We start from the raw sequence: 57,671 nt of genomic DNA, 5'->3' as shown, positions 1-57,671 counted from the left end.
AAAAATATAAGCAGTAAATAAATTAATATACAAGCGATGAAAAGGATTCTATTTTTAATGATGATAGTTGGTGTATCTTTGAGTGGATATGCACAAAATGAATTTAGCACAAAATTTAAAGCGGTTACGCCTAAAAACAAGGGCCTAAAAATTAAAGAAGTAACTCCGCCAAAGGTAAATTTGCCTGAAATTAAACCTTATATACCGATTGAGATACCCAAAAATGATTTTATTGTACCCAAAAATGATGTTATTATTCCAGGAGAGGTTTATAAAAAAAATCAGGATTTAGGGAATTTCAACACTACTTCAGTTACAGCCAAGGTAAGATATCGTGACGCCGCCTATGTGGATGGCGATAAGATTCGAGTATATTTAAACGATAAGATGATTCAGCCTGAGGTTATTTTGAATGGAGAATTTAAAGGTTTTGAAATCACGTTGGAAAAAGGTATTAACAAGATAGATTTTGAAGCATTAAACGAGGGCTTTGCTGCACCTAATACGGCAGAATTTCAGGTTTATGATGATAAAGATACTGTTGTTGCATCAAATCAATGGAATATTGGGCTGGGTTATAAGGCAACCATTATATTAATGAAAGAATAATTTAGAGGTTCTAAATTGATTTGCTGCAACTCTAAATGTAATATTGGATTTTTATGGTGGTGCAGTAGTAGTTTTAAACTTAAAAAAATTATTAAATAACTTTTGATAGCATATGAAACAGGTTTTGTTGTTTATAATGATTTGTATTACACTAAAAGGCTATGCTCAAAGTGAGTTTAGTTCCAACAAGTTTAAGGCGATTGCGCCGATAAATAGAACTCCAAAAACTAAAAAAATTATTCCACCGGAATCGGCTTCTCCTCCTATAACAACTCCAAATGTTTTTAAAAGTCCGGATCTTATAAAGCCGAAGGCTAGTGCTTTTTCGATGTTGACTAAAAATGATTTTATTAATCCAGGAGACGTTTATAGAGACAAACTCAATAAAAAGGTCGAAAACGAAGAAGGGACGGTTTATAGGAGAAATCAAAATTTAGGTGATTTTAAAACTGCTTCGGTTACGGCCAAGGTACTTTATCGAGATGCCGCTTATGTTGATGGCGATCAGATCCGAGTATATTTGAATGACAAAGTGATTCAATACCAAGTGGATTTAGAGAGCGATTATAAAGGTTTCGAAATAGTATTGGAAAAAGGATTTAACAAGATAGATTTTGAAGCATTGAATCAAGGGAGTTCTGGGCCTAATACGGCACAATTCCAAGTGTATGATGATAAAGGGGCGCTGATTTCGTCGAGTCAGTGGAATCTTGGAACGGGTTTTAAAGCGACTATTATCCTTGTAAAAGAATAAAAGTATACTTGTAGAGAATTAAAAAAACCCGTTGGATGTAAATCCAACGGGTTTTTGATTTAAAATATTTTTTTTACTAAAACGGATCAGCTGTAACTCTAAATTTCATATCCGCTTTTATTGTTATGTCTTTGGTTAGTGTTTCTTGGATTACTGCTTTTGTTCTTATTTTATAACTTGGTGCCTTAATGTATTTGTCTAGTTTGGCATCTGTTACTTTTAAATCTAATACGTTACTGGTAGATTTAATGTCATCTAAATAAGCGAGTTCTATTTCATCATTCGCATCTGTAGAAATATATAAATGGATTGATTTTAAGAAACTGAATGTTTTATCAGTTGGATTCGTTATGGTTAATTTTAATTCTTTCAATTTTGCATCTTTAACCAAATCTGCTTTAGTATTGTTATTTTGAAATTCAGCACTTGAATTTGTGGTAACATCGGGCGTAACTATTTCAGAAGCGATATTAACCGGAAATCCACTTGCAATAGTAAAAGAAGTCTGATTGGAAACGGTAAAGGTTAAAAGTTGATCTACTACACTGCAGGAAGCTATAAATAAGGCTACTAGGGTAATTAGGGCGTACGTTTTTGTTTTCATTTAAATTATTTTATAAGTGTAAAAAATTGTCTCTGTTATAATTAAGGGGCAAAAGTATAACTATATTCGGTATAATAACTCTTTAGGTTTTTAAATATTGCCATGTTAATACGATTAAAAGGAATTATAAACGGCCGAAGCGTAAAATAAATTAAAGATTTTCAAAAATCAATTTTTCAATTCAAAATATAAAAAGTATTTTTGCGCATGCAACACAACGTACTTATTTTAGATTTCGGATCGCAATATACACAGCTTATTGCGCGTAGAGTTCGCGAATTAAATATATTCTGCGAAATTTTCCCATACAATCATTTTCCGAGTGATTTATCATCTTATAAAGCAGTAATTCTTGGAGGAAGCCCTTTTTCTGTTAGAGGAGAAGATGCACCACATCCTGATTTATCTCAAATTAGAGGGAAACTACCTTTGTTAGCCGTTTGTTACGGCGCACAATATTTATCCCACTTTAGTGGTGGTGAAGTCGCTGCTTCAAACACTAGAGAATATGGTAGAGCAAATTTATCGTATATAAAGGAAGATGAAATTTTCTTTGAAGGAGTTTCAGAGAATAGCCAAGTTTGGATGAGTCATAGCGATAGTATTAAAGCTTTGCCAACAAAGGGAATAAAACTGGCAAGTACTCATGATGTAGAATTTGCTGCCTATAAAATTGAAGGTGAAACTACTTATGCGATTCAATACCACCCGGAGGTTTTTCACTCTACGGATGGATCAAAAATGCTGGAAAACTTTTTGGTGAAAATAGCGGAAGTTCCTCAGAATTTTACACCAAATGCTTTCGTTGAAGAAATGGTAGCAGAGTTAAAAGAGAAATTACAAGACGATAAAGTGGTTCTTGGACTTTCTGGGGGAGTAGACTCTACCGTAGCGGCAGTTTTATTGCATCAGGCAATCGGGAAAAACTTATATTGTATTTTTGTAAATAATGGATTACTTCGTAAAAACGAATTCCAAAATGTATTAGATCAATACAAAGGAATGGGTTTGAACGTAAAAGGAGTAGATTCCGGAGATCGTTTCTTATCTGAATTAGCAGGTGTAAGTGACCCGGAAACCAAACGTAAAATTATCGGACGTGTATTTATCGAAGTTTTTGATGATGAATCACACCTTATAGAAGATGTAAAATGGTTGGCTCAAGGAACCATTTATCCAGATGTTATTGAATCAGTTTCTGTAAAAGGACCTTCAGCAACAATCAAATCGCACCATAATGTAGGAGGGTTACCTGATTACATGAAATTAAAAATTGTGGAGCCGCTTCGTATGCTTTTCAAAGATGAAGTACGCAGGGTAGGAGCATCATTAGGAATCGATCCAGAATTATTAGGAAGACACCCTTTTCCGGGTCCTGGATTGTCAATTAGAATTTTAGGGGATATTACTCCTGAAAAAGTAAGAATTCTACAAGAAGTAGATTTTGTTTTTATCGAAGGTTTGAAATCTTGGGGATTGTATGACAAAGTTTGGCAAGCGGGAGCTATTTTGCTTCCGGTGAACAGTGTCGGTGTTATGGGTGATGAGCGTACCTACGAAAAAGTAATTGCACTTCGCGCTGTTGAATCAACTGATGGTATGACTGCTGACTGGGTTCATTTACCGTATGATTTCTTGATGAAAGTGTCTAATGATATTATTAATAAGGTAAAAGGCGTAAACAGAGTCGTTTACGATATTAGTTCAAAGCCGCCTGCAACAATTGAATGGGAATAGACGTTTAAATAGAGTTCCTTCTCTTTGGCAGCGATTATTTTTTAATGTCCTTTATATAAACGGTATCAGATTTTGGAATAAAATTTGATACCGTTCTGTTATTAATAAGTGAATAATTTTTTATAAATAAAAATGATGAAGTATTTTATTACAGTTTGCATGGCTTGTTTGTTTTTTACATTCAGCGTTTCCTCACAGGAAAAAAACCTGACACATAAGGTAGTAAAAGGGGAAACAATCACTCAGATTGCACAAAAATATAAAGTTACTCCACAGGATATTTATCAATTAAATCCCGATGCGCAAAGTGGTTTAAAACCAAATAGTGTTTTGTTGATTCCAAAAAGTTCAGCAAAGAAAACTACAGTTGCTCCGGCTAAAACGAATTCACAAGCAAAAACCCATTTAGTAATTGCTAAAGAAACGCTTTTTGGCATTAAGAAAAAATATGGAGTTTCCGATGAGGCATTAAAAAAAGCGAATCCTTTTCTGGAGAAAGAAGGGTTGCAAATAGGACAAACGCTGGTTATTCCTTCAAATGCCGCTACGAAGACTGCAATTGCAACTGCAAAACCTTTAATTGTAAAAAAAGAAGCCGTCGTTTATCATGAAGTTTTAGCTAAGGAAACAAAGTATTCCATTGCTAAAAAATATGGAATTACCATTGCAGAACTAGAGAAAAAAAACCCAGAAGTTGTTTCTAATTTGCCTGTTGGATATAAATTGATAATTAAAGGAAATGCTCCAAAACTGGATAAAGTTTTTGTAATTGATTCGAAAAAAGAAGTAGCAAAACCTAATCCGGTAAAAGTAGTCGCAACAATCAGTTATGTGAATTATGAAGTAAAATCGAAAGAGACGCTTTATAGTTTATCAAAAATGTTTGGGATGCGTCAGGAAGAATTACTTGCTTTAAATCCTACTTTAGCTTATGGAGCCACTGAAGGAATGGTCCTAAAAGTACCATCAACTATTGCGATGCCACAGGAAAGCAAAAAAACATATAGCAGTTTGTCTAAAAAAAGCGGGAACAATGACCGAAAAAAAGTAGTATTACTGATGCCTTTTAATATGAACACTATTGAAGGGGATACGATCAATACCACTGCTATGCGCTTGAAAAAGGATAAATTTTTAAATATGACTTTGGATTTTTATGCGGGTGCAATGTTCGCTATAGATTCTGCGAAACAACTTGGGCTTTCCATTGATGTAAGTGTTTTTGATTCTCAGGAAACAAAAAATGCTTCAAACGTCGCTGCTATTATCAAGGAAAATAATCTGGAAAATGCGGATGCAATAATTGGTCCTTTTTATCAAAGTAATGTGGAGAAAACGGCAGAATTATTGAACGCAAATCAAGTTCCTGTTATTTCGCCTTTGTCAAAAGATATAGGAAAAGCATTTAGTAATTTATACCAAACCATTCCAACCATCACAGCTGTTAAAAATGCAATGTTTGATTACATGAGATCAAAAGAGGGCAATATTATAGCGGTAGTAGATAAGAAGAAGGAATCAGTTATACAGTATATTAAAGAAAATCAGAAAGACGTACGATTCTCAGCTCTAAATGCAAACGGAACTTTGTCAGCTGACAATTTGAAGAGTTTGTTTGTTAAAGACAAAATAAATTACGTGGTTATGGAAACTGGAAATACCAGTATGATAAAAGCAACTATTGCGACGATGATGAATGCTATGGCAACTTATAAAGTGCAATTGGTTATTTTAGAGCCAAATGAAACATTAGACACGGATGAGATTAATTTTGTAAATCTGACAAAATTAAAACTGATGTATCCATCCATGACTCGCGATAATGAATCAGCAGAAGCTTTGCAGTTTGAAAACAGCTTCAAAAAAATAAATAAAATTTTCCCTAGTACCTTTGCAACGCGAGGTTTTGATATTACTTTTGATACCATGATGCGATTATCACAAGGTAAAACATATCAGGAAATGGCCGATGCTACAGCAACGGAACAAGTAGATAATAAATTCGAATATTATAAAAAACCAGACGGAGGATACACTAATAAAGGCGTTTATATCTTGTATTACGACACTGATTTAACCATAAAAGAAGCTAAATAATGACATCAAAAGTAACATACTTAGGTGATTTAAGAACATCATCAATACATGTACAATCTGGAAATGAAATCATATCGGATGCACCTTTAGATAATAATGGAAAAGGCGAGGCTTTCTCTCCAACGGATACGGTTGCCAATGCTTTGGCAAGTTGTATGATGACCGTTATGGGAATAAAAGCGCGTGATATGAATATTGATTTGAAAGGATCTACCGCTGCAGTAACAAAAATCATGAATGCCGAACCAAGACGAATAGGGGTTATAGAAGTTACTTTTGAAATGGAAGGAACAGATGATCAAAAGAACATCACTATTCTGGAGAGAACCGCGATGACCTGTCCCGTTTTCATGAGTCTGAATACAGAAATAGAGAAAAAAATTACTTTCAACTGGAAATAAAAAAAGTCTGGAAGCAAGAGACAAGAACAAGAAAGAGTATTTTCTCCTGTTCTTGTCTCTTGCTTCCTTATTAAAAAAATGGATCAAAACCAAAAAAAACTCGTCAAACTAGCGCATACTAAAATGCCTTTCGGTAAATATGAAGGCAAGTTTCTTATCGATTTGCCAGAATATTACGTGGTTTGGTATAGTAATAAAGGATTTCCAAAAGGGGAGTTAGGGGAACAGCTACAATTGATTTACGAATTAAAACTCAATGGACTGGAAGAGTTAATTCGAAATATAAAAAAACGGTACCCAAAACCGATTTAATTTTTAAATTGACAATTTATAATTGTACTTTTGCCAAGTTTTTTACATAACTACAATACAAACAACAACAATAACAACAGAATGAATCAAACGAAATATATTTTTGTTACAGGTGGTGTGACTTCTTCTTTAGGAAAAGGGATTATTGCGGCATCTTTGGCAAAATTGTTACAAGCAAGAGGGTATCGTACAACTATCCAAAAGTTTGACCCGTATATTAATGTCGATCCAGGTACTTTAAATCCATATGAACATGGAGAATGTTATGTAACTGATGATGGTGCAGAAACGGATTTAGATTTAGGACACTACGAGCGTTTCTTGAATGTGCCTACTTCACAAGCCAATAATGTTACCACCGGACGAATTTATCTTTCGGTTATTGAAAAAGAAAGAAGAGGAGAATTTCTTGGTAAAACGGTACAAGTTGTACCTCATATCACCAATGAAATAAAAGAAAGAATGCAGTTGCTGGGGAATTCCGGCGATTATGATATTGTCATCACTGAAATTGGAGGAACTGTAGGGGATATAGAATCGTTACCTTATATAGAATCTGTTCGTCAGTTAGTTTGGGAATTAGGGGAACATAACGGTATTGTTATTCACCTTACTTTAGTGCCTTATTTGGCTGCAGCTGGTGAGTTGAAAACAAAACCAACACAACATTCCGTGAAAACGTTGATGGAAAGCGGTATCAAAGCTGATATTCTGGTTTGTAGAACAGAACATGAAATTTCAGAGGAGTTACGCAATAAATTGGCTTTGTTTTGTAATGTAAAAAGAGAGGCCGTTATACAATCTATAGATGCTTCAACGATTTATGAAGTGCCTAATTTAATGCTGGAGGAAGGACTTGATGTCGTTGCGTTGAAAAAACTAGATTTGCCTAAAAAAGCTGCCCCGGATTTAAAAAACTGGAATACTTTTTTACGCCGATTAAAAAATCCAAAGCATACCGTGAATATCGGTTTGGTTGGGAAATATGTAGAAATGCAGGATTGCTACAAATCTATTTTGGAAGCATTTATTCATGCAGGGGCAACAAATGAAACCAAAGTGAATGTGATTTCAATCCATTCTGAACATATTGATGCAACTAACATACACGAGAAGTTTTCTGATTTAGACGGAATTCTGGTTGCTCCAGGTTTTGGAGAAAGAGGAATTGAAGGGAAAATTGCAGCAGTGCAATATGCTCGTGAAAATAAAGTACCGTTTTTCGGAATTTGTTTGGGTATGCAAATGGCAATCATAGAATATTCAAGAAATATGCTGGGTTATGCTGATGCTAATTCAACCGAAATGAATGAACACACGGCTCATCCGGTGGTAAACCTTATGGAAGAGCAAAAAACAGTTACTGATAAAGGGGGTACAATGCGTCTTGGTGCATGGAAATGTGATATCAAAAAAGATTCGTTGGCCTATAAAATATACGGAAAAGAAACTATTTCAGAACGTCACCGTCATCGTTATGAATACAATAGTAACTATGTTGCCCAATTGCAAAATGCAGGATTGATTGCTTCTGGAGTAAATCCTGATACCGGATTGGTAGAGATTATAGAGATAGAGGATCATCCATTTTTTATTGGGGTACAATACCACCCGGAATACAAAAGTACGGTAGCAAACCCGCATCCTATTTTTGTGGATTTTGTTGCAGCTGCCGTTCAGGCAAAGAAAAAATAGTTCTTGTTTTTTGAAACAATTCAGCAAACTTGATACTAATAGATTAAACTTTTTTAAATATAATAATGAAAGAAAAAAAATTAGACCTCAATTCGATTATTGGTTTTGTATTGATTTTTGGAATTTTGCTTTGGATAATGTACCAAAACAAACCGGATGAAAAAGCTATTGCAGCAGAAAAAGCGCAAAAAGAATTAGTAATCAAAGAGGCTAAAGCCAAAGAATTATCGGATAAAATTGTAGCAACAGCGACCGTTGCCGCTACCGCTACCGGGGATTCAACACAGCTGGCACAATTGCAAAAATCACTTGGTAATTTTGCTTATTCAGCTACGCTTCCTTCTGCTAAAGCGGGTTTTACTACTATCGAAAATGAATTGGTAAAATTAAAAATAGCCAATAAAGGAGGGTATATTGTTGAAGCAACTTTGAAAAATTTCGAAAAATTCAAAAAGGGTTCAGGTCAATTAGTAGAATTGATTAAAGATAACAACGCCGGTTTAAATGTACAATTGTTGACAAGCGACAATCGTACTTTAAATACCAAAGATTTATATTTTGAACCAACACTTACAAAAGTAGGAGCGGATCAAATACTTTCGATGAAATTGAAAGCCGGAGCAAATGAATTTCTGGAATACAAATACATTTTGAAACCAAACGAATATATGGTTGGTTTTGACCTTCGTTCACAAGGTTTGAATAAAGTTTTGAATACTGCTAAACCTTTGGATTTAGAATGGAATTTGAAAACTTTCAGAAACGAGAGAAGTATTTCCTATGAAAATCGATATGCAGAAATAGTTTATGATTATGAGGATGGTAAACATAATTATGTCGCTCAAGGAGAAAACAAAGAAGAAGCACCTGAAAAATTGAGTTATGTTGCTTTTAAACAACATTTTTTCACTACAATCTTATTGACAAATACGCCTTTTGAAACCTCAAAATTAGAATCTAATGATTTAGTTAAGGATGAAAAAGTAGACACGGTTTTTACTAAGCAGTTTAAAGCAAATGTTCCTTTGGCTTTCACAAATGGTGAAATAGATTATAAAATGAGCTGGTATTTTGGACCATCAGATTATAAAACGTTAAAAGCATACGATAAAAATTTAGAGAAAATCATTCCTTTAGGTTGGGGTATTTTCGGATGGATTAACAAATTTGTGTTTATTCCATTATTCGGTTTCTTAAGTTCTTACATTGCTTATGGTATTGCGATAATTATTTTTACAATTATCATTAAAATCGCGATGTCGCCTATTACCTACAAATCATTTTTGTCTCAGGCCAAAATGAAAGTATTGCGACCTGAAATTACGGAGTTGGGAGATAAATTCAAAAAAGACCCAATGAAGAAACAACAGGAAACGATGAAATTGTACAATAAAGCAGGAGTGAATCCTATGGCAGGATGTATTCCAGCCTTGATTCAGCTTCCTTTTATGTATGCTTCGTTTCAGTTTTTCCCTTCCGCTTTCGAATTAAGACAAAAAAGCTTCCTTTGGGCAGACGATTTATCTTCCTTTGATGAAGTTATGAAATTGCCGTTTACTATTCCTATGTATGGAGACCATATTAGTTTGTTTCCGATATTGGCTGCAATAGCGATTTTCTTTTATATGAAAATGACTTCTGGAGATCAACAAATGGCTGCTCCACAACAAGAAGGAATGCCGGATATGGCCAAAATGATGAAATATATGATTTATATTTCGCCAATCATGATGTTGATTTTCTTCAATAGCTATGGTGCTGGATTGAGTTTGTATAACTTTATTTCCAATTTGATTACGATAGGAATCATGTTTGTGATTAAAAACTATATTGTTGACAGCGATCGAATCCATGCACAAATTCAACAAAACAAATTGAAAGAGCCAAAAAAACAAGGTAAGTTCCAACAAAAACTTCAAGAAGTTATGGAACAAGCTGAAGCTCAAAAAGCAAAAGATAAAAAGAAGTAAAAAAATAAAAAAATCTCGAAATATTTCGAGATTTTTTTATTTAGATGTAATTTAAGCCACCCAAATTCGTTAAGATAAAAAGGTAATTATGAAATGAGCATCATCGAAATTAAGTCGTAAACACTAATGATGATATGTGAATTACATATGACCGATAAAAAACAATAAATGTCAACATATGAAAGCATTTTGTAAAAAAGGAATATTTGTCTTGTTTTTTTTGAATGTGTTTTGTCTTCATGCACAAACAAATTTCAACAAATTAGATGAAAAAGGAAAAAAACATGGACTGTGGAAAGGGTTTTACGAAGAATCAAAAAGACCAAAATATGAGGGGACTTTTGTACATGGGAAAGAATTTGGAGTTTTCAATTTTTATGATGATACCAAAGCAAAATCCATAATTGCAACCAGAGAATTCAATGCCAAAGACAATTCGGCTTATACTATATTTTATGACCAGAATAAAAATAAAGTAAGTGAAGGCAAAGTGGTAAATAAATTATTTGAAGGAACTTGGAAATATTACCACCTGGCTTCAAAAAACATTATGGCAACTGAAAATTATAAACTTGGAAAGCTGGAAGGCTTGCGAAGTGTTTATTATGTTAATGGTAAAGTTGCAGAGCAAATCAATTATAAAAATAATTTGAAAGAAGGGGTTTATAAAAAATATACCGAAAATGGAATTGTGCTTGAAGAATCTATTTTCAAGAAAAACGATTACAATGGCTTGGCCATTTTCAAAGATACAGATGGGAATGTTGTTTCAAAAGGTCAATTTGTAAATGGAAAAAAATCAGGTGTTTGGCAGTTTTTCGAAAAAGGAAAGCCAGTCAAAACAGTCAATATGAGTAACCCTGAAAATGCAACAAAATCCAAAAATAATTAACTTTAGACTTAATAAATCTTTTGTAACTTTGCACCCTTATAAAATTATAATTTTTTGAAGATGAAGCGTGTTGTTGTAGGACTTTCTGGAGGTGTAGATTCAAGTGTTGCTGCCTATTTATTGCAACAGCAAGGATATGAGGTTATAGGTCTCTTTATGAAAAATTGGCATGATGATTCGGTGACTATTTCTAACGAATGCCCATGGCTGGAAGATAGTAATGATGCACTTTTAGTAGCCGAAAAATTAGGAATTCCTTTTCAAACGGTGGATTTAAGCGAACAATACCAAGAGAAAATCGTTGATTATATGTTTAGCGAATATGAAAAAGGGCGTACTCCAAATCCAGATGTGCTTTGTAATCGCGAAATAAAATTTGATGTTTTTATGAAAATTGCAATGAGTCTTGGTGCCGATTACGTGGCAACAGGTCATTATTGCAAAAAAAGTGAAATCCAAATAGAAGGAGAACCCGTTTATCAATTATTAGCCGGAGCAGATAATAACAAAGATCAGTCTTATTTTCTTTGTCAGTTATCCCAAGAGCAATTGGCAAAATCTTTGTTTCCAATTGGCGAATTAACAAAACCTGAAGTTCGTGAAATTGCGGCTCAAATGGAATTAGTTACTGCCGAAAAGAAAGATTCTCAAGGACTATGTTTCATTGGAAAAGTACGTTTGCCTGAATTTTTACAACAAAAATTGCAACCTAAAGATGGATTAATTATTCAAATCGATAAAAATAGTCCTGTTTACAATTTAGATATTCCACAAGGAATGTCTATTGAAGAAGAATTAGTGCTTGAGGCGAAAAAGATTGACTACAATCCAGAAATGGGAAAAGTAGTAGGAAAGCATCAAGGGGCTCATTATTTTACAACAGGTCAGCGAAAAGGTTTAAATGTAGGAGGTACAACGGATCCTTTGTTTATAATTTCCACAAATGTTACCACCAATACGATTTATACTGGATTAAGCAGTCAACATCCGGGATTGTTTAAAAAAGCATTGTTTGTTGAAAAATCCGAAGTACATTGGATCCGAACGGATTTGGCCTTAGCCAATGGCGAAACAATGGATGTGATGGCAAGAATTCGGTACAGACAACCTTTGCAAAAAGCCACTTTGCATCAGTTTGAAAACGGAATGTATGTTTCCTTTGAAGAACCACAATCTGCTATAACCGAAGGACAGTTTGTTGCATGGTATTTAGCCGATGAATTAGTTGGTTCCGGAGTTATTTCTTAGTTTAGTGCTTTATTTTTGAATACCAATAAATTATATAGCTTTCTCAAATTAAAATCATATCACGGATTCTAAATAGTAGAGTTCATTTGAAAAAACTAAAGTTTCTTTTTTGGAAGCAATAAACAAATTAACTATGAAAAAACTCTGTATATTTTTTTTACTATTTACCAGTGCTACTGTTTTTTCTCAAGTACAAGATGCTTGGGTTTACTTTAATGCAAAACCCAATGCTCAATTGTATTTGGACACCCCTCTTAAAATGCTTTCACAAAAAGCTTTGGATAGAAGAACCAATCAAAATATACCAATAGATTCTAAAGATATTCCTATTGAGCAGTCGTACATAAACCAGGTTAAAACTATTGTGGGTATTTCTGTTATGGCCCAATCAAAATGGTTGAATAGCATTCATGTTCGGGGAAGTCAATCCGTAATAAATTCATTAAAAACATTATCGTTTGTCGAAAAAATAGATTTTGCGGATAAATTGCTCAATGCAGCTGGAAAAATTGCGAAGTCTCAAAAAATTAGAAAGTCAGATAAGAGTAAGAAAACTAAAATTGATTATGCTTATGGAACTTCGGCTAATCAAATCCAAATGCTCAACGGTCAGGTATTACACCAGCAGAATTATACAGGTTTAGGTAAAATAATAGCCGTTTTAGACGCCGGTTTTCCGGGAGTGAATACCATACAGCCTTTTCAAAGGTTAAGAGATAACAAACAAATTCTGGGAGGCTATAATTTTGTGTTACGGAAGGATGACTTTTATGGCGGAGTTTCGCACGGAACATCAGTGCTGTCAGCAATGGGTGGTTATAAAGAAGGTTCATTGGTAGGAACTGCACCGGATGCTTCTTACTATTTATTCATTACAGAAGATGATACTTCTGAAAACCCGGTGGAGGAATCACTTTGGTTGGAAGCCGCAGAAAAAGCTGATAGTTTAGGAGTGGATATCATAAATACCTCATTAGGTTATTTTGAATACGATAATACTGCTTATAGTCATACCTATAGTGAAATGAATGGTACCACTACTTATTTGTCGCGAGGAGCTGAAATTGCGTTTAGCAGGGGGATGATTATAGTTTCGGCAGCGGGTAATTCAGGGAGTTCCTCAGATCCACATATTGCAGTACCGGCCGATGCAGTTTCTGTAATTGCTGTGGGAGCCGTAAACTCTTCAAAATCATTGGCTTCATTTAGTTCAATAGGACCTTCAAGTGACAATAGAACAAAACCGGATGTTATGGCACAGGGGCAATCAGATATTGTCTCTGATGCATTTGGAAATATTGTGACAGCAAACGGAACTTCATTTTCAAGTCCAATTATGGCAGGAATGATTGCTTGTTTGTGGCAGGCTTTTCCACTTAAAACCAATAAGGAAATCAGAGACTTAGTTATTAAATCAGGAGATAGATACGCAACGCCTAACAATCAATATGGTTATGGTATTCCAAATTTTAGTCAGGCCTTGACACTTTCAGTTAATGCTTTTTCGAAAAATGATTTTGTACTTTATCCAAATCCAGTAAATGATTCTGTATCGATTTCTTTACCAGCGGGCCATGATAAAGGATTATTTTTAATTTATAATATTTTGGGTCAAAAAATATCAGATAATGATATTACAAGCCAGACATCAAATATTTCTTTGAAATCACTTGAAAAAGGAATCTATGTTTATAAATTAGAATCGGGTGTTTTTTCTAAAACCGGAAAAATAATAAAACAATAACCTACAATTAGACAAATGAATAGAATTACAGAGCTCTTCAAAATTAAATATCCTGTTATCCAAGCCGGAATGATTTGGAATAGCGGTTATAAATTAGCAAGTGCAGTTAGTAATGCGGGTGGTTTAGGTATAATAGGTGCAGGTTCGATGTATCCCGAAGTTTTAAGGGAGCATATTCAAAAATGCAAAAAAGCAACTACAAAACCTTTTGGTGTTAATGTCCCAATGCTATATCCCAATGTCGAAGAAATAATGAAAATTATAGTCGATGAAGGAGTTAAAATAGTTTTTACATCGGCTGGAAATCCAAAAACGTGGACTTCTTTTTTGAAAGAAAATGGCATAACAGTTGTGCATGTGGTTAGTAGTTCTGTTTTTGCATTAAAAGCAGAAGCCGCGGGTGTTGATGCAATTGTTGCTGAAGGATTTGAAGCTGGAGGACACAACGGACGAGATGAAACAACCACTTTTACATTGATTCCAATGGTAAAAGAACATATCAAGATTCCTTTGATCGCTGCCGGAGGTATTGCCACTGGTCGCGGAATGTTAGCAGCAATGGTTTTAGGTGCTGATGGCGTTCAGGTAGGGAGTAGATTTGCAGCTTCGGTAGAATCTTCAGCACATGAAAATTTTAAGAAGACGATCATAACGGTTAAAGAAGGCGATACGCAATTGACTTTAAAAGAATTGGCGCCCGTTCGATTGATTAAAAATAAATTTTATCAGGATCTTCAGGAATTGTACGAAAGATGTCCAACAACAGAAGAATTAGCTCAATTTTTAGGCAGAGCAAGAGCAAAAAAAGGGATGTTTGAAGGCGATTTAATCGAAGGAGAATTAGAAATTGGCCAGGTTGCGGGATTAATTCATGAAATAAAACCAGCTGCAGCAATACTTTTAGAAATGATGAATGATTTTGAAGACGCTAGAAAAGAAGTAACTAAATTCGATTTTTAATTGATACACAATGACTAAAACAAAAATATATATTATACTGCTTTTTTTGGGTTTAGGATTGCAGCAGTCTTATAGTCAGAATTATAAATTTAAAACATCAGGTTTTAGTGTTTTAGAAAAAAATGAAAAAGGCAAGTGGGGGAAGTGGTCTGATTTGGGTTTGGTCAATATTTTGGTCACATTAGATACTACTAAAAATCGAATTGTAATATACTCCCAAGCCATTCAATTGTTTGAAATTATCGATTATCAGGCAACTGAAGAAAATGATTCCGACATCGTTTATTCATTTACCTGCAAAGATAATAACGGAGAGGATTGCACAATTTCAATTATTACCAGAAAGAAACAGGATAATAGGAAGCAACTGTATGTCAATTATGAGAATAGGATTATAGTTTATAATATTTTCAACATGTAATAATAGAAAAAGTCACTACCAGTGACTTTTTTTATTTAATGACAATTCTAAAAGAATTAATCAATACCCTTAATAAACTCATCATACTCTTTGTAAAACAGCTCTAAAGAATTCATCTTTTCGTTATAAAATTCAAATATCTCATCCCAATATTTTCGATTGCTAACGCTGACTTCTAATTTTTCAACCCAAATTCGGCTAATCGTTTTACCATTTTCAAGAATGAATTCTTTTTCAAATACTAAATCTTTGATAAACTCTTCTTCGATAATATTTTTGAGTTCTTCTATTTTTTCAAAATAAGCAATTCGTTTTTCATCATTTCGATGTTCAATATCAATTAGCACCAGTGCTTTTTTATTGTCAACATAAAATTTAAAAGAAAAATCTTTAATTTTTGTATCATAAAGCACCCATTTTCTAGGATATTTATCTGCGAATGTCACCCAGAATTCTCGCTTTAATTTTTGAGTTTCTTCTTTACTATACATTTTAGTGGCTTTTAATTTAGAAAATTTGCTTTACCTTATTTTCTAAACTATATTTATATTATCTTTTATAGTGCAAAAATAGACTTTGATTATGGATTTTCAAGAATTTTTAGAATATGTTCCAAAATTAATGATAGCAGAGCTTCCTGCCGAAGTCTCCCATATCAAAATGGCACCATTGGAGCGAATTGAAAGTTTGAAAAATTTTGATATTAGAATAAAAAAACCAAAAATTGCTGCCGTTATGATGTTGTTTTATCCAAAAAACGGAATAACACATTTGGTACTTATTGTCCGAAATTCGTATAAGGGAGTACATTCTGCTCAAATTGCATTTCCCGGAGGCAAATATGAAACTCAAGATGAAATTTTTGAAAATACTGCCCTACGGGAAACCCATGAAGAAGTAGGTATTCATCCCAATAGTATGGAAATTATCAAGACTTTTACTCCTATGTATATTCCCCCAAGTGATTTTATGGTGCATCCTTTTTTAGCAATCAGCAAGGAAGAAATTGTTTTCATCCCAGATCCTAAAGAGGTTGCAAACATCATCGAATTGCCTTTGACGGTTTTTTTGAGTGATGCTATTGTTACTGATACAAAGCTGAGTACATCCTACGCAAATGATATTAATGTTCCTGCTTTTAAAATTGAAGAGCATATTGTTTGGGGAGCTACGGCCATGATGTTGAGCGAATTGAAAGATGTTTTGAAAAATGTTTTGAATGCCTGATTTTGTTATTATTTTAGATTCGAATTTGGTAAGGAAGTACAAAAATAAATTTCGTAATATTGCAAACATATTCACGGAGAAATACACAAATTTATGGGATTGTTTAAGAGAAATCCTTTTGGTCATATACTATTTATAAAGAAATGGTTAATTCGCATTTTTGGAGTCATTACCCATAGACGCTATCGAGGTTTTAATGAATTGCAGATTGAAGGATCTGAGATTATAAGAAATTTACCTGATACGAATGTTCTTTTTATATCCAATCACCAAACCTATTTTGCCGATGTCGTTGCCATGTACCATGTTTTTAATGCCAGTTTGAACGGACGTGACGATACCATTAAAAATGTTTGTTATATGTGTCAGCCTAAATTGAATATTTATTACGTTGCTGCCAAAGAAACAATGCAGGCAGGTTTATTGCCACGAATTATGGCTTATGCCGGGGCGATTTCAGTAGAACGTACTTGGCGAGCAAAAGGAGTTGATGTACAAGAAAAAAAGGGCATTAACCCGGATGATACCGAAAACATTAAAATAGCACTTAAAGATGGTTGGGTAATTACATTTCCGCAGGGAACCACTAAGTCTTTCAAGCCAGTCCGAAAAGGAACAGCACATATCATCAAACAGCACAGGCCCATTGTTGTTCCTATTGTTATTGACGGTTTTCGACGCTCTTTTGACAAAAAAGGATTTCGCATGAAAAAGAAAGGAATTTTGCAGTCGTTTATCATCAAAGAACCTTTAGAAATTGATTACGATAATGATACCATCGATGAAATTGTTGAAAAAGTAGAATATGCTATCGAGCAACATCCGTCTTTCCTAAAAGTAATCCCTTGCGAGGAAATAGAAGAACAAGAGAAGCTAAACAAACTTCGTCGCTGGGAATATTAAAAAAAAAAGAGTTCATTAGTGAACTCTTTTTTTTTGTAAAACTATAAATCTATTTTTTTTAATTCTTTATAATTTGCATACAACCTGCGGAGTAGAATTCCATACAATAATCGATAGAATAACCAAAATGCACCAAAGAATACAGCGACAGTCAAGAATAAAACTCCAAATATTATTGCCATCACTTTCGTGTCGTTAAAGATTTTATCCCTTAAAGAACCTATTTCCGGGCTGTAACTAAAGGCAATTATGAAGCCTATAATAAAACTTAAAACAATCATTCCAAGATTGTACCAAACATAAAATTGCACCGTTTTACGTGTTTTCAATATATCCTGCATTAACTGCTTAGTGGAGTCAGTTGTGGAAATGCTGAGATAGTTTTTATAAAACAGATAAATAAAAGTCAATATTACACCATAATTAAAATACGTTAATAATTTCAGGTAGGATATCAATTCTTCATGATGCAACTTCTTCAAATAATCATCCGAATTAAAAAACAAACTTAGTGCAGTCCATAGTAAAACCTCCAAAATGCTAATAATCAAAATCCACTTCACTATCGAAGATGATTTTTTATGTATCATTTTGTAAATCTCAATTTCCGATACTTGTTCAAAAGAATCCGTGTTCTTTTGCCAGTCTTTTTTCAATAAATCCAGCTCTTTCATATTCCTAATGGATTTAATATTTTTTTTAATTTCCCTTTTATTCTGTTCATTTTTACCCTGGCATTCACTTCACTGATCCCTAATGTTTCGGCTATTTCCTGATAATCTTTATCTTCAAGATACATGAAAATCAAGGCTTTTTCGATATCATTCAATTGGTAAACCGCTTTGTACATTAACTTAATCTGTTCCTCTTCTTCATAATTATACTCCACGTCATTCAAAAAATGCTGACGTCCTTCAAACTCAACTGTTGCAATTGAGCGCTTACTTTTTCTATATAAAGTGATTGCCGTGTTCAATGCCACACGGTAGGCCCAAGTAGAAAACTTGCTGTCTCCTCTAAATTTAGGGAACGCTTTCCACAACTGAATCGTGATTTCCTGGAACAAGTCCTTGTGTGCATCATCACCATTAGTATACAACCTACAAATCTTGTGGATTATATTCTGATTTTCCTGCAACTGCTTAACAAAAGACTGTTCTAGATGGTCACTCATATGTATATTAGTAATCCAAAAGTGGATTTTGTTACAAATTAAACAATAAAATAGTAATTCTCAAATTTATCATTGCGAGGTACACGGCAAATCAATCAGGAGCAGAAACTCTTCAATCCATAATTAATACTCGTCCCGCTGTACCTTTCAATCCATCCCAACTCGTTTGAGAACGAGTCGGAATGGGATTTCCATTTCCATCGGGGCTAGTTTACACCTTTAGTATTTTCTAATAACTTTTTTCAAAAAAGGAATGTAACATATTCACTTTTTATTAAAAAAAAAGTCCTTTATGAAAATTTCATAAAGGACTTTTTTACAAAGTATTATTGATTATTTTTTGCAATCAGAATAATCTACATTAAAAGTATACTTTTTATCAGTAACTTTGTGAACTGCAGGATTGTTTTTGTGGTCTGGTTTGTATGCTGCTCCAGTTCCTAAATCTACTCCAATCCCTAATATACCAAATGAGACAACACTAAGGATAAAATTACCTGTTCTAAAAGCGTTATTAAATGTTTGTTGTTTAGCATCACAACCGTCTTCTTTCAATTCTACATTTAATGATTTGTTTCTTGGAAATAATGAAGTTACTTGTCCGTTACCCATCTTTTGACCGTCCACATAAATTTGAGCGTTTGGATGCCCATTAGCAATGATTGTTCCCTCATATCTGCTTCCGCCAAACATGACACCACAGCTGTTTAACAACATTAACATTGATAAAGATACCGCGGCAATTGAAATTCTGTTTTTCATATATTAAACATTTATGTTTTTTAAATTAATTATTGTACGCAAAATACTAACAAAAAAAATATAATAACAAATAAAATCTTATTTTTTTTCAGTGCATTAATGTAGCGGTACTTTTTTTTATTTAAATATTTAAAGTGAGTGAAGTCTTTTTACTAATATCTTTATTAACTTCGTTTTACATTAGATTATATAAAAATGAACATCCCAAATTCAGCTTTACCCCGAATAGTAATCATAGGAGGAGGTTTTGCGGGCATTGCATTGGCCCGACAATTAAAAAATAAAAACGTGCAAGTCGTACTTTTAGACAAACACAACTACCATACTTTTCAACCCTTGTTATATCAAGTCGCCACTGGCGGGTTAGAAGCCGGTTCCATTGCTTATCCAATTCGGAAAGTTATTCAGGAATATGGTGATTTCTATTTCCGACTCACTTCTGTAGAAGAAATAGATACTAAAAACCAAAAAGTCATCGCCGAAATTGGCGAATTGCATTACGATTATCTGATCATTGCCACGGGATCTAAGACCAATTATTTTGGCAATAAAGAAATAGAGCGCAACAGTATGGGGATGAAAACCATACCGCAATCACTCAACATACGCAGTCTTATTCTCGAAAACTTCGAACAAGCGGTTCTTACCACTGATGTGGCAGAGCGTAATAGCCTTATTAATTTCGTACTCGTAGGTGGCGGTCCAACAGGAGTAGAGCTTGCCGGTGCTTTGGCAGAAATGAAAAAAGCCATTCTGCAAAAAGATTATCCCGATTTAGATATTGATAAAATGGAAATCAATCTCATTCAAAGCGGAGACAGAATATTAAACACGATGAGTGAGAAATCTTCCATTGCTGCCGAAAAATTTCTGCACAGTTTAGGAGTCAAAATCTGGAAAAATGTTAGGGTAACTAATTATGACGGAAGAACCATTCTCACTAATTCTGATTTAACATTTGAAACCGCAACCGTTATATGGACTGCTGGTGTACATGGAGCTATAGTTGCCGGTTTAGATGCCAAATCATTGGTAGAAAGAGTAGATCGTATTCGAGTAAACGAATACAATCAAGTGATAGGTTACAACAATATTTTTGCCGTAGGCGACATAGCTTCCATGGAAACTGAAAAGTATCCAGAAGGACATCCCATGATGGCTCAACCCGCTATGCAACAAGGTGAATTACTGGGTGAAAATATTGTAAAATTAATTAGAAAACAGCCTATGGAAGCCTTTGAATACAACGACAAAGGTTCGATGGCCACAATAGGAAGAAACAAAGCCGTAGTCGATTTGCCAAAATACCATTTCAGCGGCGTATTTGCCTGGTTCGTGTGGATGTTTGTGCATCTGTTCTCCCTAATTGGATTCAAAAACAAAGCGGTAGTTTTCCTGAATTGGGTTTATAATTACATTCGTTTTGACCGTGAAGGACGATTGATTATCCGACCGTTTAAAAAGAAAAGTTTTACTACGTTTACCAGTGATGAACTATAGAAAATCGGCTTTATTGTTGATGTAATTACATTCTTACATTGCTGATAATCAGCCTATAAACGAGTGTGATACCATTCTTACAATATACTGATTAACAATATTTTAACAAAACTATAGGTTTTTTAAATACTTGATAATCAAGAATTTATATTTTTTTTAATTTAATTTTTATTTTCCTTGTTTTTATAAATAATGTTATGCCTTAAGTTTGTGGAATTCACACAAAGTTGCAAAATTAATGAAAAACATAATTATTTCTAATTTCAAGCCCATTTTGGTAGGGAAATTAATCGATCAGCAAAAACTTAACCAATACACTAAGTTTTTATACCATCATTTTCAAACTAAATCAATTTTAGTTGGTGCAGGAGATGATGAAATTTTAGAAGAATCAAATAGTTTTGAGGTTATCTCAGACCAGGTTGATAAATATTCTGTCCCTTCTGAAAATATTAATAAAAGACAAATTTTAATTTTTGAAGAAGTAGAACATTTTATTGAAAATGAAATGGACGAAACTTTACCTTCGGATTATCAATTCCCTGCTAGTTTAGCATCTGGAAGAGGAGATTTATTTGGCCCAAAAATTGGAATCCGTATGCAGTGGTTTAAAGAAAAAATGGGATATGTTTTTGACGAATTCTATTCAAAAGCAACCGCTGCTCCTGAAAACTTGGTACATGTTACTTGCTCCGGTTATTCCTCTCCTAGTGTTGCCCAAGAAGCCGTAATAAATAGAAATTGGGAAACAACTCAGGTTACACATTCCTACCAAATGGGGTGTTATGGGGCCTTTCCTGCTATACGAACTGCCAGTCACTTGATAAGAGGAAGTCAACTTCATGGAAGAGTAGATGTGGTTCATACAGAGTTATTGTCTGCACATTTAAATTTAACCGAATTTTCTGTTGCAAACACGATGATTTGCTCTCTTTTTGCAGATGGTTTTATTGGATATTCTTTATATGAAGAAGATACGTTTATTAATGATGATTCCATTCAGGATAAAAAAGGACTCCGAATTTTAGCTTCCCATGAGGTGATTATTCCGGATTCATTAGACGATATGTCTTGGGAAATAGGAGAATACAATTTTTTGATGACGCTTTCTAAAAGGGTTCCCGTTTTTATCCGTAAAAACATCAAATCTTTTTTGACAACCCTTTGTGCCAAAGTTGATGTAGATCTTGAAGAAGAGAAATCCAAAATGCATTTTGCAATCCATCCCGGAGGACCAAAAATTATTGATTATGTGGTCGATGCTGTTGGAATTTCAAAAGATCAGGCACGTTGGTCTTATGAAATATTGCGTCAACAGGGAAACATGTCTTCCGCTACTGTTCCTCATATTTTTAATGAAATTGTTAATGATGACAGTATAGTATCGGGAACTAAAATTGTAGCTATGGCTTTTGGGCCGGGTCTTACAGCCACAGGATTGTTACTTGAAAAAATATAGAAATTAAGCCGCTAGAATAGGTGAACAAGTTTATATAAGATGAGTTATGAGTTTGAAAATGGTAACATTTAGAACTCATAACTCATTTTTTTTGTAATAATTCACCATCAAATTTACAAACTTACTGTAGCCTTCTATGCCATCTTTTTGTTGATTTAATTTCAGGAAATTGTCATAAAAAACATGAAAACCAGTTTCAATTGGTGTTTCATATTGTTTCCAAAAATGGTCACTTTCTTTGTAATTTTTCAAAATTCCGGGATGAACGGTTTTTAGTAATTCTTTAAATATTTTTTCATCTCGAACTTGCCAATTGGATAAACAATAGCGCAAAGCCATGCTGTAACCTGAGTATTGAAAGTATAAATTATCATTTTTTACAGATGCTAAAAAACCAATAAAATTGCATTCACTTTCGCTTGCATAACCCATTTGGTGTGCCATTTCATGATTGGTTGTCATGGGGAAGCTATACATTGGTCCAAGCTCATTTACTTGTGCTTCATTAGTAAACGGATTCAAATAACCTCCAAATCCCATATAAGTTAAGGGCAGACTAAAGAGTGATTTTTTTGTGCTTAAATTGGTATACGTGAAATAAGGATATTTTGTGGACAGGTTTTGGTAACCATTCAAATTCATAGTGAAAACCTGCTCTTGCGAATAGGGAAAAACGACTTTTAAACTGTCATTTTGTGTAATCTGTCCTTGAACGGAGTTAGTTTTGGTGATTAATTTTTTGGTGAAAGCCAATAAATCAATATCTGAATACTCTCTTTTGATGTCCATTTTCTGAAAAAGAGGTTCACGGTAATAATTCATTGCCCAAAGCAAATGGAAGAAGAAATAGAATACAGAAATAAAACTCAACATCACAAGGATGTTGTTTTTCCATTGTAATTTCCAGGATTTTCGTTTGTTCCAAAGCCAAACTAATATTGATAAAATGGTTATAAAATAAATGAAATCGCCCAATGAAAAAGGAATCCTTCCGAATGCAACTCTGGAAAATCGTGAAATAAGCGGATACAGCCCATTGCTGTAAAATTGTTCCACATGTTCAGGGAAATAGGGAATGATTTGCAGAAAAAATAGTTGTGCAAGAAGAAAGGAGGGAAGAAAATATTTTGGTTTCACCAGATTGCTTTTAAAAATGTAAATATAATTACAATATCAATTAGTAGCGAAAAGAATTTAAACTTTGTAACTTTGAACTTGATAAAATTTAAACTTCAAATAAAATAAATGAGCCAAGAAATAAGAAATTTAGAACCCAAAGCGCTTTGGAATAAGTTTGCTGATTTGAATGCTGTTCCGCGCCCTTCTAAAAAAGAAGAACGTGTGATTGAGTTTATGAAAAACTTCGGAAACAGTCTGGGATTGGAAACTTTTGAAGATGAAATCCGTAATGTAATTATACGCAAACCGGCTACTCCAGGAATGGAAAATCGTAAAGCGATTGTTCTTCAAGGACATTTGGATATGGTACATCAAAAAAATGCCGATACCGATTTTGATTTTGACACACAAGGAATAGACATGTATGTTGATGGAGATTGGGTTCGTGCCAGAGGAACAACTCTTGGTGCGGATAATGGTCTTGGGGTTGCTACAATTATGGCAATCCTGGAAAGCAAAGATATCCCACATCCAGCTATTGAAGCTTTGTTTACCATAGACGAAGAAACTGGGATGACAGGAGCTTTAAATCTGAAAGGAGGCATTCTTCAGGGTCAAATTCTTTTGAATTTAGATACAGAGGAGGATGATGAAATAGACATTGGTTGTGCTGGAGGAATAGATGTAACGGCTACAAGAAGTTACCACGAGGAGGAAGTTCCAGAAGGTTCTGTTGGACATCTTATTACCGTAAAAGGACTGAAGGGCGGACATTCAGGAATGGATATTCATAAGGGATTGGGGAATGCCAATAAAATTATGAACCGTTTGCTATTTGACGCTTTTGAAAACTTCGGTTTGCAAGTGGCGGAAATCAATGGAGGAAGTTTGCGTAACGCGGTTCCAAGAGAAAGTGTCGCTACAGTAATTATTTCCGAAATGTTTGATGAAGCCTATATTTTTGATATGCAGGAAATCATCAACGACATCAAAAACGAATATAAAACGACGGAACCAAACTTGACTATCGAAATCGTGAAATGTGATTTACCGAAAAAAGTAATGGATTTGGGTGTTCAGGAAGGGATTATCAGAGCGATTTATGCTGCACACAATGGCGTGTATCGCATGAGTGCCGATATGGAAGATTTAGTTGAAACTTCTAACAATATTGCGAGAGTAATCATCAAAGATGGTGAAATTTCAATAGGATGTTTGACTCGCTCTTCTGTAGAAACGTCTAAATATGACTTGGCTAATTCTTTGCGTTCTGCTTTTGAATTGGTAGGTTGCGAGGTGGAGCTTTCTGGTTCTTATCCAGGATGGACTCCAAATGTAAAATCGGAGATTCTAGATGTGCTTGTTGCTATTTATGAGAAACAAAATAAGGAAAAACCAAAAGTTGTGGCTTGTCACGCAGGATTAGAATGTGGGATTCTGGGAACTAATTATCCGGATATAGATATGATTTCTTTTGGACCAACAATTCATGGCGCACATTCTCCGGATGAAAGAGCAAGTATTTCTTCTTCTCAGAAATTTTGGAAATTTGTACTGGAAATTTTAGCTAATATTCCTGTGAAATAGTATTCAGTGTTCAGTATTAAAAAAAAATAGTGTTCAGTATCAAACGAAACGGAACACTATAATCTGAATACTGAACACTGATTTTAGTCTCTTTTAGGCGTGTTTTTCTTGTCTCTTTTTTCTTCTTTCTTTTCTTTAGCCGTTTTTAAAGGCTCTTTTTTTGCAGTTTTCTTTGCGTCTTGACTTTTTGCCATGATATTGGATTTAAATTTTGTTTTTACTTTTGATGTAAGTAAATGTATATAATATTTTTATTTATTTTAAGATTATTTCAAAAAATCCCCGTCGATAATTAATAATTCAACTCCATTAGTGGCAATAGAGCGATGAGAGCTTAAATCATCAGAAACGACAGAGTCATCCCTTTAGACAGATTTGTTTGCTGTCCGTTCTCCATTTCGGTAATAAAATTTCCTTCGAGGCAATGTACAATATGCACTTTTTGGCACCAATGATCTGCCAAATAACCTTCGGAATAAGTAACTTTTCGAATTCTAAGTCCGCCTAATTGTATCGTTTGCCAATAAGCGGTTCCAGTTTCTCCTTTATGTTCTGTTCTTTCTATTTTGTCCCAATTGATGGCTTGGAAAGGTATTTTAGACATGGATCTTAGTTTTGGATTTGAAATTTAGGTAAAAATCAAATTTAAGTATTTTAAAATAAAAATCCCCAACTACTTTAGCAATTGAGGATTGAAATTATCTTAGATCTAAACCGTAGACTATTCTTATTTCTTCTTCAGAATTTTATATTCCTCATAGCAGCCACTTATAGCGTCCATGATTTGTAAATCGTTAGCCGTTTGTATAAAGGCTTCGGAATAATTACAACGTTGCAAAATTTCGGCTAATTCATTTTTGTCAACACCGAGAAGTACGGATATTGTTTCCCTGTCAAATTTAGATTCTAACAGATTTCGTACTGTATCATCCTTCTTCATTTCTTTTAGCTTTTTGAGCTCTTTTGGATTTTTTCCAAAGAAATTATAAAGCATATCCGTAGGATTAAAGATAGAACCCAATACTTTGCCAAAGGCATCTGGAGAATATTCACCTGCCTCATAACCTTGTGTTAAGCCAGAAATACTGTAACGGTAGTTTTCTTTCGTTGGAATTAATTTTGAATCAACTTCCAGATATCCAGTTAAATTAAAAGGTCTGATGATTACTTCTTCCAGCGCAATGGCTTTTTCGGTAAGTTGTATTTTAGTGCTTTTATTTTTTATCCAGTCGTTTGTAACACGAACTCTTAAGGATTGGTATCCCAGAATAGTAAAATGTAAAGTATCATTTAGTTGCACATCGATTTCGAAATATCCTCTCGAATCTGTAGATGCCCCTCTTACTTTATTAATGTTGATGATATTTACATTAGACAAAGGCTGTCTCGTATTGTTGTTGATAATAAAACCATTAACCTTTTGGGAGGGCTGTATATCTTGTGCGATAGCAGCTGAGGTAAGTACTAAAAAAAAGAAAACTACAAAATATTTCATAAACTCATTTAAAACTTTAAAAGTAATAAAAGGGGATTGAATATTTTGTAGTTTCTTATTATAATTATAAGAAAATTAACAATGAATGTTAGTCTTTTCTTGGTCTTCTTGGTCTGGGTGCATCACCAAAGCCTTCAGAACGTCTTGGTGCTCTATCAGAACTGCCTTCTCGTGGCGCTCTATCAGAAAATCCACCCTCTCTTGGAGCTGAACTTCTTCCACCGAAACCACCTTCTCTTGGAGCTGAACTTCTTCCGCCAAATCCACCTTCTCTTGGAGCTGAATTTCTATCGCTTCTGAAACCACCACCTCCAGAACCTTCTCTTCTTGGTGCAAAACTACCTTCTCTTCTTGGAGCTGAGCTTCTTTCGCCACCAGAGCGACCTCCGCCAAAACCACCACCAGAGCTTCTTCCGTTATGATCACGTCTTCCGCCACCATCATTTTTAGAAATTTCAACATTGATTCTACGTCCTTCTAATTGTACGTTATTCAATACTTCCATTACTTTATCAGTGTGTTCCGGATCAGTGTTAAAGAAAGAGAAACCTTCTTTTACATCTACTTTGAAAACGTCATCACGACCTAAGTCTAATGTTTCTTTCAAGTAATCTTTCAATGACATCCAATCAAAGTTATCTCTAGAACCTATGTTAACGAAATATCTTGTTGCACCACCATTGTTATTTTCTCTTGGAGCACCATCTCTATCATCGCGCTCACGTCTTTCAGAACCTGAAGCTTGATTAGAAAGATCTCTAGTTTTCTTGTAGTAATTGATAAAACGATTGAACTCAACCGATACCATTTTCTTGATTAATTCTTCTTTCGTTAAATCTTCAAGAACGCTGTTAATTGCAGGAAGATAGTTGTCAATTTCGTGATCAACTTCTACATCTTTAATTTTATTAGCTAAGTGTAACAATTGGATTTCGCAGATTTCAATTCCAGAAGGGATTGTTTTTTCTTCAAATTTTTGTTTGATGATTCTTTCAATTGAAGAAATCTTACGCAATTCACTTTTAGTTACAATTACAATAGAAGTTCCTAATTTACCAGCACGACCAGTACGACCTGAACGGTGATTGTAAGTTTCGATTTCATCAGGTAATTGGTAGTTTACTACGTGAGTAATATTATCAACGTCAATTCCACGTGCAGCAACATCAGTAGCTACAAGCATTTGAATTTGTCTTCCTCTAAAAGATTTCATTACACCATCACGTTGCGCTTGAGATAAATCTCCGTGCAATGCAGCAGCGCTGTATCCATCTTCAACCAATTTTTCAGCAACAGCTTGCGTATCTCTTTTGGTACGACAAAAAACTACTGAGAAAATGTCTGGATTAGCATCAGCTAAACGTTTCAAAGCTTCGTAACGGTCACGTGCATTTACAAGGTAAAATTCGTGAGAAACCGTAGCAGAACCTGAATTTTTTGCTCCAACTGTAATTTCAATTGGATCCGTCATGAATTGTTTTCCAATACGTGCTACTTCAGCAGGCATTGTTGCAGAGAATAACCATGTGTTTTTTTCGTCTGGCGTAGTAGAAAGGATGTTCACGATATCTTCGTAGAAACCCATGTTCAACATTTCGTCAGCTTCGTCAAGAATACAATAGTTGATTTGAGAGATGTTTACTAAACCTCTATTAATCATGTCTTGCATTCTTCCTGGAGTTGCCACAATAATTTGTGCGCCTCTCTTTATGTCTCTCGCTTGATCGGTTATGCTAGCTCCACCGTAAACTGCTACCACATTAATACCTTTTTCGTATTTAGAGTAGTTTTTAATTTCGTTGGTAATCTGCAAACAAAGTTCACGTGTTGGAGATAAAATTAATGCTTGTGTGTTTCTGTTGTTGGCATCAATTTTCTGAATAACTGGAAAACCAAAAGCTGCCGTTTTCCCTGTCCCTGTCTGAGCCAACGCAACCATATCTGTGTCTTTTTCCAATAATAGGGGAATCGCTTTCTCCTGTACTTCGGTCGGATTTTCAAATCCTAGATCTAAAATCGCCTTCAGTAACGATTCACTCAATCCTAATTGTTCAAATTTATTCATATGTATTTTTAAAATAGGGTGCAAAATTACTGTTAATAATCGATATAAACTAATGCTGTTTTAAGATTTAATGATTTATTATCATTTGATTGTCAGAAAGTTATAAGATTGGTTTGAAATTTGATTTTTAAAATTTAAAAATTTAGGCTTAAAGTAGGGTTTTCAGTTTAACTTTTTAGTGTTAAATTTGAATAATATAAAAATTAACTCCTCTTTCTTAAAAAGTTGATGAGCTGTTGTGTTGCTATTCCTCTGTGACTGATTTCATTTTTAATTTCCAATGATAATTCAGCGAAAGTTTCGTTGTATCCAATAGGTTGAAAGATGGGATCATAACCAAAACCTTTATTTCCTATTTTTTCTAAAGTGATTTCACCCTTTGCAATACCTGTAAATAATTCTTGTTTGCCCTTTATATTCAATGCAATCACCGTTTTAAACTGTGCATTTCTATTATTTTTATCGGACAAGGCATTCAATAACTTATCCATATTGTCTTCTGCATTGCGCTGTTCGCCGGCATATCTTGCGGAGTAAACGCCGGGTTCTCCATTTAAAACCGCTACTTCAAGTCCAGTATCATCTGCAAAGCAATCGTAGCCATATTTATGGGTCACATAATTGGCTTTCAAAATGGCATTCCCTTCAATAGTGTCCGCCGTTTCCGGAATCTCTTCTAAACATCCAATATCTTCTAAACTTAGGATTTTGATGCTTTCAGGAAGTATACTTTGGATTTCCAAGATTTTATTTTTGTTATTGGAAGCGAAAACGAGTTGCATTTTGTCGGTTTTAATTTTATTGTCCAAAGATACATTTTTTTCGGTATTCTATAAGGAAGTTGGCAATACCAGTAGGAGCTAGGTTTTGATTTTTAAAAGTGATACAGCATTTGTAATTCTAAGAATATATGCTGCTTAATTAATTAAAAAATAGTACGTTAATTAATAGTTAAAGCATTGTTTTTAAATAATTTAACTAACATAAGTTGTATCTTTGAGTGCGGTTTTGATTAATCACTTGAGTAAAACCATCTGCAAAGAGAAGCTTATTCAAATAGTCATTTCATACTGAACGGTATGACTTGATAAATGGTAAATCAGAATCAACAATGGGAGGCCCTTTAAAAAGGCCTCCTTTTTTGTGGTTTCTACTTATGTGTTTAAATACTGAATAACATGGTTTGTTGCATAAGTGGTTTATAGGACTGTCCGTTAATTTGCCAAGTTACATCTTATGAATAAAATTTAGCTGTCTTGTCATTTCGACGAAGGAGAAATCATATAACGAGAGCATCTAATAAGATTTGTTTCACCTATGCACTTCGTTCGAGTCACCTTCGACGAAATGACAAAAGTAATTACATTGGTATTGGTAACGGACAGTCATGATGGTCAATATATAAGTAGAGGAAATTCGTTTTTAATGAATTCAAAAACAGTACGTTAATTAATAGTTAAAGCATTATTTTTTAATAATTTAACTAACATAAGTTGTATCTTTGAGTGTGGTTTTGATTAATCACTTGAGTAAAACCATCTGCAAAGAGAAGCTTATTCAAATAGTCATTTCATGCTGAACGGTATGAGTTGATAAATGGTAAATCAGAATTACAGTTGGAGGCCCTTTAAAAGGCCTCCTTTTTTTATGACTATGCATCAAAAATCTTTTTTTAGTTTGTTTATTTTTCTAATGCTATTTTTTTAGAAACTTCTTTTTATTAAAATTCCCTAAATTTTAATGGTATAAACGTATAAATAGCTTTGATTTCAATACAATAAATAGATTGCGTTAATTATTGGTTAAATGCTGATTAACAGTTGATTATTTTAGAAACATATAATATCTTTGATATGTGATTCTGATTGAATACTTGGGAATATCAATATTATAATGAGGTTGATAACTCACAATAGACTATACCAGTAACGGTAAGAGTTAATATCGGTAATTCAGAATCACATAGGAGGTCCTTTAAAAAGACCTCCTTTTTTATTGTGTTCACTGAAAACTAGTATTTGTCTTTTTAATTTATTTAGTAATGACTTCAACGACTTACTTAAAAAAATGGGAGTTCAACAATTGAAGATGTTAGGTGCGTAATATGTTTATTTTCAATTAGTTAATCATTAGTTAAAGCCTTTATTGATTTCTTTTTTAGAAAAAGTAAATTGTATCTTTGAGTGTGGTTTTGATTAATTACTTGAGTTTTTATCTTCAACAGAAGATAATGACAATTCAATAATCCGCTATACGATATAATGTATGAGCTGATAATGGTAAATCAGAATCAACAATTGGAGGACTCAAAAGGTCCTCCTTTTTATTGGTTTAATTTTAGTGGATGTTTACGCTTATCGCTGCATAATTTTTATTAAAGTTGCCACTGTAGAGGGATTGTTTTTTACCTCAGGTGTTTTATTTTTTATCGTCGGTTGTGGCGTATTTATTTTATATAAATTCGGGTTGTTTCCTCTTCATTTTTTTACTCAAAATACTTCAAAATTAGGAACAGGTTTAGAAGTTATTTTTCGTTCTTTGTCGATGTCAAATTTGATTTGGAATCTTGAGAATAAGAAAAATGAATAGAATTGCTTTGTTTCGTTCGGAAGAAATTAATGACCAAAAATTGAAAAAGGCAGATTTAAACGCGAAGAATCTCAATTTCAGCACTGTTAAAGTTTTTGGAACATTTGAAAAATAATGCAATCAACAGAGCCAACAATAAAGGTTTGGAATTTTAATTTTCAAAATCGGATGACATTGCTGATTGAATGATTGGAGAAGTGACCAGATTAGCTCAAGTGGTTAACAAGAAGCCATCAAATTTACATCGGAAGGGGTTGTGAAATTTCATGTCGATGCTGAAATGAAACCTAATAACAGAGCTAGTTTGATATTGACAGTATCTGATTCCGGTGTGGGAATTCCTAAAGAAAAAATGGACAGTATTTTTGATTCTTTTTCACAAAATAATATTGATAACAAGCGGAAATTTGGTGGACTCAGATTAGACCTTATATTATAAAAACAGTGGTAGATATGCAAAACGGAAACGTTGAAATGGATGGTAAAATGAATAAAGGTGCAACGGGTAAAATAACACTGGATTTTGATGTGGTCCTCCAGGAAAAAAAGGGAGTAATTGTAATTGAGCCTGCGGTTTATGATTTAGAAGGGAAAACGATTCTTGTGGTTGAGGATAATCCCATCAATCAAATGGTTATTAAAATGATTGTCAAAAAATGGTTATATACCAAAGTAATTTACGTAAACAATGGTCAAGAATGTTTAGATGCATTCAAAACAAACCAATTTGATATTGTATTAATGGATCTTCAAATGCCGATCATGGATGGTTACAAAGCCACAATCGCCATTAGAAATGGGGAAGCCGGCATATCTAATGCGAACATCCCCATTATTGCCGTAACTGCTGATGTTATGGAAACTACAAAACAGCGGGTTAAGGAAATTGGAATGAATCAGTATTTATCAAAACCAATTAAGAAAGAAACCTTATTTCAAATGATAAAAGAGTTAGTTTAACTGTAACGCAATCGAACATAAACGTGTTTAATTCCTTTTTTATCGGATTCTCTCTCGTCGATTTCCAGGATATCAGTTAGCGATTTTAACATTGGGGTGAGTTTTGAAAAACCATAATTTCTTGGGTCAAATTCAGGTTTTCTCTTTACGATCATATTTCCCACGTCTCCAAGAAATGCCCAGCCGTCATCATCACAAATGTCCTCTATGGAGGTTTCGATAAGTTCAATCGTATGTAAATCTATCTTGTTTAATGATTTTTCAACGGGTTTCTCAACGGGTTTCTCAACGGGTTTTTTAGGATCTGCCGAACGTTTCTTTGCTTTTTTCTTTATTGCGCCATCCAAAACTTCGATGTAAATAAACCGATCGCAGGCAACAATAAAGGAATTCGGTGTTTTTTGTTCTCCAATTCCAATGACTTTCATTCCTGATTCTCTCAAACGAATGGCCAGTCTTGTAAAATCGGAATCACTGGAAACGATACAAAAACCATCCACTTTATCCGAATACAATAAATCCATGGCATCAATAATCATCGCTGAATCCGAAGAGTTTTTACCAACCGTGTAGCTGTATTGTTGAATAGGCGTGATGGCGTGTTCCAATAAAACACTTTTCCAACCTCCGGCATTTGGTTTAGTCCAGTCGGCATAAATACGTTTGGTGGTTGGCGTTCCAAATTTGGCGATTTCTTCCATCATTCCTTTTACATTGCTGTATGGAACGTTATCAGCATCAATGAGAACGGCGAGTTTTAATTCAATTGTATCTTGTGACATTTTTAATATTATTGAGTTTTTCTACTTTAAAGGTAGGAATAATTCTTTTAAATTGATTTTTCTTTATTTTTTGTTTGCCAAATCTTTAATGGAAACTTCGTTGATTCGAACATCTTTGATGATGGCTTCTCCAGTTTTTATGGCAACTAAAGCGTAGGTTTCATTTTTCTTTTTAATGGAAGATTCGCGATAGATTTTTTCGGCTTTTGACGCTATATTTTCATTCATATAAAACCGGTTAAAGGGAAAATCTATGGCTATTTTATCATTATTAAGAGAAAATCCAATCTTTAATTTTAGATAGGAATCAGTATTTTCTGGTTTGCTTCTAGAAATAGAACTGATTTTTGCAAAGCCATTTTTGGCTGTAATAATTGTTGCAAAAACAGTTTCCCCGCTAACATATTTTTTAGCATTTTTTACCGTAATTTCTCTTTCTTTGAAGAATAAGGTTACGTATTTTCCTCTAAAAGCATCGTAAGGATCTATTGGAGCGGTTTGAAACTTGAACTCAGTTCCGGTTTTTATGATATCTTCCTGATTAAATATCATTTGTAAAGGGACAAATAATTGCGCTATTACTACTAATGCAAATAATAGAAGTATGTTTTTCTTATTTTTCATTTCTATTTCTTTTTTTGAACATTAGATAATTAGTTAAGAAAAACCCTAAACCGATTGTGATAAATAAAATCCCTCTGATTACAAAACTCAAATCAGTATCAAAAAAGCGACACGTTATAAGGATAGTAGTGAGTATTAAACCAAAATTTACTATCCCTAAATGATTTAATTTATTCCCGCGTTTAATTTCTGAAATTCCTATTGCTAATACGATTCCGTTCGCAACAATAGAAAATTCGTATCCGGGAATGAAAAAGAGAATATTGGTCAGGAAAGCAAGTTCCAGAATGGAAATTTCGCTGAAATTTGTTTGGCTATTTTTCTTGTAAAATAGTACAACAGCAAACGTCGTTAAAAGGAATGCAATTATAAATTCTATAGAAAAAAATGTTTCCGATAAAGAGGCCCTATTGTAAATAGATCTATCCCAAAACCATTTGAAACTATAAAGCAGCAACATATAAAGTATTCCTAGTTTTCCAAAAATGAGGAAACTATTGTTTTTTAATTTTTGTTTTTCGAAGAATGGCGTTTGACCAATGAAATAGAAAATGGTAAACAAACTCATGTAGCTTAATGCTGTTAAATTCCCGTTTTTATTGGCAATTGTACCCAAGCAAATGACAAGAGACAAGGCTATAAACCAGTGGTGAAACAGAGTAAAATTGCTGCTAGCTTTGGTTCTCAAAAGTTCGTAATAGTGTGGCGCAATTCCTAAAAGTAACAACCAATAGTAATAAGAATATGCACTTGGATAGGTAAAGTAATTTGCATTGCAACCATAATAGGTGATGCCAGTAAGGTATAATAGTGAAACTATTGAGGATTTTAGCAGATAAACCAATGGCAGGCACAACAGCATCCAGATCATTAAAAACGAATTTAAATTTCCGGGAATGTTATAGACTTGAGCAATTAATGCTATGCTTGATCCGACAGCAAAAAATAAAATAACGGCAGAACTTTCTCGCCAAGCAGAACTTTCTGATTTTTTAAAAATAGAATACCCACAAAATAATTGACCAATGATCAGTGGAAGAAACGATAGTAACGTTTTGGTCAATCGGGAAAGAGTATCCCAATTGTGTGCAAAAACTAGAATAACTCCAAGTCCGACAAGGATTGCTCCCAAAATTCCAAAAACAGAGGAGAGATTGTTTTGGTTTCCTTGCTGTTTTTGGTCGAAGTACTGCCGGATTTTTTCGGCGGTTTCTTCTGTAACTACATTGGCTTTTAGTAGTTCCTGTAGTTCATTTGTTATTTTATCAGACATAAGCTATGTTTTCTATGCTTCAAATATACAAAGTTTATTATCGCAATCGCTTTTTAGCCCTGATCGAAACGGCATCCTTTTGTGCTGTCATTGCAAGGAACGAAGTAATCTTTTTTGGACCGCACAAAAGATATAGTGCAGAGCAGGAAATAGCTCCTGATACTCATGAGAATAAACCCTGAAAAATAAATTCGCTTTAAATACCTTTATAAAATTTAAATAATTATTTTTGCAACTTCTTAAAATTAAAAATATTACTTGACATATTATGGTAAAAGATTTATTCGAAAGGATTCAAAACAATAAAGGACCATTAGGGAAATGGGCTTCACAGGCTGAAGGGTATTTTGTTTTTCCTAAGTTAGAAGGTGAGTTAGGTCCAAGAATGCAGTTTGGTGGAAAAGATATTTTGAATTGGAGTTTGAATGACTATTTAGGTCTTGCTAATCACCCGGAAGTGCGTCAGGCAGATACGGAAGCTGCAGCACAATACGGTGCGGCTTACCCAATGGGAGCGCGTATGATGAGCGGTCATACTAAATATCATGAGCAATTAGAAAATGAATTGGCAGCTTTTGTAATGAAAGAATCGGCATATTTATTGAATTTTGGCTACCAAGGAATTATGTCAACAATTGATGCTTTGGTTTCAAAAAATGACGTAATTGTGTATGATGTAGATGCGCATGCTTGTATTATTGATGGCGTTCGTTTGCACATGGGAAAACGTTTTACATACCGTCATAATGATCTTGCCAGTATGGAAAAAAACTTGGAGCGTGCTACAAAATTAGCTGAAGTAACTGGAGGAGGAATTCTCTTTATTACGGAAGGTGTTTTTGGAATGCGTGGACAACAAGGAAAATTGAAAGAAATTGTTGACATGAAGGAAAGATATAATTTCCGTTTGTTGGTTGATGATGCACATGGTTTTGGAACACTTGGAAAAACGGGTGCCGGAGCAGGTGAGGAGCAAGGTTGTCAAGATGGAATTGATATATATTTCTCTACTTTTGCAAAATCGATGGCTAACATTGGTGCTTTTATAGCTGCTGACAAAGACATTATTGATTATTTGAAATATAATTTGCGTTCTCAAATGTTTGCTAAAGCATTGCCAATGATTCAGACAATTGGTTCTTTGAAACGATTGGAATTGTTGCGCAATCACCCGGAATTAAAAGATAAATTGTGGGAAAATGTAAATGCGTTGCAAAATGGATTGAGAGAGCGTAATTTTAATATCGGAGACACAAATACTTGTGTAACTCCAGTATATCTTGAAGGAAGTGTACCGGAAGCGATGATTATGGTAAACGATTTAAGAGAAAACTACGGTATTTTCTTATCTATCGTTATTTATCCTGTGATTCCAAAAGGAATTATCTTGTTGAGAATGATACCAACTACTTCACATACTTTATCAGATGTTGAGGAAACATTAACTGCTTTTGAAGCGATTCGTGAGAAACTTGAAAATGGTACCTATAAAGAAATCGCAAGCAGAACTACGGTTGATTTAGACGCATAGTTTTCTGTTTAATTTTATATAGAAAATCCATCAGCTTTTGTTGATGGATTTTTTTTGGATTGAATCCAAAATGAATACAGTATATTTATTAAATCAATAGTTAAACAAAAAAATTATGAAAAAAGTAATTGTATCATATTTCGTGTTTTTGAGTGTTCTGGTTTCATGTAAAAAAGAAAAGGAAAAAGAAGTGGAAATAAGACCTGATGAATCAAAAAATATAGTTATTGAAGAACCCGTTTCCGGTGAATGTTACAGCGGTAGTATTAAAAAAGATACTATTTTGATAAATTTGACTATCAAAGGAAATCAAGTAACAAAAGGGAAATTGAGTTATAAATTCTATGAAAAAGATACAAACGAAGGAACAATGGTTGGGGAACTAAGGGGCGATACGCTTATTGCCGATTACACTTTTATGTCCGAGGGCGTTTCATCAATTCGTCAAGTTGCTTTCTTGAAAATGGGAAATACGTATGTTGAAGGTTATGGGGATGTTGTTGATGATAATAAAGGGAAAGTAACGTTTAAAGACACAAAGCAGTTAAAATTTGATGGGAAAACGGTCTTGTCAAAAGTGGATTGTAGATTATAAAAAAACGGCTCAATTTTGAGCCGTTTTTTTATAATTCTTTACGAAAGGTACATCTGCGTTTATGAACAACCGTATTAAAATGTTTCCACAAGTTAATACTGGCGGTATTATCGGCTAATTCTGGTGTTCTATAGCAATTGATAATTCCTTTTTCTTTGAAAGTTTCGTAGTATTCTTTAAAAATAATTGCCGTTACTGCTTTGTTTTGGTATTCTGGATGAACGCCAATAAGATAGAAAATAACATCCTTACTTTGTTTTTTTGCTTTTAGCAAATAAAGAAATCCAAAAGGGAATAATTTTCCTTTTGCCTTTTGTAATGCTTCAGAAAATGACGGCATCACAATGCTGAAAGCAACAATATTATGATCTTTATCTTCCACAAATTTAATATATTCAGGATTGATAAAACTGATGTATTTTTTCTTGAAATATTCTTTTTCCGTATCTGAAATGGCTACAAAAGAAGAAAGGGAAGCATACGATTCATTGAATAAATCAAACATTTTATCCACATGAGGCATTACTTCTTTGGTTGTTTTGAAATTTAAAGGAGATAATTGGTACCTTCTTTTTACCAATTCATTCGCTTTTTCAAAAAATTCAGGTTTTACATTTGAAAAAGGAAATTTACTTTCAATGTATTCTTTTTCTTTAACGTAACCCAATTGTTCAAAATGAGTGGCATAATACGGATGATTGTACCATGTGATCATAGTGCCTATTTCATCAAAACCTTCGGTAAGAACTCCAACTTTATCCAAGTTAGAAAATCCCATTGGACCTTCAACGTATTCTAAATTGTTTTTTCGACCTAATTCGTACACTTTTTCAAGCAATGCTTTGGTAACTTCGATATCATCGATTGCATCAAACCAACCGAAACGTACTTTGTTTTTTTGCTGGTCAGTTACTTCTCTCCAGTTGATGATTGCAGCAATCCGTCCAACAATTTTGTTGTCTTTGACGGCGATATAAAAATAGGCTTCTGCATTTTCGAAAGCTGGGTTTTTTGTTTTGTCAAAGCTTTTGAGTTCATCTGCGATTAATGGAGGAACCCAGTTTTTATTATTTTTATATAAAGAAAAAGGGAATTTGATGAAATCCGTTAATTCACTTTTTGTTTTAGCTTCTTTTATTGTAATCATGCTGTTTTTGAAATTCTATGTTTATCCTTTTTTTGTCTTTTTGGCTCTTCTTGCGGCTTTTTTTCCAGAGTCTCCTCCTGAGTCAATGTTTACGCGTACTTCTTCATAATTTGCGTCATAACGCCAAGAAAATCCAATGCCGCCATAAAGTACAGAAGGCGTGTTTTTTAGGCTTGTGCTTATCGACGCGTCAATTTGCATGTCTTTATTTAGTAAATAAGCGGCTCCACCTCTTAGGATAGCATCGCTGTAAAAATCACTTTTGAAGCCTTGATTTTCTATAAAACCAGACCATTTATCACTGAATCCTTTAGTCAAAGTTAATACATAGCCATAACTTGGATAGTCAGTTGTTACGTAATCGGCGATGATATTTGTTACAAAAACCCAACTTCCATCACCCAAATGGTTTTGGGTAATCAGCATGATTTTGGGAGAAATATTGGCCTCCGGAGAGAAAGAATAGGGATTATCCGCCATTGTAAAATTGGCACCTGCAAAAACGGAAACGGCAGGGATTAATTGGTGCCAGTTGAAGGAACGATTCGCTTTCCAGCTGTATACATTTACCTTTTTTTCGTAATTTTTGAATGGGTCATAAATCAAATATTTTGCTCCCAAAACAGTTTGCTTTAATGCAGCTCTATTTGTATTGTTAAATGGAGTGGTGAATTTTTCGTTTTGATATTGCAAATCGGCGATTAATTCTAATTTTTCCATAAACAATCCCCATCTTAATGTCGCATCAATCCCAAAACCATTGGCGTCATAATTCAACAAACTGTGGTTTTGCTTAATGCCATAAATTCCTGTTTCTATTTGAAAAACAGACTTTCCAACTGAAAAAGCCGACATTGTTTCACCGGGTCTGTTGGAGTTGATTTGATCAGTGTGTTGTCCGTAATGAATGCATGGAATCATTAAGACGGATGCTAAAAGTAAGATTTTAAATTTGGACATATTCTTTTTTGGGTTGAAAATAATAACGCTAGTCAAATGTACTATATTTTATCATTTATTTAAGACTGATATTTTAATTTTGTCCCGAACTTTCGGGATGAATTTATTAATTTTGCAAAAAACATACAATTATGCAGACAGCTTCTTTTGACGGAATTATAAAAACGCTATTTTACCTGATAGCTTTCTATTATATTTTTAAATTTTTGGCAAAATTATTTTTACCGCTATTGGTGAAAAAAGTGGTGCAGAAAGCAGGAGAGAACTTTCAGAGACAGCAGCAATATTCCCAAGATAACTCTTGGAACAAAACGCAAAGCAAGGATGAAGTCATATATAACACGGCTAACGCTAAAAATCCTCGCGAAACCAAAAAAGTAGGGGATTATGTAGATTATGAAGAAATTGATTAAGTTTGCACCATCTGGTTTACTTGGTTAAACGGAATCTGATTTTTATTCGGGTTTTGCAAATCAAATGGTAAACTTTAAACTCTAAACTTTTTTAATGAAAATTCTTAATAAGTTCTATCCGCACGCTTTAGCCATAATTGGTTTTGTACTCATTTCTCTTATTTATTTTTATCCTGTTTTGCAAGGGAAACAAATTTTCCAATCGGATATTGTTCAATACACCGGAATGGCCAAAGAGCAAAACGATTTTAGAGCCTCGGATCATAGAGAACCTTATTGGACAAACGCTGCTTTTGGAGGAATGCCTACCTATCAGTTAGGAGCGAAATACCCACACGATTATATTGGAATGATTGATGACGTATTGCGTTTTTTACCGCGTCCTGCCGATTATTTATTTTTATACTTTTTAGGATTTTACGGATTGTTATTGGTGTTGAAGATTGATCCTTTGAAAGCCTTTTTTGGTGCTTTGGCTTTTGGATTGTCTACTTATTTGATTGTAATTCTGGGTGTTGGTCATAATGCCAAAGCGCATGCGATTGGGTATATGCCACTTGTTATTGCTGGTTTTATATTAGTTTTTCGAAAAAAATATGTTTTAGGAGGTTTAATTACCATGTTTGCTGTGGCGTTAGAAATTAATGCCAACCACTTCCAAATGACTTATTACCTGTTGATTTTCTTATTAATACTTTCTGGTTATTTTATTTATCAGGATGTGAAAGAAAAGCAATATAAATCAATGTTGTATTCCTTTGGAATTTTAGTGGTTGCAGGAATTTTTGCCATTGGAGCCAATGCTACCAATTTATTGGCAACTACGGAATATGCCAATTTTAGCATACGTGGGAAAAGCGAATTGACCTTCAATCCTGATGGATCAAAAATCATCGGCAACAGTGCCATGAGCAGAGAGTATATCACGGAATACAGTTACGGAATTGCCGAAAGTTTTAATCTTATTGCTCCAAGACTTTTTGGGGGTGGGAATAGTGAAAAACTTAATCAAGATTCTAGTGTTTACAAATATATATCACAATACATTACATCGCCAGCAGAAGCGTTACAATTTACAGAAAATTATGGATCTACTTATTGGGGGCAACAACCTATAGTTGCAGCACCTGCTTATATTGGAGCTGTTGTTTTTTTCTTGGGAATTTTAGCTTTATTTATTGATAAACGAAAAATTAAATATGTATTTCTTTCGGGTGCAATAATCGCTTTAATACTTTCTTGGGGTAAAAATTTCCCTGCGTTGACAGACTTTTTTATAGATTATGTTCCTATTTATGATAAGTTTAGAGCAGTTTCCTCTATTCAGGTAATTTTAGAATTATGTTTTCCAGTTTTAGCGGTAATGGGATTGCAGTCTTTTATGAATTCTGAAAAAGAAAAACAATGGCCAAGTTTATGGAAAGCTTCAGCAACGGTCTTTGGATTATTTATAGGTTTGTTTTTAATTAGAAATATGTTTGATTTTGTTGGACAAATGGATGCACAGTTATTACAAATGTTCAGTCAGGGTCAAGATAAAGCTTTTGGAATTGGATTTATTGATGCATTAAAAGAAGATAGAAAAAGTTTATATACAGCAGATTTATTGCGCTCTGGTTTCTTTATCTTGCTTTCGGCAGGTGTATTATGGATGTTTATAAAGAATAAATTGGCCCAAAACACAACGGTAATTCTGGTTGGTTTATTGATGATTTTCGACTTGTTTTTTGTCGATAAAAAATATGTCTCCGCTAAAGATTTTGTTTCCGGACGCGAGGTTGAAGTACCTTTTCAGGAAAGTCCTTCAGATACTCAAATTCTAAAAGACACTACAAATTATAGAGTTTTTGAAGTAAATGGTTTATTAAACGCCAGATCTTCCTATTTTCATAAATCTATTGGAGGATATAGTGCAGTTCGACCTCGAAGAATGCAACAATTATTCGATTACCAAATTGCCAAAAACAACATGGAAATCCTGAATATGCTGGATGTAAAGTATGTAATTCAAACGGATAAAGAAGGAAAAGAATTTCCAACTTCGAATCCTAATGCCAATGGAAACGCATGGTTTGTGAGCCAGGTTAAAATAGTGAATTCTGCTGATGAAGAAATGAAAGCTTTGGATAGTTTGGATTCTAAAAATGTTGCAATACTAAATAGTAAAGACTTTGAAATTAAAAATAAGGCGTTCGCAAAAGATAGTTCGGCTACAATAACTTTGGATTCATACAAACCGAATCATTTGAAATACACTTCAAATAATGCCAATGACGGTTTGGCTGTCTTCTCCGAAATGTATTATGGAAAAGGTTGGAATGCTTTTATCGATGGAAAAAAGGCAGATCACATTCGTGTGGATTATGTTTTAAGAGGATTACAAGTTCCAGCAGGAAAACATTTGATAGAATTCAAATTCGAACCACAAGTTATAAAGACAGGAAGTACTATTACTTTAATTAGTGCTGCAGGAATGTTATTGCTTTTGGTTGGTGGAATTTATTTTGATAGGAAAAAAGGTTTAAATCTTAAATCTTAAACTTGGAACCAAAGAAAATCCTAATCATAACCTATTATTGGCCACCGGCAGGAGGTCCTGGCGTACAGCGTTGGTTAAAATTCGTCAAGTATTTGCCTGATTTTGGAATTCAGCCCGTTGTGTATATTCCGGAGAATCCGACGTACCCAATTACAGATGAAAATTTGGTTAAAGAAGTTTCGGATAAAGCGATTATTCTAAAACAGAAGATTTTTGAACCCTATCAACTGGCTTCTTTTTTTTCGAAGAATAAAACCAAGAAAATTAGCTCCGGGATTATCCCAAATCAAAAGAAACAAAGTTTTCTGGATAAAACGTTACTTTGGATAAGAGGAAATTTGTTTATTCCGGATGCTCGTGTTTTTTGGGTAAAACCATCGGTTTCTTTTTTAGAAAAATATATTCAAGAAAATAATATTGATACCATTATTACTTCTGGGCCTCCACACAGTTTGCACCTCATTGGATTAGAATTAAAACAAAAATTAAATATTAAATGGTTTGCTGATTTCCGTGATCCATGGACAACAATTGGTTATCATAAATCATTACGATTGTCGAATTATGCGGCCAAAAAGCACAAAGCATTAGAACATCAGGTTTTGAATAGTGCCGATACAATTATCGTGACCAGCAAAACTACTAAAACGGAGTTTGAAGCGATTACAAGCAAGCCCATTGCGGTAATTACCAATGGTTATGATGATGAGAATGTAGAAAAACAAATTTTGGACACGAAATTTAGTTTGGCACACATTGGCTCTTTTCTATCCGAAAGAAATCCGTTTATTTTATGGGAAAGTTTAGTCGAATTAATTAATGAAATTCCTGATTTCAATTCGCATTTGGAAATTAAATTGATTGGAGCGGTAAGTCAGGAGGTTTTAGAGAGCATTTCGCAATTTGGATTAAATTCCTATTTGAATAATTTAGGTTATGTTTCACATTCAGAAGCGATCGTGCATCAAAGGAAATCGCAGGCTTTGTTGCTTATTGAAATCAATTCGGAAGATACCAAAAGCATAGTTCCAGGAAAATTATTCGAATATATGGTTTCTAATAGACCTATTATTGCGATTGGTCCAAAGGATTCTGATTTTGCCGAAATCATAATGAACACCAATACGGGAGTGTTCTTAGATTATTCTGAAAAAAGGAGATTAAAAAGTGTAATTTCGGATTTTTATAATCAGTTTTTGCAGGGCAAACTTCAATCAAATGGGGTGGGTTTGCAGAAATATTCCAGAAAAAATTTAACCAAAGAATTGGTACAATTGATTAACAATTATGATTAAGAAGTTCATAACATTTATTTTTATACTAATTGCAAATTTTGTATTAAGCCAAGATCAAGAAGCTACCATTTTTTTTAATGATGGAAGTTCCATTTATGGATTTGGGAGTATAAATAAAAATAATATATTATTCAGAGCTTCTTTAGACAGCAAACCAGATAGTTGGTCTTATGATATGGTAAAAGGTATTACTTTTTTGGGATTTGAATCAACTGTAAAATTCGAGTATGTTTCACTTGGAGAATTTTCTAAACCAGAACCTCAATTATTAGAAGTTGTCGAGGAAGGTAATGTTACCTTATATGCAAGAGTTAGTAAGATCTTTCAGAGTTTTGCTATTAATTCAAATGGGTTTAATCATCCTAATAACCAGTTTGTTACCAATAATTTTGTTTCTTATAGAAGTGGTATAGAAAATGTTGCCGAAGAAATTTATGTTAAAAGAGTAAACGAAAAACATCCTACAAGTTTAAATAGCAGTTTCTATAAAAAAGCAGCAAAGTATTTTTCGGATTGTGAAGTAATTAACAAGAAAATTGGTATTGGAGAATTTTCAAAAAATAAAATTTTAGAGTTGGTTCAATATTATAATGATATTTGTGCTGAATAACAAATCGTAAATTAAAAGTGAGATTGCTTCGTGCCTCGCAATGACAAAATAATGGGAATAGTATTAAATCAGTCCTTAAAGAACACCGTAATAACCTATATTGGATTTGGAATTGGCGGGATAAACACTATTTATTTGTATCCTGTTTTTCTTGGAGCAACTTTTTATGGTTTGACAAATTACGTAACTTCTTGCGCGAATGTCATTATGCCATTATTTGCCATTGGGATGCAAAATACATTGGTGAAATTTTATTCTCAATATCAAACTGAGGATGAAAAATCTCGTTTTTTATCCTTTACTGTTTTATTCCCTTTATTATTAATAATTCCAATGTTACTCATTGGACTTTTCTTTTATGATGAAATTTTGTTCTTTTTATCAAAAAAGAATGCCATCGTCAAAAGCTATATCTGGTTGATACCATTTATTGGATTGTGTATGGCTTATTTCGAAATCTTTTATGCCTGGGCAAGAGTACACATGCATTCTGTTTTTGGTAATTTCATTAAAGAAGTAGGTTTGAGATTATTTTCGCTGTTTCTATTGATTGGAGTTTATTACAATTGGCTTACTGTGGAAGGATTTGTTTATGCAACAGCCGGATTGTATTTTCTGGCATTCTTGGTAACTATGTTCTATGCATTTAGTATTCAGAAGCCCACTTTTCAGTTTTCAATCCCTGAAAACACTAAAGAAATATTGACCTATACTTTTTATATAATTTTATCGGGAAGTGTTGCTAATTTACTTTTGGATGGGGATAAAATGATTCTTAATCAGTACATGCATATTGAGAATATTGCGTTTTATTCTGTTGCAACCTATATTGCATTAGTAATATCTGTTCCCAGTCGTGCGATGCATCAAATAGTTTATCCTATTACTGCACGATTAATGCATGAAAACAAACAAGAAGAACTCAATGATCTCTACAAAAAAACCTCGATCAATCTGCAAGTAGTTGGTGGTTTGGTAATGTTGGGTATTTTTGTTAATATCAATCAATTGTATGAAATGGTCCCTAAAGAGTACAGTGGAGGTATCCTGGTGGTTTTTATGATTGGAATTTCTAAATATTTTGATTTGATTTTGGGGAATAATAATGCTATTATTTTCAACACAAAATATTACCGAACGGTTTTATTTTTGGGCGTTGGTTTGGTTGTTTTAACTGTAGGATTGAATATGATTTTTATTCCAATTTATGGTATTATGGGTTCTGCCTTCGCAACTTTATTATCGATTACTCTATATAGCTTAGCCAAATTACTTTTCGTTGTTAAGCGTTTGCATTTGTATCCTTTTACAAATCAAACTTTATATTCTATTGTGATTACTTTTATATTGTTTCTACTGTTTTATTTCTGGGAGTTCCCTTTTCATCCTATTATTGCTATCGGAATTAAGTCGATTTTAGTGACTATATTATATGTGTATATCAATTATAAATTTGCCATTTCCATCGAAATAAACCAAGTCTTAAATACTGTTTTGAAAAGATTAAAAATAAAGTAATCTGGGCTTGCTGTAACTCGAAATAGACCGACAAAATTAAACACATTGGTACAAGTGACGAATAGTCATATTGTTTTAATAAACATCGCAATGCTTAACATTACGAATTCATTACTCCAATCTGGGGGATTTTTAGATGATTTTCTTTTTTTAAAATGTAAATTTTGTAAATCTGTCTAACTATTATGTAATATTTGGGAATGATTTTAAAAATATATTTGTACTGTAATTTAATATTTAAAAATAATAAATTATTGGGCGAATTGAAAAATCACTAAAAGTGGGTATTGTATGAATTATATAGAACCCTTAATTTTGTAATTAATTATTTGTCTAAGTTGATTAAAAAAAGTAAAATTAATTAGCCAAAATAAAAATGATAATTATGAATATTTCCCAAATCACAAGTGAAGATAATTTACAAAAATATTCAAATATTATTGCTAATAAAATTAGCAATGGATTTGTAATTGAAGAAAGAAATGATAAATTACCGTTTGCCGTTTTGTCTAAAGATGGTAAAGCAGTAGATCATGGTTTCAATTTTCTAATTTGCTGCGTTACATTAGGATTGTGGACTATACCTTGGATTTATCAGACTTATGTGTCTTCCAAAGAAAAAAAGATATTAGTTGCTATCGATGAAGATGGAAATACCTTTGAAGAAAACTGTTATATCGGATAGATTTTTATATTTTTTCTTTAAGATATTTTCCGGTTACTGATTCCTTTATTTTTACGATTTGTTCGGGAGTTCCTACAGCCAATAATTTCCCGCCATTTTCGCCACCTTCTGGTCCTAAATCAATAATCCAATCTGCACATTTTATCAGATCTAGGTTGTGTTCAATTACAATTATTGAATGGCCTTTTTCTATCAAGGCATCAAATGAAGCTAATAGTTTCTTGATATCATGAAAATGCAGTCCTGTTGTAGGTTCGTCAAAAACAAAAAGAGCTTTATCTTTTGTCGCTCCTTTTACCAAGAAAGAAGCGAGTTTTATACGTTGCGCTTCTCCACCGGAAAGAGTAGAAGAGGATTGACCTAATTGTACATATCCCAATCCGACATCTTGTAGCGGTTGCAATTTTTGAATGATTTTATTTTGCTTATGAGCTGTGAAAAAAGCAATGGAATCATCAACAGTCATGGTTAGAATATCGTGTATGTTTTTGCCTTCAAAAGCAACTTCTAAAACTTCTTTTTTAAATCGTTTTCCATTACAGGTTTCACAAGGCAATTGAACATCAGCCATGAAAACCATTTCTACATTTATGGAACCTTCTCCTTTGCAGGTTTCACATCTTCCACCATCAACATTAAAAGAGAAATGTTTGGCTTGATAGCCTCTTATTTTTGATAATTTTTCTTTTGCATACAACTCCCTGATATCATCATAGGCCTTGATATAAGTCACCGGATTAGAACGAGAACTTCTTCCTATTGGATTCTGGTCTACATATTCAATATGCTTGATTTGTGAAAATGAACCTATCATTTCGGTAAATTGACCTGCTTTTTCACCTACATTGTCCAGCTTTTTTTGCATTGCCGGAAACAAAATTTTCTTGACAAGCGTACTTTTTCCGCTTCCTGAAACTCCAGTGATTACAGTTAATACATCCAGTGGGAAAGTAACATCTATATTTTGAAGATTGTTCTCTCGGGCACCTTTTATTTCGATAAAATTCTTGAAAGGTCTTCGTTTTTTGGGAACGGTAATTTCTAATTCCCCGTTTAAATATTTTGCTGTAAGTGAAGTCGATTTTAGGATTTCGTCGTAAGTACCTTGAGCGACTAAATTACCACCAAGAGTTCCCGCTTCCGGGCCAATATCGATAATCATATCTGCCGCTTTCATGATGTCTTCATCGTGTTCTACCACAATGACTGTATTGCCTAAATCACGTAGCGATAACAGCACTTTTATAAGTCGTTCCGTATCTTTTGGGTGTAAACCAATGCTTGGTTCGTCCAGAATATACATGGAACCCACTAAACTACTTCCCAGTGAAGTGGCTAAATTGATACGTTGTGATTCTCCTCCGGAAAGTGTTGCTGAATTTCTATTTAAAGTAAGATAATCCAAACCAACTTCTGTTAAAAAGGATAAACGATTATTTATCTCTACTAATAAACGTTTTGCAATTTGCTTCTCGTAAACATCTAAATCAATGCTTTCAAAGAAACGAACGAGATGCTTAATAGGTAAATCAACTAAATCCGAAACTGTTTTAGAATTAATTTTCACGTAGGAAGCCTCTATTCTAAGGCGTTTTCCCTTGCAGGAGTAGCATTTGGTTTTCCCTCTATAGCGAGAAAGCATTACGCGGTTTTGTATTTTATAATTTTTTTCCTCCAGTTCTTTAAAGAAACCATTTAGTCCCTGGAAATACTCATTTCCATTCCAAATCAATTCTTTTTGATCTTCTGATAACTGATAGAAAGGTTTGTGAATAGGAAAATCAAACTTGTAGGCGTTGTTTACCAATTCATCTCGAAACCAACTCATACTTTCGCCACGCCATGGAAAAATAGCGTTTTCGAATACTGATAAAGTAGTGTTTGGGACTACTAATTCGGCATCAATTCCTATAATATTCCCATAGCCTTCACAAACTGGACAGGCTCCATAAGGATTATTGAAACTGAATAGATGAACATTTGGTTCCAAGAAGGTAATGCCATCTAGTTCAAAATTATTGGAATATGAATATCTTTTATCTGAATTTAATTCCTGCAAGTGACAAATTCCCTTTCCTTCAAAAAAAGCGGTTTGTACCGCATCGGCAAGACGGTTGTAGAACTCTTCTTCTCCCGAAGTTTCGTGATTGACTACAATTCGGTCAATAATTAGAAAGATGTCTTTTTCGCCTAATGAATCCGGTAAATCGTCTAAACGAACCATTTCGTTATTAACTAAAATACGGGCAAATCCTTGTTGTAGAAGCACTTTTAGTTTGTCTTCCAGTTTTCTTCCTTCTTCAAGATGAATAGGAGCGAGGAGTAACCATTTGCTGTCTATCTCGAAGCTTTTTACTTCAGTGACAACATCAGTAACCGTATTTTTTTTGACTTCCCGTCCAGAAACCGGTGAATACGTTCTACCAATTCTGGCAAAAAGCAATTTTATGTAATCGTAAATTTCAGTTGAAGTTCCTACGGTAGAACGGGCATTTGTAGTGTTTACTTTTTGTTCGATCGCAATTGCTGGTGCAATTCCTTTGATATATTCCACTTTTGGTTTGTCTAATCTGCCAAGGAATTGTCTTGCATAGGATGACAAACTTTCTACATAGCGGCGTTGCCCTTCGGCATACAAAGTATCAAAAGCCAAACTTGATTTTCCAGAACCCGAAAGTCCGGTTATGACCACTAATTTATTTCTGGGAATCGCAACATCTACATTTTTTAAGTTGTGTACTTGTGCGCCTTTTATGATGATATTTTTCTTAGGGTCTAATGTAGAAAGGTCAACTTGCATAAAATCAATAATTTTCACAAAAGTAATCAATTTTCAACTGAGAAAGGCTAAAGAAATAAATACAATTATTAGTGTACAGGCTGACTCTGTTCTGTGATTTGAGCTTTTAATACTATTTGAATTAATCTCAAAACAGTATTTTTACTTCTTAATTCCGTATTTTATTGTATTGTGTTTGACGCCTCACTTGAAATGATATTCTTTGAAATTCTATGAAAATAGTATGTAAATTATTTACATCTTACGCAGAATAACTGACCGCAAACAAAATTGTTGGAAATCCTTATGTTGTATCTTGTAGAGTTAAGCGGAATTTATTGACTAATTCTCCTTAGAGTGAATAGGAATTTTTCACATATAATTATGAATATATATATTATTTGGCAAATTTATTATGTTTTTTATTTTAATTAATGGTTAAAATCAAGTTATTCTTTATACAACGTTGTAGTGATTTCCTATACATTACCACAACATTTCCTTTATTTTGTAAATACTTCATTTTAAAGTCTATTCAATTAGTTGTTTTTTATTTGTTTTTGTCTTTTGATTATTAAACTCTTTCGCTTTTTTATTTTTTTATAATTCGGTATAGTTTTTACACACTATATTTTTTAAGGTATTTTTTATTTCAAACTTAAATTTGATCAACGTTAAAACTAAATTCTATGAAAAAATTTACTTTGTTAATTTTCTTAATGTTTTGTGCATTGGGTTTTTCACAAAATGCGCCGATAACCTTTGAAACAGGACAGCAAGGGGCCAGTTGGACTTTTTCCAATTTTGATAATGGACCAAGTCCCTCAGTTGGATTTGAAAAAGTGCTAAATCCCTTCAAAACGGGTGGTAATACCTCGGAAACCGTTGGGAAGTATACCGCTTTATCAGGTAATGATTTAGGAGGTAAAGGAGCTGGTTGTCAATCCAAACATGGTGTTGATTTAGGTACTTTCAAACTATCTTATTCTAATTGCACCATTAAAATAATGGTTTACAAAACCGTTATTAGTGATGTTGGGATAAAATTTGCTGAGGCCGATGGTGGTTCTAACGGTGAATTAATAGTTAAAAATTCCAAAATCAATGAATGGGAAGAGTTAACTTATGATTTTACTTCAAGAATTGGCGCTACTAAATCGGGTGCTATTGATCAATTGATTCTGTTTATGGACTTAACAGATAACAGACCCGTAGCGACAGTAAGTTATTTTGATAACATTACTTTTTCAAAATCATTAGTTCCTCCGCCGGTTGTGGCTTGCGATGCTATTTTAACAGATGCGCTAGAAGGTACATTTGCTGTGGGTTACAAAACCAAGTTTGAAACCGTTGGTACAAATGTGAATATTACTTTTGAACTTTTGGATCAAAAAGATGGTTTGGTTGCTTTCTTACATAGAGAATCTCCTTTTGGAGAAACTCAGATGACTAATAACCCTGCTGGTTCTAGAATTTTTACCAAAACAATAACTGGACAGTCCAAGGGTGATATAATAAGTTACGGATGTAAATTTGCTTATGCTGGCGGTTTATCGAAAACAAAATATATAAAATATGAAGTTGGTAGTTTCTGTGATGGTATTGCACCAACAACACCAACCGTTGCTGCACCTACACCAACTGCTGCTGCACCAAACGTGATTTCGCTTTTTAGTGGTGCTTATACCGATTTGGCAGGAACCAATTGGAATCCAAATCGGGGTCAATCTACTGTTTATAGTGAGGTTCTTGTTTCTGGAAATGCGACCAAAAAATACTCTAACTTCAATTATCAAGGAGTAGTATTGCAAAGTCCTGTTGATGCTTCCAATATGGTGAAACTTCATTTGGATGTATGGTCTCCTGATTGTACTGCTTTGAAAGTGTTTTTGGTTCCTACTACGGGATCCGAAAAAAGTATTATTGTGAATCCTACTTTATCAGGTTGGAATTCATTTGATATTGCTTTAGTAGACTACACAAATTTAGATTTAAAAAGTATAAAAGAATTAAAATTTGAATCAGTAACTGCTGGAACAACTGTTTATATTGATAATATTTATTTTGTAAAAGACGTGAATGCCTCGCTGTCAATGAATGCTCCTGTTACTTTTGAAACAGGTGGGTATGGTGCATCTTGGACATTTACAAATTTTGACAATGGCGCAGGACCTGAAGGATATGAAAAAGTGGCAAATCCTTTTGCAACTGGTATTAATACATCAGCAACTGTTGGTAAATATACAACTACCGTTGCAGGTGCTACAAATGCAGGATGTAAAACGAATGATATAGGTAAATTTACGTTAGATACTAAAAACTCTTTGGTAAAAATTATGGTTTACAAAACCGTTATCAGTGATGTTGCATTAAAATTTGCAGTAGCTGGCGGAGGTTCACTTGGAGAGATAAAAGTTAAAAATACTAAAATTAATGAATGGGAAGAGCTATCATTTGAATTTTACAATCAAATTGGAAAAATTGAATCAACTGATATAGTGACAATTAATATCTCATTGGATTATCAGGCTAGATCAACTCAAAATGTATCTTACTTTGATAATATTACTTTTTCTAAATCATCGGTTCAAACACCAGCACTTGTATGTGATGCAATTTTAACCCAAGCAAGTCAAGGTTCATTTACCACAGGCTACAAGGCTAAATTTGAAACTGTAGGTACAGATGTAAATATTACTTTTGAATTATTAGATCAAAGGGATGGGCTTGTTGCTGGTTTATGGAAAGAAAGTCCTTTTGCAGAATCTGCAATGGTTAATGATCCGGCTGGAAGTAAAATATTTAAGGCAAAATTAACCAACCAAGTGGCTGGTGCTTTGTTAAGTTATGCTTGTAAATTTGCTTATGCAGGAGGTCAATCGGTTACAAAATACATTAAATATGAAGTGGGTACAGCTTGTAGTAGTACACCAGCAGTGGTAACAGGTCCAAAGCTTCCATTAGATTTTGAAACTGGAACATTTGCTTTTGTAGATTTTGATGGAGGTGCCGCTACTACAATAGCCAACCCGAGTAAAACCGGAATAAACACGACAAATACTGTTGCCAAAATGGTAAAAGGCGCTGGTGCACAATGGGCAGGAAGTAAATTAAAAATGGCTTCACCAGTTGATTTTTCGACTAAAAAGATATTTAAAGTAAAAGTTTGGTCACCAGTTGCTGGTAAAAAACTATTGTTAAAGTTTGAAGGAGCTGGAGCTGCATTCGAAAAAGAAGTGGCTACAACAGTTGCTAATACTTGGCAAGAATTAACTTTTGATTATACAGGAGTTGAAGGAGTAAACAACTTAAATGACAATATGGTTTTTATATTTGATTTAGGAACTGCTGGAGATGGAAGTGCTAATTCAACTTATTATTTTGACGAAATTACTCAGCTAGGAACTACGCCATCAGTGGTAACAGGTCCAACGCTTCCATTAGATTTTGAAACAGGAACGTTTGCTTTTGTAGATTTTGATGGAGGTGCCGCTACTACAATAGCCAACCCGAGTAAAACCGGAATAAACACGACAAATACTGTTGCCAAAATGGTAAAAGGCGCTGGTGCACAATGGGCAGGAAGTAAATTAAAAATGGCTTCACCAGTTGATTTTTCGACTAAAAAGATATTTAAAGTAAAAGTTTGGTCACCAGTTGCTGGTAAAAAACTATTATTAAAATTTGAAGGAGCTGGAGCAGCATTCGAAAAAGAAGTGGCTACAACAGTTGCTAATACTTGGCAAGAATTAACTTTTGATTATACAGGAGTTGCAGGAGTAAACAACTTAAATGACAATATGGTTTTTATATTTGATTTAGGAACTGCTGGAGACGGAAGTGCTAATTCAACTTATTATTTTGACGAAATTACACAGCCAGGAACTACACCACCAGTGGTTACAGGACCAACGCTACCATTAGATTTTGAAACAGGAACGTTTGCTTTTGTAGATTTTGACGGAGGTGCAGCTACTACAATAGCTAACCCAAACAAAACAGGAATTAACACTACAGCGACTGTTGCCAAAATGGTAAAAGGAGCTGGTCAACCGTGGGCAGGAAGTAAATTAAAAATGGCTTCTCCAGTTGATTTTTCGACTAAAAAGATATTTAAAGTAAAAGTTTGGTCACCAGTTGCCGGTAAAAAACTACTATTAAAGTTTGAAAGTCCAAATGGCAATTTTGAGAAAGAGTCTGTTGGAATAACAGCTGCCAATACTTGGGAAGAACTAACATTTGATTTTACGAATGTGAGTACAACTAATACGGCGTCAGATATGGTTTTCATATTTGATTTGGGAACTGTAGGAGATGGAAGTGCTAATTCAACCTATCTTTTTGACGAAATTACTCAATCGGCTGGTGCGGTTCCGGTTACAGGAGCAACACTTCCGTTAGATTTTGAAGCACCTACTTATACTTTTGTAGATTTTGATGGTGGTGTAACGACAAAAGTTGCTAATCCTCAAAGTAATGGTATAAATACAAGTGCCAATGTTGCCAAAATGGTAAAAGGTGCTGGAGCAATTTGGGCAGGTGGCAAAATTAAAATGGCTGCGCCAGTAGACTTTACAACAAACAAATTGTTTAAAGTAAAAGTTTGGTCTCCAGTTGCGGGTAAAAAACTTTTATTAAAGTTTGAAGGTACCGCTGGAAATTTTGAAAAAGAATCCACAGGGGTTACTACTGCAAACACTTGGGAAGAATTAACTTTTGATTTTACAAATGTAGGTACCAATAATGTGGCCGATTTTATGGTTTTCATATTTGATTTTGGAACCGTAGGAGATGGAAGTGCCAATTCTACTTATTATTTTGATGATGTTAAACAAGCGTCAATTCCTGTTGTGCCATCTACTAATTATTTGGTTTCTTTTGAGACAGGTAGTGTGATTGGGACATGGAATTCTTTCGAAAATCCTGGGCAAACTGGATTTGAATTTGTAAACAATCCTTCAAAAACTGGGATTAATACTTCAGATAAGGTGGGTAAATTTACAGCAATTCCAGCAGGACAACGTTATGCTGGATGTGAAACTGCTAGTGGAACTATAGGAACATGGGAACTAGATGCTACATCTACTACTGTAGCCATGTTGGTTTACAAGTCAGTTATTAGTCCAGTTGGAATTAAAATGGCTACCAAGTTCAACGGTACAACTTTTGAAATCAAAAAGAATAATACAAAAATTAATGAATGGGAGTTAATGACTTTTGATATATCTTCATTTATTAAAAGTGGTGATGCAACAATGATTAATAAATTTGTTGTTTTTCCAGATTTCAGATCAGATACAGATCCAGTTAGAAACTCAGATGTAGTTTTGTATTTTGACGATATTAAATTTTCGGCCAAAAAACTTTTTGATCCTAACTATGTAGCTCCTCCAGTTGACAATCCAACTGTTGCTGCTCCAATACCTCCTGTAAGAAATTTAGCAGATGTTAAATCTATTTTTAGTGATGCTTATGCAGTTTACAAAGCAGGAAACTGGTGTCAATGTTGGGGACAATCTACTGTTGTTTCGGATGTTGTTATTGTTGCAGGTGATAATGCACGATTGTTAAAAGACTTTACTTATCAAGGGATTACACTTGCTGATGGAGAAGTTTTCAATGTGTCGAACATGAATAAAGTACATATTGATTTATGGTTTAATGATGCAAAATCGGTTAGTCTTGCTCTCGTACAACAAACACCAGGTGGAAGTGTAGAAGCAGCACTCAAATTCATTCCTACAAAAACAGGATGGAATAGTTTTGATTTGGATTTAAATTCAACTACAATGCCAGGCGTTGATTTATCTAAAGTGTTTCAAATGAAGTTAACTTCAGGAACTCAAGGAGCAAATGTATTTTTGGATAATTTTTACTTCTGGAGAGACGCCACTACATTGTTGGTGCAAATGGATTTGCCAGTTACTTTTGACGATGCTACTGTAGATTATTCTCTAATAGGGTTTGGTGGTGCTGAAGGTTCTACCATTGTAAAAGATCCAACATTGGCAACAAACAAAGTCGCTAAAGTGGTGAAACCTGCTGTATCAGAGACTTGGGCTGGAACAACTATTTCTGCAGCTGCTGGTTTAGGCTTTAAAAATAAAATTCCTTTTTCAATTAGCGTTACTAAAATGAGTGTTCGTGTTTGGTCTCCAGATGCAGGAACAATCATTCGATTAAAAGTAGAAGATCATGCGGATAAAAATCGTACTGTAGAAACAGAAAGTACAGTCACTACTGCTAAAGGTTGGGAAACAGTTGAATTTGATTTTGCAAAACAAGTATCGGGTACGGCTGCTTTGAATCTTGCTTACATCTATGATAAAGCGACTATTTTCTTCGGATTTGGTACAAAAGGAACTGAAAAAATCTATTATTTTGATGATGTGAAGATGTTGGAAATTACTAAGAAACCAGAATTAAGTTATGGTGTTGCTTCGCAGACCTACCTAGTAGGAAAACCAATTTATGCTTTGACAATAGTTAATAGTGGAGGGTTAGTTCCTTCAAATGGTTATACAATAAGTCCAGTTTTACCAGCAGGGTTAAATTTCGATACTTCAACTGCGGTAATTAGTGGTACTCCATCGGCATTGAGTCAATCAACTAAGTATACTGTAACAGGTACAAATAGTTCAGGAAACGGCAATACTACTATAAACATAGATGTTGTTCGAGATTTAAAATCAAATAACTTTACCATTGAAACAACTGGTGAAACGTGTTTGGGTGAAAAAAATGGGGAAATAAACATTAAAGCTTTAGAATCTCATACTTATATAGCGATTATTAATGATAAAAGCTATGAGTTTACTACTAACAGTTTAAGAGTTTTTAACCTAGCTCCGGGAGTGTATACTATTTCTATTTCTGTTAAAGGGGAATCTTCTTCACAAAGCTTTACGGCTGTAGTTCCAAAAGGGTCAACTATTACAGGAAAAACTAATAAATTGTCTTATAATAAACTGACTGTTGTAATGACTGAAGGAACGGCTCCTTACAAAGTTTACTTAGATGGAGAAGAGCAATTTGAAACCCCTTTTTCAACTTTTACAGTAGATGTTAACAAGGATAGTTTATTAGAAGTAAAAACAGCAAAAATATGTGAAGGTACTTATTCTAAAAATATTGAAGGTATTTTAGACTCTTGTGCGGCTTATCCAAATCCAACTTCAGGAAGTTTTGAAATTGCAATTCCAACCAATAGAAAAGAGGTTGTTATAGATTTATACTCTTTGAATTCTATGTTTATTTCAAGCAAATCATATCCTTTAGAAAATGGAACTGTAAAAGTGAGTCTTGAAGGTCAAACGGATGGAATTTATATTGCAAAAGTGTATTTAGACACTCCATCGTATTTAAAAATTATAAAAAAATAAAGATGAAAAAGTTTTTATATCTATCAATCGTTAGCGCCTTTTTTATCTCATGTGGTAATGATGACGCGCCAGTAGAGTCTCCAAATGTAGCGCCAACAACGCCAACATTAGTTTCTCCGGTAAACAATAAATTGTGTACCAATAACTCCGTTAGCTTTCAATGGAATGCTGCTACAGATTCTAATAATGACGCTATACGCTATCAAATTCAAGTAGCGAAAAATATAGGTTTTTCGAATATTGTAATGACAACTGAGAGTTCGGCCATCTATCAAAATTTTACTTTAGAAAAAGCTACAGCTTACTATTGGAGAGTGAAATCAACCGATAATAAAAATCTGTCAAGTACCTATTCAACTGTTTTTAGTTTTTATACATCGGGCGATGGTGTGGTAAATTATTTGCCTTTCTCACCAGATCTTGTATCACCAGAATTAAATTCTGTTTTGATTACAAAAACTGCAAAATTACAATGGACTGCAAAGGATGTTGATGCTCAAGATAAACTTGTTTTTGATGTGTATTTTGGGACAACCAATCCACCAACAGAAAAGGCAGGTGTAAACCAAGAAGCAATATCACTAGACGTTAATATAGTTGCTTCAAAAGAGTATTATTGGAAAGTTGTTGTTAAAGATGACAAAGGAGGGGAAACGATTGGTCAAACTTGGAAGTTTAGAACAAATTAAGGACTCTCATAATTAAAGTTATTGTATTGAAAAAGAGTGTCTCGGATATCCGGGGCACTCTTTTATTTTATGGATATGAAATTAATTTTACTTTGATAAATAATTCGGATAAGATGCAATTCTTGGTTTTTTACCATATTTTTGCTTTGTGATTTGTATTTTTTAATAATAAAAGTGTCAAATTATATTTTCAACATTTAGTAATGAATTATTTTTTTTATTAATGTTATCTAATCTTAATACCGCACTTCCTTTGAAAACAAAAATTACCTTTCTTTTATTTTTTATATTTGTTATAGCTTTTTCTCAGGAATTGCCTCCAATTGTAAAATATGCTCCAACAACTTATGGTGCGGGTAATCAAAACTGGATGATTTCGCAAGATTATCAGCATTATGTTTTTTTTGCTAATAATGATGGTCTTTTAGAGTTCAATGGATCTAATTGGGAATTGTATCCATCACCAAACGAAACTATTGTTCGTTCTGTTAAAGTCATTGGGAATAAGATTTATACTGGATGTTACATGGAATTTGGTTTTTGGAAAAGACAAAGCAACGGAAAA

47 protein-coding genes (1 of these 47 cut by a window edge) are annotated in these 57,671 nt (G+C 33.8%); 31 read left to right on the top strand and 16 right to left on the bottom strand.

Going from position 1 to position 57,671, the window contains the following annotated elements; genetic code table 11:
- The first annotated feature begins 36 nt into the window (after positions 1-36).
- On the top strand, positions 37-609 hold the full coding sequence (locus tag ACFX5E_RS01545; RefSeq protein WP_379853408.1) for a hypothetical protein: 573 nt from the start codon (positions 37-39) through the stop codon (positions 607-609).
- Positions 610-745: 136 nt separating this feature from the next.
- On the top strand, positions 746-1,363 hold the full coding sequence (locus ACFX5E_RS01540; protein ID WP_379853407.1) for a hypothetical protein: 618 nt from the start codon (positions 746-748) through the stop codon (positions 1,361-1,363).
- Positions 1,364-1,439: 76 nt separating this feature from the next.
- Here ACFX5E_RS01540 and ACFX5E_RS01535 read toward each other — a convergent pair whose 3' ends face one another.
- The gene (locus ACFX5E_RS01535; protein ID WP_379853406.1) at positions 1,440-1,967 is read right to left on the bottom strand and encodes a hypothetical protein; all 528 of its coding nucleotides are present in this window, start codon (positions 1,965-1,967) and stop codon (positions 1,440-1,442) included.
- A 207-nt stretch (positions 1,968-2,174) separates the two neighbouring features.
- Here ACFX5E_RS01535 and guaA point away from each other — a divergent pair, with 207 nt between their 5' ends.
- From guaA to ACFX5E_RS01480, 11 genes are all read left to right on the top strand, one after another.
- Positions 2,175-3,704 carry a glutamine-hydrolyzing GMP synthase gene (gene guaA / locus ACFX5E_RS01530; protein ID WP_379853405.1) on the top strand — a complete coding sequence of 510 codons (1,530 nt, stop codon included), beginning with the start codon at positions 2,175-2,177 and terminating at the stop codon, positions 3,702-3,704.
- A 132-nt stretch (positions 3,705-3,836) separates the two neighbouring features.
- Entirely contained in the window at positions 3,837-5,801 is a 1,965-nt protein-coding gene (locus ACFX5E_RS01525) for a LysM peptidoglycan-binding domain-containing protein (RefSeq protein WP_379853404.1), read from the top strand.
- Positions 5,801-6,202, top strand: a complete 402-nt coding sequence (locus ACFX5E_RS01520; RefSeq protein ID WP_379853403.1) for an OsmC family protein — start codon at positions 5,801-5,803, stop codon at positions 6,200-6,202. The genes ACFX5E_RS01525 and ACFX5E_RS01520 overlap by 1 nt, the downstream gene beginning before the upstream one ends.
- Before the next feature lie 78 nt (positions 6,203-6,280).
- Positions 6,281-6,514 carry a DUF3820 family protein gene (locus ACFX5E_RS01515; RefSeq protein ID WP_379853402.1) on the top strand — a complete coding sequence of 78 codons (234 nt, stop codon included), beginning with the start codon at positions 6,281-6,283 and terminating at the stop codon, positions 6,512-6,514.
- 81 nt (positions 6,515-6,595) lie between these two features.
- Positions 6,596-8,209: a CTP synthase gene (locus ACFX5E_RS01510; protein ID WP_379853401.1), complete on the top strand. Its 1,614-nt coding sequence runs from the start codon at positions 6,596-6,598 to the stop codon at positions 8,207-8,209.
- A 65-nt stretch (positions 8,210-8,274) separates the two neighbouring features.
- Positions 8,275-10,179: a membrane protein insertase YidC gene (gene yidC, locus ACFX5E_RS01505; protein WP_379853400.1), complete on the top strand. Its 1,905-nt coding sequence runs from the start codon at positions 8,275-8,277 to the stop codon at positions 10,177-10,179.
- 178 nt (positions 10,180-10,357) lie between these two features.
- Positions 10,358-11,071 carry a toxin-antitoxin system YwqK family antitoxin gene (locus ACFX5E_RS01500; RefSeq protein WP_379853399.1) on the top strand — a complete coding sequence of 238 codons (714 nt, stop codon included), beginning with the start codon at positions 10,358-10,360 and terminating at the stop codon, positions 11,069-11,071.
- A gap of 60 nt (positions 11,072-11,131) precedes the next feature.
- Positions 11,132-12,319, top strand: a complete 1,188-nt coding sequence (gene mnmA / locus ACFX5E_RS01495) for a tRNA 2-thiouridine(34) synthase MnmA (RefSeq protein WP_379853398.1) — start codon at positions 11,132-11,134, stop codon at positions 12,317-12,319.
- Positions 12,320-12,452: 133 nt separating this feature from the next.
- Positions 12,453-14,063 carry a S8 family peptidase gene (locus tag ACFX5E_RS01490; RefSeq protein WP_379853397.1) on the top strand — a complete coding sequence of 537 codons (1,611 nt, stop codon included), beginning with the start codon at positions 12,453-12,455 and terminating at the stop codon, positions 14,061-14,063.
- A gap of 15 nt (positions 14,064-14,078) precedes the next feature.
- Positions 14,079-15,023: an NAD(P)H-dependent flavin oxidoreductase gene (locus tag ACFX5E_RS01485; RefSeq protein ID WP_379853396.1), complete on the top strand. Its 945-nt coding sequence runs from the start codon at positions 14,079-14,081 to the stop codon at positions 15,021-15,023.
- A gap of 10 nt (positions 15,024-15,033) precedes the next feature.
- Positions 15,034-15,444: a hypothetical protein gene (locus ACFX5E_RS01480; RefSeq protein WP_379853395.1), complete on the top strand. Its 411-nt coding sequence runs from the start codon at positions 15,034-15,036 to the stop codon at positions 15,442-15,444.
- A 56-nt stretch (positions 15,445-15,500) separates the two neighbouring features.
- Here ACFX5E_RS01480 and ACFX5E_RS01475 read toward each other — a convergent pair whose 3' ends face one another.
- On the bottom strand, positions 15,501-15,935 hold the full coding sequence (locus ACFX5E_RS01475; protein ID WP_379853394.1) for a DUF4268 domain-containing protein: 435 nt from the start codon (positions 15,933-15,935) through the stop codon (positions 15,501-15,503).
- Positions 15,936-16,026: 91 nt separating this feature from the next.
- Here ACFX5E_RS01475 and ACFX5E_RS01470 point away from each other — a divergent pair, with 91 nt between their 5' ends.
- Together ACFX5E_RS01470 and ACFX5E_RS01465 are read left to right on the top strand one after the other, a co-directional pair.
- The gene (locus ACFX5E_RS01470) at positions 16,027-16,671 is read left to right on the top strand and encodes an NUDIX hydrolase (protein ID WP_379853393.1); all 645 of its coding nucleotides are present in this window, start codon (positions 16,027-16,029) and stop codon (positions 16,669-16,671) included.
- A gap of 93 nt (positions 16,672-16,764) precedes the next feature.
- Positions 16,765-17,574: a lysophospholipid acyltransferase family protein gene (locus ACFX5E_RS01465; RefSeq protein WP_379853392.1), complete on the top strand. Its 810-nt coding sequence runs from the start codon at positions 16,765-16,767 to the stop codon at positions 17,572-17,574.
- A gap of 41 nt (positions 17,575-17,615) precedes the next feature.
- Here the strand turns inward: ACFX5E_RS01465 and ACFX5E_RS01460 are convergent, their stop codons facing one another.
- From ACFX5E_RS01460 to ACFX5E_RS01450, 3 genes are all read right to left on the bottom strand, one after another.
- Entirely contained in the window at positions 17,616-18,248 is a 633-nt protein-coding gene (locus ACFX5E_RS01460; protein WP_379853391.1) for a hypothetical protein, read from the bottom strand.
- Complete coding sequence (locus tag ACFX5E_RS01455; RefSeq protein WP_379853390.1) at positions 18,245-18,748, bottom strand: RNA polymerase sigma factor; 504 nt, start codon at positions 18,746-18,748, stop codon at positions 18,245-18,247. Before ACFX5E_RS01455 ends, ACFX5E_RS01460 begins: the two co-directional genes overlap by 4 nt.
- A gap of 333 nt (positions 18,749-19,081) precedes the next feature.
- Complete coding sequence (locus tag ACFX5E_RS01450; protein ID WP_379853389.1) at positions 19,082-19,510, bottom strand: hypothetical protein; 429 nt, start codon at positions 19,508-19,510, stop codon at positions 19,082-19,084.
- A gap of 195 nt (positions 19,511-19,705) precedes the next feature.
- Here ACFX5E_RS01450 and ACFX5E_RS01445 point away from each other — a divergent pair, with 195 nt between their 5' ends.
- Both ACFX5E_RS01445 and ACFX5E_RS01440 read left to right on the top strand, forming a co-directional pair.
- Positions 19,706-21,010, top strand: coding sequence for an NAD(P)/FAD-dependent oxidoreductase (locus ACFX5E_RS01445; RefSeq protein ID WP_379853388.1), 1,305 nt, complete (start codon positions 19,706-19,708; stop codon positions 21,008-21,010).
- A gap of 238 nt (positions 21,011-21,248) precedes the next feature.
- A complete protein-coding gene (locus tag ACFX5E_RS01440; protein WP_379853387.1) occupies positions 21,249-22,469 on the top strand; it encodes a 3-oxoacyl-[acyl-carrier-protein] synthase III C-terminal domain-containing protein in 1,221 nt (406 codons plus the stop codon).
- Positions 22,470-22,544: 75 nt separating this feature from the next.
- On the opposite strand, the gene ACFX5E_RS01435 is transcribed toward ACFX5E_RS01440, so the two are convergent.
- Complete coding sequence (locus ACFX5E_RS01435) at positions 22,545-23,606, bottom strand: DUF3810 domain-containing protein (RefSeq protein WP_379853386.1); 1,062 nt, start codon at positions 23,604-23,606, stop codon at positions 22,545-22,547.
- Positions 23,607-23,714: 108 nt separating this feature from the next.
- Between ACFX5E_RS01435 and ACFX5E_RS01430 the strand changes: the two genes are divergently transcribed.
- Positions 23,715-25,175, top strand: coding sequence for an aminoacyl-histidine dipeptidase (locus ACFX5E_RS01430; protein ID WP_379853385.1), 1,461 nt, complete (start codon positions 23,715-23,717; stop codon positions 25,173-25,175).
- A 334-nt stretch (positions 25,176-25,509) separates the two neighbouring features.
- Here ACFX5E_RS01430 and ACFX5E_RS01425 read toward each other — a convergent pair whose 3' ends face one another.
- The 4 genes from ACFX5E_RS01425 to ACFX5E_RS01410 form a co-directional block, all read right to left on the bottom strand.
- Positions 25,510-25,779 (bottom strand): DHCW motif cupin fold protein, encoded by a 270-nt coding sequence (locus ACFX5E_RS01425; protein ID WP_379853384.1) that lies wholly within the window; start codon positions 25,777-25,779, stop codon positions 25,510-25,512.
- Between the two features lie 123 nt (positions 25,780-25,902).
- Positions 25,903-26,670: a carboxypeptidase-like regulatory domain-containing protein gene (locus ACFX5E_RS01420; protein ID WP_379853383.1), complete on the bottom strand. Its 768-nt coding sequence runs from the start codon at positions 26,668-26,670 to the stop codon at positions 25,903-25,905.
- 88 nt (positions 26,671-26,758) lie between these two features.
- Positions 26,759-28,735 (bottom strand): DEAD/DEAH box helicase, encoded by a 1,977-nt coding sequence (locus ACFX5E_RS01415; protein ID WP_379853382.1) that lies wholly within the window; start codon positions 28,733-28,735, stop codon positions 26,759-26,761.
- Positions 28,736-28,938: 203 nt separating this feature from the next.
- Positions 28,939-29,517, bottom strand: a complete 579-nt coding sequence (locus ACFX5E_RS01410; protein WP_379853381.1) for a non-canonical purine NTP diphosphatase — start codon at positions 29,515-29,517, stop codon at positions 28,939-28,941.
- A gap of 2,063 nt (positions 29,518-31,580) precedes the next feature.
- Between ACFX5E_RS01410 and ACFX5E_RS01405 the strand changes: the two genes are divergently transcribed.
- On the top strand, positions 31,581-31,763 hold the full coding sequence (locus ACFX5E_RS01405) for an ATP-binding protein (protein ID WP_379853380.1): 183 nt from the start codon (positions 31,581-31,583) through the stop codon (positions 31,761-31,763).
- 14 nt (positions 31,764-31,777) lie between these two features.
- The gene (locus ACFX5E_RS01400; protein ID WP_379853379.1) at positions 31,778-32,284 is read left to right on the top strand and encodes a response regulator; all 507 of its coding nucleotides are present in this window, start codon (positions 31,778-31,780) and stop codon (positions 32,282-32,284) included.
- Here ACFX5E_RS01400 and ACFX5E_RS01395 read toward each other — a convergent pair.
- From ACFX5E_RS01395 to ACFX5E_RS01385, 3 genes are all read right to left on the bottom strand, one after another.
- Positions 32,281-33,066: an NYN domain-containing protein gene (locus tag ACFX5E_RS01395; protein WP_379853378.1), complete on the bottom strand. Its 786-nt coding sequence runs from the start codon at positions 33,064-33,066 to the stop codon at positions 32,281-32,283. The two genes, ACFX5E_RS01400 and ACFX5E_RS01395, sit on opposite strands and share 4 nt — an antisense overlap.
- A gap of 63 nt (positions 33,067-33,129) precedes the next feature.
- Positions 33,130-33,690, bottom strand: coding sequence for a GDYXXLXY domain-containing protein (locus ACFX5E_RS01390; RefSeq protein ID WP_379853377.1), 561 nt, complete (start codon positions 33,688-33,690; stop codon positions 33,130-33,132).
- The gene (locus ACFX5E_RS01385; RefSeq protein ID WP_379853376.1) at positions 33,680-34,963 is read right to left on the bottom strand and encodes a DUF2157 domain-containing protein; all 1,284 of its coding nucleotides are present in this window, start codon (positions 34,961-34,963) and stop codon (positions 33,680-33,682) included. The genes ACFX5E_RS01390 and ACFX5E_RS01385 overlap by 11 nt, the downstream gene beginning before the upstream one ends.
- 268 nt (positions 34,964-35,231) lie before the next feature.
- Between ACFX5E_RS01385 and ACFX5E_RS01380 the strand changes: the two genes are divergently transcribed.
- Entirely contained in the window at positions 35,232-36,494 is a 1,263-nt protein-coding gene (locus tag ACFX5E_RS01380) for an aminotransferase class I/II-fold pyridoxal phosphate-dependent enzyme (RefSeq protein ID WP_379853375.1), read from the top strand.
- 115 nt (positions 36,495-36,609) lie between these two features.
- Positions 36,610-37,089, top strand: coding sequence for a hypothetical protein (locus ACFX5E_RS01375; protein ID WP_379853374.1), 480 nt, complete (start codon positions 36,610-36,612; stop codon positions 37,087-37,089).
- Positions 37,090-37,117: 28 nt separating this feature from the next.
- On the opposite strand, the gene ACFX5E_RS01370 is transcribed toward ACFX5E_RS01375, so the two are convergent.
- On the bottom strand, positions 37,118-38,236 hold the full coding sequence (locus ACFX5E_RS01370; protein ID WP_379853373.1) for a GTP cyclohydrolase: 1,119 nt from the start codon (positions 38,234-38,236) through the stop codon (positions 37,118-37,120).
- Positions 38,237-38,257: 21 nt separating this feature from the next.
- Positions 38,258-39,196, bottom strand: coding sequence for a transporter (locus tag ACFX5E_RS01365; RefSeq protein ID WP_379853372.1), 939 nt, complete (start codon positions 39,194-39,196; stop codon positions 38,258-38,260).
- Positions 39,197-39,327: 131 nt separating this feature from the next.
- On the opposite strand from ACFX5E_RS01365, the gene ACFX5E_RS01360 reads away from it, so the two are divergent.
- The 6 genes from ACFX5E_RS01360 to ACFX5E_RS01335 all read left to right on the top strand — a co-directional run bounded on the left by ACFX5E_RS01360 (position 39,328) and on the right by ACFX5E_RS01335 (position 46,256).
- Positions 39,328-39,609, top strand: coding sequence for a DUF4834 family protein (locus ACFX5E_RS01360; protein WP_379853371.1), 282 nt, complete (start codon positions 39,328-39,330; stop codon positions 39,607-39,609).
- A gap of 94 nt (positions 39,610-39,703) precedes the next feature.
- Complete coding sequence (locus ACFX5E_RS01355) at positions 39,704-42,148, top strand: YfhO family protein (RefSeq protein WP_379853370.1); 2,445 nt, start codon at positions 39,704-39,706, stop codon at positions 42,146-42,148.
- A 2-nt stretch (positions 42,149-42,150) separates the two neighbouring features.
- Complete coding sequence (locus ACFX5E_RS01350) at positions 42,151-43,443, top strand: glycosyltransferase family 4 protein (protein ID WP_379853369.1); 1,293 nt, start codon at positions 42,151-42,153, stop codon at positions 43,441-43,443.
- Complete coding sequence (locus ACFX5E_RS01345) at positions 43,436-44,053, top strand: hypothetical protein (protein WP_379853368.1); 618 nt, start codon at positions 43,436-43,438, stop codon at positions 44,051-44,053. The genes ACFX5E_RS01350 and ACFX5E_RS01345 overlap by 8 nt, the downstream gene beginning before the upstream one ends.
- A gap of 51 nt (positions 44,054-44,104) precedes the next feature.
- A complete protein-coding gene (locus ACFX5E_RS01340) occupies positions 44,105-45,571 on the top strand; it encodes an oligosaccharide flippase family protein (RefSeq protein ID WP_379853367.1) in 1,467 nt (488 codons plus the stop codon).
- A gap of 385 nt (positions 45,572-45,956) precedes the next feature.
- Positions 45,957-46,256, top strand: a complete 300-nt coding sequence (locus tag ACFX5E_RS01335; protein WP_379853366.1) for a hypothetical protein — start codon at positions 45,957-45,959, stop codon at positions 46,254-46,256.
- Between the two features lie 4 nt (positions 46,257-46,260).
- Here ACFX5E_RS01335 and uvrA read toward each other — a convergent pair whose 3' ends face one another.
- Complete coding sequence (gene uvrA, locus ACFX5E_RS01330) at positions 46,261-49,056, bottom strand: excinuclease ABC subunit UvrA (RefSeq protein WP_379853365.1); 2,796 nt, start codon at positions 49,054-49,056, stop codon at positions 46,261-46,263.
- Positions 49,057-49,724: 668 nt separating this feature from the next.
- Here uvrA and ACFX5E_RS01325 point away from each other — a divergent pair.
- From ACFX5E_RS01325 to ACFX5E_RS01315, 3 genes are all read left to right on the top strand, one after another.
- Positions 49,725-56,417 carry a putative Ig domain-containing protein gene (locus ACFX5E_RS01325; RefSeq protein WP_379853364.1) on the top strand — a complete coding sequence of 2,231 codons (6,693 nt, stop codon included), beginning with the start codon at positions 49,725-49,727 and terminating at the stop codon, positions 56,415-56,417.
- Between the two features lie 2 nt (positions 56,418-56,419).
- Complete coding sequence (locus ACFX5E_RS01320) at positions 56,420-57,106, top strand: glycoside hydrolase family 78 protein (RefSeq protein WP_379853363.1); 687 nt, start codon at positions 56,420-56,422, stop codon at positions 57,104-57,106.
- A gap of 253 nt (positions 57,107-57,359) precedes the next feature.
- A protein-coding gene (locus ACFX5E_RS01315) for a helix-turn-helix and ligand-binding sensor domain-containing protein (protein ID WP_379853362.1) crosses the window boundary here: on the top strand, positions 57,360-57,671 show its beginning. The gene runs 2,490 nt beyond the window's last position; the window shows 312 of its 2,802 coding nt (coding positions 1-312); the start codon lies at positions 57,360-57,362; its stop codon lies off the right edge, out of view.

The sequence above is a fragment of the Flavobacterium xylosi genome, assembly GCF_042787345.1.
Taxonomy (GTDB): domain Bacteria; phylum Bacteroidota; class Bacteroidia; order Flavobacteriales; family Flavobacteriaceae; genus Flavobacterium; species Flavobacterium xylosi.
The sequence above is the reverse complement of the archived record's forward strand: the minus strand, read 5'-3'. Positions and strand labels throughout refer to the sequence as shown.

Bases quoted from the DNA above. Each gene is read 5' to 3' on its own strand.
- ACFX5E_RS01545 (WP_379853408.1), top strand. From the start codon at position 37: ATGAAAAGGATTCTATTTTTAATGATGATAGTTGGTGTATCTTTGAGT.
- ACFX5E_RS01540 (WP_379853407.1), top strand. From the start codon at position 746: ATGATTTGTATTACACTAAAAGGCTATGCTCAAAGTGAGTTTAGTTCC.
- ACFX5E_RS01535 (WP_379853406.1), bottom strand. From the start codon at position 1,967: ATGAAAACAAAAACGTACGCCCTAATTACCCTAGTAGCCTTATTTATA.
- guaA (WP_379853405.1), top strand. From the start codon at position 2,175: ATGCAACACAACGTACTTATTTTAGATTTCGGATCGCAATATACACAG.
- ACFX5E_RS01525 (WP_379853404.1), top strand. From the start codon at position 3,837: ATGATGAAGTATTTTATTACAGTTTGCATGGCTTGTTTGTTTTTTACA.
- ACFX5E_RS01520 (WP_379853403.1), top strand. From the start codon at position 5,801: ATGACATCAAAAGTAACATACTTAGGTGATTTAAGAACATCATCAATA.
- ACFX5E_RS01515 (WP_379853402.1), top strand. From the start codon at position 6,281: ATGGATCAAAACCAAAAAAAACTCGTCAAACTAGCGCATACTAAAATG.
- ACFX5E_RS01510 (WP_379853401.1), top strand. From the start codon at position 6,596: ATGAATCAAACGAAATATATTTTTGTTACAGGTGGTGTGACTTCTTCT.
- yidC (WP_379853400.1), top strand. From the start codon at position 8,275: ATGAAAGAAAAAAAATTAGACCTCAATTCGATTATTGGTTTTGTATTG.
- ACFX5E_RS01500 (WP_379853399.1), top strand. From the start codon at position 10,358: ATGAAAGCATTTTGTAAAAAAGGAATATTTGTCTTGTTTTTTTTGAAT.
- mnmA (WP_379853398.1), top strand. From the start codon at position 11,132: ATGAAGCGTGTTGTTGTAGGACTTTCTGGAGGTGTAGATTCAAGTGTT.
- ACFX5E_RS01490 (WP_379853397.1), top strand. From the start codon at position 12,453: ATGAAAAAACTCTGTATATTTTTTTTACTATTTACCAGTGCTACTGTT.
- ACFX5E_RS01485 (WP_379853396.1), top strand. From the start codon at position 14,079: ATGAATAGAATTACAGAGCTCTTCAAAATTAAATATCCTGTTATCCAA.
- ACFX5E_RS01480 (WP_379853395.1), top strand. From the start codon at position 15,034: ATGACTAAAACAAAAATATATATTATACTGCTTTTTTTGGGTTTAGGA.
- ACFX5E_RS01475 (WP_379853394.1), bottom strand. From the start codon at position 15,935: ATGTATAGTAAAGAAGAAACTCAAAAATTAAAGCGAGAATTCTGGGTG.
- ACFX5E_RS01470 (WP_379853393.1), top strand. From the start codon at position 16,027: ATGGATTTTCAAGAATTTTTAGAATATGTTCCAAAATTAATGATAGCA.
- ACFX5E_RS01465 (WP_379853392.1), top strand. From the start codon at position 16,765: ATGGGATTGTTTAAGAGAAATCCTTTTGGTCATATACTATTTATAAAG.
- ACFX5E_RS01460 (WP_379853391.1), bottom strand. From the start codon at position 18,248: ATGAAAGAGCTGGATTTATTGAAAAAAGACTGGCAAAAGAACACGGAT.
- ACFX5E_RS01455 (WP_379853390.1), bottom strand. From the start codon at position 18,748: ATGAGTGACCATCTAGAACAGTCTTTTGTTAAGCAGTTGCAGGAAAAT.
- ACFX5E_RS01450 (WP_379853389.1), bottom strand. From the start codon at position 19,510: ATGAAAAACAGAATTTCAATTGCCGCGGTATCTTTATCAATGTTAATG.
- ACFX5E_RS01445 (WP_379853388.1), top strand. From the start codon at position 19,706: ATGAACATCCCAAATTCAGCTTTACCCCGAATAGTAATCATAGGAGGA.
- ACFX5E_RS01440 (WP_379853387.1), top strand. From the start codon at position 21,249: ATGAAAAACATAATTATTTCTAATTTCAAGCCCATTTTGGTAGGGAAA.
- ACFX5E_RS01430 (WP_379853385.1), top strand. From the start codon at position 23,715: ATGAGCCAAGAAATAAGAAATTTAGAACCCAAAGCGCTTTGGAATAAG.
- ACFX5E_RS01425 (WP_379853384.1), bottom strand. From the start codon at position 25,779: ATGTCTAAAATACCTTTCCAAGCCATCAATTGGGACAAAATAGAAAGA.
- ACFX5E_RS01420 (WP_379853383.1), bottom strand. From the start codon at position 26,670: ATGAAATATTTTGTAGTTTTCTTTTTTTTAGTACTTACCTCAGCTGCT.
- ACFX5E_RS01415 (WP_379853382.1), bottom strand. From the start codon at position 28,735: ATGAATAAATTTGAACAATTAGGATTGAGTGAATCGTTACTGAAGGCG.
- ACFX5E_RS01410 (WP_379853381.1), bottom strand. From the start codon at position 29,517: ATGCAACTCGTTTTCGCTTCCAATAACAAAAATAAAATCTTGGAAATC.
- ACFX5E_RS01400 (WP_379853379.1), top strand. From the start codon at position 31,778: ATGCAAAACGGAAACGTTGAAATGGATGGTAAAATGAATAAAGGTGCA.
- ACFX5E_RS01395 (WP_379853378.1), bottom strand. From the start codon at position 33,066: ATGTCACAAGATACAATTGAATTAAAACTCGCCGTTCTCATTGATGCT.
- ACFX5E_RS01390 (WP_379853377.1), bottom strand. From the start codon at position 33,690: ATGAAAAATAAGAAAAACATACTTCTATTATTTGCATTAGTAGTAATA.
- ACFX5E_RS01385 (WP_379853376.1), bottom strand. From the start codon at position 34,963: ATGTCTGATAAAATAACAAATGAACTACAGGAACTACTAAAAGCCAAT.
- ACFX5E_RS01380 (WP_379853375.1), top strand. From the start codon at position 35,232: ATGGTAAAAGATTTATTCGAAAGGATTCAAAACAATAAAGGACCATTA.
- ACFX5E_RS01375 (WP_379853374.1), top strand. From the start codon at position 36,610: ATGAAAAAAGTAATTGTATCATATTTCGTGTTTTTGAGTGTTCTGGTT.
- ACFX5E_RS01370 (WP_379853373.1), bottom strand. From the start codon at position 38,236: ATGATTACAATAAAAGAAGCTAAAACAAAAAGTGAATTAACGGATTTC.
- ACFX5E_RS01365 (WP_379853372.1), bottom strand. From the start codon at position 39,196: ATGTCCAAATTTAAAATCTTACTTTTAGCATCCGTCTTAATGATTCCA.
- ACFX5E_RS01360 (WP_379853371.1), top strand. From the start codon at position 39,328: ATGCAGACAGCTTCTTTTGACGGAATTATAAAAACGCTATTTTACCTG.
- ACFX5E_RS01355 (WP_379853370.1), top strand. From the start codon at position 39,704: ATGAAAATTCTTAATAAGTTCTATCCGCACGCTTTAGCCATAATTGGT.
- ACFX5E_RS01345 (WP_379853368.1), top strand. From the start codon at position 43,436: ATGATTAAGAAGTTCATAACATTTATTTTTATACTAATTGCAAATTTT.
- ACFX5E_RS01340 (WP_379853367.1), top strand. From the start codon at position 44,105: ATGGGAATAGTATTAAATCAGTCCTTAAAGAACACCGTAATAACCTAT.
- ACFX5E_RS01335 (WP_379853366.1), top strand. From the start codon at position 45,957: ATGAATATTTCCCAAATCACAAGTGAAGATAATTTACAAAAATATTCA.
- uvrA (WP_379853365.1), bottom strand. From the start codon at position 49,056: ATGCAAGTTGACCTTTCTACATTAGACCCTAAGAAAAATATCATCATA.
- ACFX5E_RS01325 (WP_379853364.1), top strand. From the start codon at position 49,725: ATGAAAAAATTTACTTTGTTAATTTTCTTAATGTTTTGTGCATTGGGT.
- ACFX5E_RS01320 (WP_379853363.1), top strand. From the start codon at position 56,420: ATGAAAAAGTTTTTATATCTATCAATCGTTAGCGCCTTTTTTATCTCA.